We start from the raw sequence: 54355 nt of genomic DNA, 5'->3' as shown, positions 1-54355 counted from the left end.
CCCGTGTCATCTGCCGCGACTTCCGCAACCATGCCGATCTCGACCTCGCCATCGGGAGCCGCTTCGTCGCGCTTGTCGGAGAGAACGGGGCGGGGAAGACCAACCTGCTCGAATCGATTTCGCTCTTCTGCCCCGGCCGTGGCCTGCGGCGGGCGGACCTGTCGAGCATGGCGCGGAATGCCGGCTCCGGTGGGTTCGCGGTCTCCCTCGCACTCAAACAGGGCGAGGAGGAACATCGAATCGGCACGGGCTTCGAGCCCGCCGTGGGCGATGGCCGGGCCACGCGTCTGTGTCGGATCGACGGCGAGACGGTAGGCTCCCCCGTAGCCTTCTCCGAGTTCTTGAGGGTGGTCTGGCTGACGCCGGATCTCGACGGGTTGTTTCGCGGGCCCGCCGGCGACCGCCGTCGCTTCCTCGACCGCCTGGTCCTTGCCGTCGACGCGACGCACGGCGCCAGGGTGAACGCGCTGGAGCGGGCGCTCCGATCGCGCAACCGCCTGCTCGAAGAGCGCCCCAGCGACGGGCAATGGCTCGATGCGGTCGAGCGCGAAGTCGCCGAACTCGGCGTCGCTGTGGCGTTGGCGCGGCGTGAGACCGCCGAGCGGCTGGATCGCCTCATCGCCGAGACCCGCGATGACGCGCAGCCCTTTCCATGGGCGGGGCTCAGGCTGGAAGGCGACCTCGACGATCTCGTGGCCGTCTGGCCGGCCCTGGAGGCGGAGGACCGGTTCCGCGCCGCCCTCCGCCAGGGCCGCCACCGCGACCGTGCCGCCGGCCGCACCCTGGTCGGCCCGCAGGCCACCGATCTCGTAGTCCGGCATGGACCGAAGGACGTAGCCGCCGCAACCGCCTCGACGGGTGAGCAGAAGGCGCTGCTCATCGGCCTTGTGCTGGCCCATGCGCGCTTGGTTCAGGCCATGTGCGGCATCGCTCCCGTCATCCTGCTCGATGAGGTCGCGGCGCATCTTGATCCGCGACGGCGGGCCGGCCTGTTCGATGCCTTGGCCGCCCTGCAGGGGCAGGTTTGGATGACCGGCGCCGATCCGGCGCTGTTCGCCGAATTGGACGGCCGGGCCGACATGGTTTTGGTCTCCGACGGACGTATCGTGCGCGCCTGAATCACCGCGCGATGAGCCGATCGAACATCTCGTAGTTCACCGGATTGTCCGGACACAGGCCGAACCCGCATTCGGCGAAGGTCGAGCCAGCATTGGCCAGCGCCACGACGAGAAACAGCAGGACCACGGAAAGACCGAGCGCCCCGGCCCGGGTGCCGGGAAGAACCGTCGGCGCCGTTCCGGTGGGCTGCCCAAGGACCGAGACCGTCTCCGGGCGGGACACGGCGGCCTCAGGGGTGAACTGCCGATCCCACAGGCACAGGATGGCGACGGCGACGATCACGCCGGTGAAAGCGATGAGCGCCCAGACATAGAAATGGAGGCCGAACAGGGCCGAGCCGTAGGTCCCGGTTCCGGGGATGATGTGCAAAGCCGTCTGACGGGCGGAGACCGCGCCCCCTACCACGGCGCTCAGGATGACGATGGCATAATGTGACGGTCTCGGCCGGTCGCAGATATTGAGGACGAGCCCCAGGCCGACCGCCGTGAAAGCGGCGCGCTGAAGGACGCAGAGCGGGCACGGCAATTCTCCGAGGACGATCTGAAACCAGAACGCCACGAGCAAAATGAGGCTGCAGCCAAGGAGTCCCGCTGCGTTGAGCGCGCGGGCGAGGGACGATGCGGACATTCCGTGGCCTTCAGAAGACGAGCGGCAGGGCGTCGGTGGCGTGCTCGCGGAACAACGCCAGCAACACGCCAAGGGACAGGCCCCAGAGGAGCAAGGCCAGGCCGCGTCTCCCGGCGATCGCCGCCCCCGTGGCGCCAGCGAAACCGAGGAAGGGAAGGACCATCATGGGATAAACTCGCCGGTCTTTCATCGGCCCGCGATGACGACCCGCTGACCCTTGCCCAATCTGAGCAGACATCTCCTTTCGGGTGACTTAAGATGTGAAGTCTTTGTATGCGCTGTATTGCATCTATCGATCGGAGCAGGCGTCATTCCCCTCCCGCATCTCGTCGCCTTCGCCGCCATCTATGCCGCCGCCGTAGCCTCCCCCGGACCCGGCGTCGCAGCCTTGGTGGCGCGTGTCCTCGCCGAGGGCACCCGCGGCATCGGTGCCTTCGTCGCGGGCTTCATTGTCGGCGACCTGATATGGTTCGCCGTTGCGGCGGGTGGATTCGCCCTGGTGGCGCAGACCTTCGCGCCGCTCCTCGTCGCCCTGAAATATGCCGGCGCGGTCTATCTCGCTGTCCTGGCGTTCAAAGCCTGGACATCCCGGGTCGGCGTGATCGACGCGGAGCCTCTTCGTGACGAGGGTGCATTGCGCCTGTTCGCGGGCGGCCTCGCCGTCACCCTGGGCAACCCGAAGGTGATCCTGTTCTTCCTGGCCCTGCTGCCGACCTTCGTCGACCTCGACCGGATCGATGCTCCGGGGCTGGCGGAACTTGGCGCTACCATCGTTCTCGTCCTCGGCACCATCCTCTCTGGTTACGTCCTGGCGGCCGAACGAGCCCGGCGCGTCATGACCTCCGCCCGGGCGCGACGACTGCTCAATCGTGGAGCCGGGACGGTCATGGCCGGTGCCGCCGTCGCGATCGCGTCCCGTTGACACGTTCGAGATCGAGGTGAGGTGGTGGTCCCGACGATTGACCTCGGGGCCCAGGGCCGTCAAAGCCACCATCCTGGCAAATGACGGCCGCGACGGCAGCTTTGCCGTGCCGAGGATCGTCGCGCGGCGTCCGCCTGCCGCCCTTCCCTGACCGCGATGACGGGCCCTGCATGACCGACCGCCTCGACGAAGCTCGACGCGCCCTCAAGACCACCTTCGGCTACGACGATTTCCGGCCCGGACAGGACGAGGTGATCGGTGCCGTCCTGGATGGGACGGATGTCTTCGCGGTGATGCCGACGGGCTCGGGCAAGTCGATGACCTATCAGCTGCCGGCGCTGGTCGAATCCTCGCTCACGGTGGTCGTGTCGCCGCTGATCGCCCTCATGCACGATCAGGTCCAGCAGATGATCGGTTTCGGCGTCGAGGCGGCGACCCTGAACTCATCGGTGGCGGAAGCGACGTCCCGGGAGACCTGGCGCAAGATCCGCAGCGGCGATCTGCGGCTCCTCTTCGTCTCGCCTGAGCGGCTGATGATGGAAGGGCTGATGGATGCCCTGCGCGGGGCTGGCGTCCGGCGGCTGGCCGTGGACGAGGCTCATTGCGTCTCGCAATGGGGGCATGATTTCCGCCCGGAATACCGCGATCTCTCCAAGGCGCGCGAGGCGTTGGGGAACGTTCAGACCGTGGCGCTCACCGCTACCGCCGATAAGGCGACGCGGGCCGACATCACCGAGCGGTTGTTCCCGGCTGGTCGCGACCTGAAGGCCTTCGTCCATTCCTTCGACCGGCCGAACATCCGGCTGACTTTCACGCCGAAGGACAACCCGACCCGCCAGATCGAGCGCTTCTTGCGCCACCGACGCTCCGAGAGCGGCATCATTTACTGCTCGTCGAGGAAGCGCACGGAGCAACTCGCGGAGGTGCTCGCCAAGGATGGGTTCAACGCCCTCCCCTACCATGCCGGCCTCGACCAGGGCACGCGCATGAAGAACCAGGACACGTTCCTTCAGGAGGACGGGGTGGTGATGACCGCCACCGTCGCCTTCGGCATGGGCATCAACAAACCGGACGTGCGCTTCGTCTGCCACGCCGACATGCCCTCCAATGTCGAGGGCTACTACCAGGAGATCGGCCGCGCCGGCCGCGACGGCCTGCCCGCCGACACGCTCACGATTTACGGCCTCGACGACATGTCGCTCCGCCGCCGGCAGATCGACGAGAAGGACGTGCCCGATGAGCGCCGTCGCGTCGAGCGGCGCAAGTTGGAGGCGATGATTGCTCTTTGCGAGGGGGCGACCTGCCGGCGGCAATCGCTCCTCGGCTATTTCGGCGAGGCGAGCGAGCCCTGCGGCCGCTGTGATCTGTGCCGCAGCGGCATCTCGCTCATTGATGCCACCGTGCCGGCGCAGAAGCTGCTCTCGGCCATCGTGCGAACGGGGCAGCGATTCGGCGCGGCTTATGTCTGCGACGTGGTCCACGGCAAGGAGACCGACACGATTCGGCGCAACGGGCACACGGCGCTGAAGACCTTCGGCGTCGGTGCCGACAAGCCGCTACCGGCATGGCGGGCGATGCTGCGCCAGCTCTTCGCGGCCGGTGCCGTGGCGGAGAATGACGACGGGTTCGGCGGGCTCTCCCTGACTGAAAAGGGCGAGGCCATCCTGTTCGGCCGCGAAGCGATCCAGATGCGGCCGGACCCGGAGCCGAAGGTGGCCGAGCCTCGCGACCGCAAGCGCAGCGGCGCGGCGCGCGAAGATGCGACCCTCGATCTCGATCCAGCGACGGAAGCTCTGTTCCAGCACCTGCGTGGCCTGCGCGCCACCATCGCCCGCACGGAGGGCATCGCCGCCTTCATGGTGTTCCCAGACCGGACGCTGATCGAGATGGCGCGGGCGAAGCCGGTGGATCTCTATGCTCTAAGGACGGTCCACGGCGTCGGCGAGCGCAAGCGCGATGCCTACGGGGAGCGGTTCGTCACAGCAATCGCGGAGCATCTCGCTCATGGGGCCGGGGGCAACGCCTGATGCGAATTCGCACTCGTACGAGGTCGACCTGATCGTGTAGGGACCGGTTCCGGCGCTTCGCTTGCAGGCGCCGCCCACCTTCTCCTCCTGCTGCACGGATAAACATCCCATCGCTTCGGAATCACCCGCCACAGATCTCCTTCCGCGCCAGATCTTCTACATGCCGGGTTTCGATCCGCGTGAGCCTGAAACCTATTGGGGCTTGTTTCGGCGCGAGAGCAGACTCACAGCGGTTAGGCGCGGCATGGCCATCGCCGTGAGCGACCCGGTGCGGTCGGAAGATGGCTTGCGCCTCGATTGGACGGTGAACGTGGACGGGGCCCCCACGCGCTATACCCTGCTGCGCTGGGACGACATCGTCCGCGCCCGCTTTCCGCGATCGAACTGGCGACGCCTTGTGGAGGTCCCCGCCCTATGGTGGCGCCTCTACCGCAGCGGTTACGTTCGTAGGTTTCGGCGGGAAGCCAAGCGCTTTGCCCGCGTCATCATCGGCGTCCACCAGATCTATGCCGGCCTGATCGTTGCATCGGTGATCCTGGCGGCGTTGCCGGCTCTGCTCGGACCGTCAGGCTGGCGACCCTGGTTGATCGCGGCGATCCCGGTCATCTCCTACGCCCTCCTCGCCGGCCTGATGGGCTTGACCCGGTCCAAACCGTTCTATGTCGCCCACCTCGTGGACGACGCCGCATTCACCCACGACCACGCCAGCGGTGCCGAGACGCGCATGCGCCGGCGTCTCGACGCCTTCGCCGATGAGATCCGCACCGCTGAAGGCAGAGCAAGCGAGATCGTCGTCATCGGACATTCCTCCTCAAGCTTTCTCGGCGTCGAGGCTCTCGACAGGGTCCTGACGCAGGATCCCGGCTTCGGGCAGCGAGGCACGCCGGTTTCCTTCGTCAGTATCGGCAGCGTGATCCCTTGGATCACCCTCGATGCACCGGCTGGCGAGATGCGCGCGGCCCTCGCGCGGGTGGCGGCATGCCGCGCCATCCGTTGGCTTGACGTGCGTGCGAAGTGGGACTGGCTTTCGGTCCACCAACGCGACGTCCTCAGCGCCTCCGACATGCCCTCCCCGCCTGCACATCGGCCGGTGGAGATCCATGTCCGCATCACCGACCTGATCGAGAAGAACATCATCGCCCGGCGCAAGTGGAATCTGTTCCGCATGCATTTCCAGTTGCTGATGTCGAGCCTGAACCCACAGGCATTCGATTACGTCGCCTTCGTCGCTGGTCCCGAGCCTATCCACAGCGCCATCGATCGCCTGCGTCTTCCAAGTGAGCCCGCCTCCGAGAAGGTCGTCTGACGCAGCGTTTCCGCCAGTCCGCATGGCCGGACGCCGCTTTGATGAGTTGCCAGCACGGGCGCTTACCCTCTAGAGCCGACCGGACTTGGTGAACCTCGCAAACCCATTCCGAGATCGGGAGGGGCGCGACAGATACCTGAGCGGTCGAGAGGGGTCGCATGTTCCGCAACGATGTTCCGATCACACCGGAGCTGGTACGCCAGCATGGCCTGACGCCGGACGAGTACGAGCGCTTCCGTGGCCTGATCGGACGCGATCCGACCCTGACCGAGCTCGGCATCGTCTCGGCCATGTGGAACGAGCACTGCTCCTACAAGTCCTCGCGCAAGCACCTGCGCGGCCTGCCGACCTCGGCGCCATGGGTGATCCAGGGACCCGGCGAGAATGCCGGTATCATCGATATCGGAGACGGACTGGCCTGCGTCTTCAAGATGGAGAGCCACAACCACCCGAGCTTCATCGAGCCCTATCAGGGCGCAGCGACAGGAGTTGGCGGCATCCTGCGCGACGTGTTCACCATGGGGGCGCGGCCGATCGCGGCGCTGAACGCCCTGCGCTTCGGCTCTCCGGACCATCCCCGCACGCGCCACCTCGTCTCCGGTGTGGTGGCCGGCATCGGCGGCTACGGCAATTCCTTCGGCGTCCCAACCGTGGGCGGCGCCGTCGGTTTCCACCCGCGCTACGACGGCAACATCCTCGTCAACGCCATGGCGGTGGGCCTCGCCCGCACCGACGCGATCTTCTATGCGGCGGCAACAGGCGTCGGGAACCCAATCGTCTATCTCGGCTCTAAGACCGGCCGCGACGGCATCCACGGCGCCAGCATGGCCTCGGCCGAGTTCGACGACGCCTCCGAATCGAAGCGCCCCACGGTGCAGGTCGGCGACCCCTTCGCCGAGAAACTGTTGCTCGAAGCCTGCCTCGAACTGATGGCGACGGGGGCCGTCATCGCGATCCAGGACATGGGTGCGGCCGGCCTCACCTGCTCGGCCGTCGAGATGGGCGCCAAGGGCGATCTCGGCGTAGAGCTCCACATCGAGAAGGTGCCAGCCCGCGAAGAAAACATGAGCGCCTACGAGATGATGCTCTCGGAGAGCCAGGAGCGCATGCTCATGGTGCTCAAGCCCGGTATGGAAGCGGAAGCCGAGGCCATTTTCGTGAAATGGGGCCTCGATTTCGCGATCATCGGGCACACCACCGACACTCTGCGCTTCGTGGTGAAGCATGACGGCGTCACGATGGCCGACCTGCCGATCAAGGAACTCGGCGACGAAGCCCCGCTTTACGACCGGCCGCACATCGCCAACACGCACCAGCCGGTGATCGCGGCCGCCGACGTGCCTGCGCCGATCGGCAATGCCGAGGCCCTGAAGAAGCTGGTCGGCTCCCCCGACCTCTCGTCGAAGCGCTGGGTCTACGAGCAGTACGACCACTTCATCGGCGGCAACACCGTGCAGAAGCCCGGTGGCGACGCCGCCATCGTTCGCGTCGAGGACGGACCCAAGGGGCTAGCCCTGACCGCCGACGTGACTCCGCGCTATTGCGAGGCGGACCCGGTGCAAGGCGGCCGGCAGGCCGTGGCGGAAGCTTGGCGCAACATCACGGCGGTGGGCGCCAAGCCTCTCGCCATCACCGACAACCTGAATTTCGGCAACCCGGAGAAGCCCGAGGTGATGGGGCAGCTCGTCGGCTGCCTCAAGGGCATCGGCGAGGCCTGCCTCGCCCTCGACTTCCCCGTCGTCTCCGGCAACGTCTCGCTGTACAACGAAACCAACGGCGTCGGCATCCTGCCGACCCCGACCATTGGCGGCGTCGGCCTTCTCGACGATGTCACGAAACACGCCACCATCTCGCTGAAGCGTGACGGCGATATGCTCGTCCTCGTGGGCGCCACGGAAGGCTGGCTCGGCCAATCGGTCTATCTCTCGGTGGTTTCCGGGCGCGAGGATGGTGCGCCGCCGCCGGTCGATCTCGCGGTAGAGCGCCGCAACGGCGATTTCGTGCGCAGCCTCATCGTCTCGGGCCTCGTCGACACCGTGCACGACCTCTCCGATGGCGGGCTTGCCGTGGCCCTCGCCGAAATGGCCATTGCCGGTGGTATCGGCGCGACCCTGCCGGATGCGCCCGCCGGTCTTCCCGCGCATGCCTATCTCTTTGGAGAGGACCAGGCCCGCTACCTCCTCAGCGTCGACCCGGAGAACGTGCCGGACCTTCTCTACAGCGCGAACGCGCAGGGTATTCCGGCCTCCGTCATCGGCTTCGCTGGAGGGCAAGATTTGACGTTGCCCGCGGGCGAAACCATATCCGTCTCGGATCTCCGCGAGGCGCATGAAGGCTGGCTGCCGACCTACATGGCGACCCGGCCTGCCACGGTCTGAACGTCACTCGAAAGGGATTGAGTCCGATGCCGATGGATGCGCGCGATATCGAGGCCATGATCCGTGAAGCGCTGCCCGACGCCACGATCGAGATCAAAGACCTGGCCGGCGACGGCGACCATTATGCCGCCACAGTCATCTCCTCGGCCTTCAAGGGTAAGACTCGCGTGGCGCAACACCAACTCGTCTACGGTGCGCTTCAGGGTCGGATGGGGGGCGTCCTGCACGCCCTTGCGCTCACCACCGGTGTCCCGCAAGATTAGGGGCGATCAACAGGGCGTCCCCATGGACCAGCCGAGCCTGTACGACGACATCGTGAGCGGGACCGAGCAGCAAGCGTCGGCCTTGCGCGCCCTCTCGCCACGCTCCGACCTGTCCAATATGCTGGACTGGGAGAATGTCGCCGAGGAGATAGAGAACGTGGGGCGTTCGCAGGCCCAGGCCGGTGAAAGCCTCCGCACTCAAAGCCCGGTGCATCTCTTAAAGCGGCTATCCGCGCCACGCACCCTCCCCGTGGAGCATTGGCGCAGGCAGGTTGAGGCCTTCCAGATCGGTGCCCGCGGACGTTGCGAACCTTCCATGTCGCAGCGTATCGACTGGTTCAACGGCTGGGCCGCAACCCAGGAACTAGCCAAGCCGGGACGGACCGCATACGGCGATACGCTGATCTCCAACTTGTCGTTTCAATGCTCCTTGGACGTAGACGATCCCCTGGTCACCCCATTCTACATTGACGACGCGCTTTTGAGGATCGCCGAAACGACGATCTTGAAATCGCCTGAAAAACACTGACTTCAAGCGCTAGTTCCCCGCCTCAGTCCTGGAAAGGATATTTGCATGACCGACGTCAACGCCGCCATCAAGACCGAGATCGATTCCCAGGACGTCGTCGTGTTCATGAAGGGCACGCCACAGTTTCCGATGTGCGGCTTCTCCGGCCAGGTCGTGCAGATCCTCAATTACCTCGAAGTGCCGTTCAAGGGCGTGAACGTTCTCGACGACATGGCGATCCGCGACGGGATCAAGGCCTTTTCGAATTGGCCCACCATTCCGCAGATCTACGTCAAGGGCGAGTTCGTGGGCGGTTGCGATATCACCCGCGAGATGTTCCAGTCGGGAGAATTGCAGCAGTTCCTCACCGAGAAGGGTGTGGCTGTTAAGGCGACTGCAGTCGCCTGAAGCGACCAAAGCTCAATCTTAAATGTCGATTAAGGGCGCGCGAGCGCCCTTTTTCGTGTCGCTCGCACTTTATCGGGACAAGAGCGCAACGGCCGATTTTACATTGAACCTTGGGCAGGGGGGCCTTGGGCTCGAGGATGAGGGGCGATTGGCTACCCATCCAAGGTCATCGCGGGCCACGTCAGAGGGTCATCGAGTTATGTAGAATATTAGATAAGTTACATAGAAGGGTGATATTTTTTGGTTAAATCATAAATCTTGAGTATCAATGTGATTGAAAACGAGCAAATTTCAATGATTATTGGGTTTTATTGGGCGAGCGGCCATTTTTATTATTTGAAAATGAACCGATAATAAATCCTTCTATTTGATATTTCCTCAATAATCTGAGATTTGTGCCCGCGACGATTAGCTGGGTTTCAGTTTAATTCGCCCATGGATGGGGTGAGGCGGCCGACACTTACTATACTTTTGGAGGAGGTCCCATTCCAGATTGTATGAACCTGTAATCGAGTGTGTTGCCGCACTGCGGAAACTTCGTGGCGATGCAAAATGCAAATTAAGCGTAAACAATCGTGGCGGACGGGAACTTGTTGCCGGAATCCACATTGTCGGTTTATACGCACACAACGACCCATGCGAAGTTCGCACGGCTCAAGGTCTGGTGACCGCAATGCCAGTGTTTGAAGCAAAGAATCTGGATTCAGAATTCGAGGGACAGGCTCTCCTCGCGGCCATTCTGTTCCCCACCCAGGAAGCGCAGGATCGGGCACTGACCCATGGCCGCAACCGCGCTGCACGCGGGTGCGCTATGGCTGATCCCCTCACTGTTGAAGCGCGGTATCCGCATTCCCTGCGTGATCCAGAGATCGAAGTACAGCTGTCCTGATTCCGCGCGTACTCGATATCGTCAGTCGGCTCACCAAGTTTGGCTGGTGATCAGGCCCTGTTTCGTAACAACCGCCCAGTTCCGCCCGCGTCTCTCGACGGAATCGACCTTGCCGACGCCTGGGATCGTGTCCCCTGGGCCGACCTCCACGAGGCGATGACGACGGTCTTCGATGACGGCCACACCGTTATAGACCTCGCGCACAGCCCATCCATCGATGACAGCCGGTGTCGAAGCTTTTGCCTTGTCGGGAAGGGATCCGGTTTCCGTTGGCTCAGGCTGCTGAGGCTTGGCGGCTTGCGTCGCCGCTACAGGAGCGGCCGGAGCGGGCGCCGCCGCTCGCTTGTCCAATTGTGACGTCAGAGCAGCGATTTTTACCGTCTGGTCTCGCTCTGTTTGATCCTGCCGGTCGGCGAGGCTCGTGACTTTCGAAACGATAGCCTGTTCGGCCTTGCCGATCCGGTCGTTGAGGGCGGCGGACCGATTCTTCGCTTCGCTGCGGACAGACTCGGTAGCATCCTGCACCTGCGCGAGAACCTTTCCTAGCTTCTCGATTTCGGTCTGTAGCCGGGCGACATCCGCCTGGCGGATTTCCAGACGGGATTGGATCTGCGCTAGCCGCTCCGAGGATGGATCGGATTTCGGCGAAACGAGGCTCATCGCTCCTGCGCCCACAGCGAGCCCGATCACGAGGGCCGCCGCCGCCACTCCGCCAAGAAGCGGGGAAATCGATGGCAGTCGCCGACGATTCTCCGGCATCGGCGCGGGCTTCACCTTGGTGCCGCTAACGGCTTGTTTCAAAAGCGCTTCCGGCGACCGATCGGACTCCGCCGCCCCGATGACCTTATCCGCCATGTCTCAAGCTTCCCGTTTAGCCGTGTCACCAATGATTAAGGACGTTTGTTTACCGAAAGGTTACCGTATGGCGGAGGGGAACCGGTATCGATCGTTCGCGGCCGAAAGGGTATAGCGAATTGTTCCGACGGAGCCTTGGGGAACGACACGCATGGTGAGGGCAACACTGGTCGGCAGCCTGGCTGTCTGCGTGCTCACGACCCTGACGTCTCTCGCTTTTGCGCTTGAGCCGATGAGGCCGCAACTGCAGCAGGCGGCAAAGCCTTGTCCCAGGCACGGCTCGGGGTTCATTCGCATTCCCGGCTCGGAAACCTGCATCCGCATTGGCGGACGGGCAACGACGGGGCTCGACCTACGCTCCCGCGAAGGCGACCCCGCCTCCCGATCGATCGCCGGCGGCCGCCTCGCCGTCGATACTCGCACGGAGACAGGTTATGGTCCGGTTCGGACCTATGTGCGGATCGACGCGGGACAGCGTTGAAACGTTGTCAAAGGTTGCGCGACAGCACCAGGGGCTGGCTCCGACCCGCCGGTCCCTTGCCATAGGGAGACGGCGGCTGAGAGGGGCGTCCATACACGGTGGCCGTTCTCGAGCGGTTCATGTCGTCGGCCAGGGACTTGACCAGGCTTTCGGAGACCGTGCGTGCCGTTGCCAGCACGATCTGACTGGTTTCCACCACCTGGGCGAATCGCCGGTGGGCGGTTTTAAGCTCCTCAATGGATTCCGGGGCGAACCGTGCCAAGGCGATGGCATTGGCTTTGGCCACTTCCAGGCTCTGCATGTAGGACGCCCCCAGAGCGGTCTTCCGCTCGGTCTGCGATAGGCCCTGGCGCAGACGCCCGACGCGAACGTGGCCTCCCTCCTCCGAGAGGATGTCCTCCAGCGCCTGCATGGTTTGCATGATGTGCGCAATCAGCGCATCGGCGCCAGCCTTGTCCGCGATGCGAAGAGATTTGGTCTCAGTTGCGGCTTGCATTTCCAGCCTCCTGCATCTTGATCATCTCGCGGTAAACCTGATCGGCGATGCCGACCCCCCCGCTCTTTGCCATTTGACCCGCATATTCCTTGGTCAGCATCGAGCGGTAAACCGCTCCGCCGGTGCCATTGTCGCCGAGGGGGCCATCAGTGCCCTCCGAGGTGGCGAGCCGCTCCAGGGTCTGCTCCAGAAACATCGTCTCGAATTCGTTGGACGCCTTGCGAGCCTTGATCTCCGCCGGTGTCTTGGCCGTGGCCGCCGCTGCAAGTTTGCTATTTGCGGACGTCGACGCCGCCTTTGTCGTCTCGTCTTTGAGGCCATTACCGACCGACTTGGCGATATCGCCGACGATAGCCCGGCCGACCCCGATGGCGGCTTTGGCGGCGAGGGGTGCGAACAGCATGGTCATCGCCTCTTGGGTGGGAGGAGGAAGAGAGGGAGGTGCATCACATCACCTCGATATCGGCCTGGAGGGCGCCGGCGGCTTTGATGGCCTGGAGGATCGAGATCAGGTCGCGTGGGCCGACCCCCAACGCGTTCAGGCCATCCACCAACTCACGCAGGGTGACACCTTCCTTGACCATGGCGAGCTTGTTGCCTTCGCCTGTATCGACCTTGACGCCGGTGCGCGGCACCACGGTAGTCGTGCCGTTGGAGAGTGGCGCAGGCTGGCTGACTTGCGGCTGCTCGGTGATGGTGACGGTCAGATTCCCCTGAGCAATGGCGACGGTGGATACGCGCACGTCGCGGCCCATGACGATGATGCCCGAGCGCTCGTCGACGACCACGCGCGCCGTCTGATCGGGCTCGATCTTCAGCTGCTCGATCTCGGTGACGAGGCGGATCATGTTGCCGTTGTACTTCGCCGGGATCTGCAGGGTGACGGTGGCCGGGTCGGTGGGCTCGGCGGTGTCGGCGCCCATGAAGTCGTTGATCGCGGCGGCGATCCGCTTCGAGGTGGTGAAGTCCGGGTTGCGCAGGGACAGGCGCAGGGAGCGCATGTCGTTCATCTTGAACGCCGTCTCCCGCTCGATCATCGCCCCGTTGGGCACGCGCCCGTTGGTGGGCACCCCGCGCGTGATCTTGGCGGCATCGCCCTCGGCCGAGAAGCCCGCGATGGCGACCGATCCCTGCGCCAGGGCGTAGACCTCGCCATCGGCGCCAAGGAGCGGCGTCACCAGCAGGGTGCCGCCCTGGAGGGATTTGGCGTCGCCCAGGGACGAGACCGTGATGTCGATCCGGTTTCCCTGTGTGGCGAAGGGCGGCAGGCTCGCCGTCACCATCACGGCCGCGAGGTTCTGGGTGCGCATGGTGGCCCCCCTCGTGTTGACCCCGAGCCGCTCGAGCATCGCCTGGAGGGACTGCCGGGTGAAGGGGATGTTGTTGAGGGTATCGCCGGTGCCGTTGAGGCCGACGACGATACCGTAGCCCACCAGCTGGTTCTGCCGCACGCCTTCGATGCTCGCGAGATCCTTCACCCGCGACAGGGCGAAAGCCTGGCCGCTCAAGCCGAAGACCAGCGCCAGCAGCGCCGCGCCGCAGGTGAGGAGTGCCGATTGGAAGGTCCGGGCGGTCGCGATTGGCATGATGCGCTTTGCTGGTCGGCGGGGCATGTCGTGGACGTTGGACATGCCGGATGGTCTGCCAGGACCATGCCAACTGTCCATGTCGGTCAAGCATCTGACAAAAAACGCTTATTTTTCGAGATGGCGTTTTCCGTGCTCACGGTGGGAACCGCTTTCCCTGCCGACCCGGCAGCTTCTGCCCGGTCGTTTACGGATGGTTAACCATCGAGGGCGGATTCTGCTGGGCGAAACGACCGTCGTGCCGATGCGCGAAGCGACGCCCTGATTTTCGGAGACGGCTCATGCGCGTCGATCACCGCCTCGTCTCCCACGCCTCGGCCTCCGCTTCGCCCGCTTTGCGTAAGACGGATGCGTCCTCTTCCTTCCTGCTTGGCGGTGACGCAGCGGCGACCACCTCTTCGGCCACCACCGCACCCACCACCTCCCTGGCGGGGCTCGACGCGATCCTGACCCTGCAGGGTCAGGGCGAGCAGCCCGGCGAGCGCCGCCGTCGCTTCGCCAAGCGTGGCCACGACCTTCTCGACGGTCTCGACCGGCTGAAGGCTTCCCTGGTGATGGGAAGGGTTTCGACGCGTGAACTCCAAGCCATCGCGAGCCGACTCTCGGAGCGTGCCGGGTCCAGCGGCGATCCGCGCCTCGACGGGCTCATCGCCGATATCGAGCTGCGCGCAGCGGTGGAACTCGCCAAGCTCTCGGCCGCTCAAGCCACCTGACCGAACCTGTCGTCATAAGCGAAAGCCTTCTGGGGCTTCAGCTTTCCATCATCTCGCGGATCCGGCCGGCCAGGATCTCCACCGGAAACGGCTTGGTGATCATCTGCATGCCCGGATCGAGCTGGCCGTTGCCGAAAATGGCGTTCTCGGCATAGCCGGTAATGAACAGCACCTTCAGATTGGGCCTGGTTTCGCGGGCCTGATCCGCCAGTTGGCGACCGTTGAGGCCGGGAAGGCCGACATCGGTCACGAGCAGGTCCACACGCTCCTGGGTGAGCAGGATCTTCAGGCCGGCCAGGCCGTCCGGGGCCGAGATCGCGCGGTAGCCGAGATCTTCCAGCACATCGACGATGAGGTCGCGCACCACCCCCTCGTCTTCGACCACGAGGACCGTCTCCCCCGCGCCGAGACGGGCCGCCTCCGTGATGGTGTCCGCCGTGCCTGGCTCCGGTACCGCTTCGACGGAGCGGGGCAGGTAGAGCTTCACCGCCGTACCGTGCCCGACCTGCGAGTCGATCTTGGCATGGCCGTCCGACTGCCGGGCGAAGCCGTAGATCATCGACAGGCCGAGGCCGGTCCCCTGCCCCAGGGGCTTCGTGGTGAAGAACGGGTCGAAGGCCCGGGCGATGACGTCGGCCGGCATGCCGGTGCCGGTATCCGATACGACGATACGGACATACGCGCCCGGCTCCACCCCCGGATGCAGTCGGGCATAGGCGCGGTCGAGTTCGGAATTGCTGGTTTCGATGCGCAGCCGGCCGCCATCCGGCATGGCATCGCGGGCATTGATGGCGAGGTTGAGGATCGCGTTCTCGAGCTGGTGGGGATCGCACAGGGTCGCCCACAGCCCCTCTCCCATGACGATGTCGAGGGAGATCGTTTCGCCGATCGTCCGGCGCAGGAGGTCTTCGAGGGATGCGATCAGGGCGTTGGCGTCGACCAGCTTCGGATCGAGCGGCTGGCGCCTGGCGAAGGCGAGGAGCCGGTGAGTCAGCGCCGCGGCCCGGTTGGCGGAGGACATCGCCGCCTTGGCGTAGCGTTCGATATTGTCCATCCGGCCCTGCGACAGGCGGGTCTGCATCAGGTCGAGGGAGCCGACGATCCCGGTGAGCAAGTTGTTGAAATCGTGGGCGATCCCGCCCGTGAGCTGGCCCACGGCCTCCATCTTCTGGGCCTGACGCAAGGCGTCCTCGGCGAGTGCGAGGGCGGCCGCCTGCTCGCGCTCGGCCGTGGTGTTGCGGCCGCTGGCATAGATCCGCCCGTCCTCGAACGCGCCCGTCCAGGCGAACCAGCGGTAGCTGCCGTCGGCGTGGCGCAGCCGGAACTCGAAGGGGTCGGTGAGCGGTTCGGCGACGATGGCCGAGAAGGTCGCGCAGACGGCGTCGCGGTCGTCGGGATGGGCGAGATCCGCGAAGGAGCGGTCGGCGAGATCGGCGGATGTCCAGCCGAGAAGGGTCGTCCAGGCGGTGTTGATCGCTGCGATCCGGCTGTCCGCTTCCGTGACCATCAGCAGATCCTGCGACAGGCGCCAGGCCCGATCGCGCTCCTGGGTCCGCTCCTGGACCTCCTGGGTCCGGGCCTGGACCTGCTGTTCGAGCGTCTCGTTCAGGCGTCTCAGGGCGTCTTCGGCGAGCGCGCGGTCGGTGACGTCGTGCCCCTCGGCGAAGATGCCGGTGACGCTGCCGTCGGCCTCCGTGATCGGCTGATAGACGAGGTTGAGGATGCGCTGTTCGAGGCCGCCATTCTGTCCGGCCTGGATCGTCACCGGCATGTTCCGGCCGATGAAGGGCCTGCCCGTCGCGTAGACCTCGTCGAGAAGCTCGAAGAAGCCTTGTCCCTCGACCTCCGGCAACGCCTCGCGGACGCCGATCCCGATGATGTCGCGATGCCCGACGAGCTGGAGATAGGCCTCGTTGGTGTACTCGAACACGTGCGAGGGTCCGCTCAGGACGCACATGAAGCCGGGTGCGTCCTGGAACAGGGTGCGCATGCGGTCGCGCTCCGCCGTCCTCTGCCGGACTTCCGAGAGGAGGGCCTCGTTGGCCTGCCTCAGGGCTTCGGCCGCCTCCTGACGCATGCGAACGGCTTCGGCGAGGACAGCGTTGCGCTCGCGCTCGGCCTCATAGGCCGAGACGCTGGCGAGGCTCGATGAGATCTGTCCGGCCAAGAGCTTGAGAAAGCTCAGGTAATCGGCATCGATGGGCCGGTGCGGGTTCAGCCCCACCGTGACGATGCCCAGCGGCGCGCTTCCACCCTGTCCGACCAGGGGCAGGCTCACCGCCTGCGCGGGTGGCCTCGACCAGTCGCCGGTCGGCCAGTTCTGGGACGGATCGAGATCGACGATCGTCTCGTGTCCCGTGCCGCCGAGCAAGCCCGCGAGGGGGCCGGCGGGATCGATGACCTCCGGCAGGGCGGTATGGTCCGCCGACATCCCGGTGGCGGCGGCGAGACGGGCGAGGCTGCCCCCGTCGTAGAGATGGATGGCACTGAAGGGCAGATCGCGACGGGCCTCGCCGAGGCTGGCCTCCACCGCCCGCAGCACGTCGGAGCGGCTCTCCGCCCGAGCGAGACTCTCGCCGAGGAGACGCAGGATTCCGAGGCGCCGTTCGCTGATGACACGGTTCGTCTCTTCGCTGACCGCGCAGAACAGGCCACCCACCGTTCCGTCGTCGGCGAGGACCGGGCTGTAGGAAAAAGTGTGATAGGTTTCCTCGGGATAGCCGTTGCGCTCGAGGAGCAGCAGCAGCCCGCGATCCCAGGTCGCCTCGCCGTCCTCGTAGACGCTGCGGATGCGCGCCTCGATGTCGTCCCAGATCTCGGCCCAGAGGATCTTGGTGGGTTTCGCGAGCGATTCCGGGTGCTTGAGGCCGAGCGTCGGGCGATAGGCGTCGTTGTAGAAGAACGCGATCTCCGGCCCCCAGCCGAGCCACATCTCGAACCGCGAGGTCAGGAGGATGCGCAGGGCGACCTTCAGCGCCTCGGGCCAGCGTTCCGGCGGCCCAAGGGGGGTCTGCGACCAGTCCTTGGCCCGCATCAGGGCCGCCATCTCGCTCGAGCCGACGAAGATGTCCGAATGTCCGGCGATGGGCTTCGGCAAGGTTCGGCTTTCCGGCACTCTCAGGGCCTCGGTTTCGCGCGGCGGGCGAGATCACGCGGCCGGTCCAGGGACCGACGTGAAACGACCCTATAGGTTACGGCGCACCGGCCGCAAACCGTCCTCTCCCAATCGTCCGATGGCATTCGCGAAGGGGCCGGACCACCGTCATCCGACGGGTTTTCGACCGCCATGCGACGGGGCTTCGCACCGCCATCCGGCCTGGTTTCCGCCCGAAGGCCAAGGGCGGCGCGTTCGTCACGGGGGGGGCTGGCGGATGCACCCGTTGCGTGTTTGTCGCAGGGGGCACGCAACACCGAATCCGAGGGGGGTAGGACCAACGGGTGCGTTGTAGTGTCGGGCGCCCTCAAGTATAGGCACGCGAAACATCGCCGCGTACCGGCTGTGACGGACTTGCGAAGGGGCGAGGATGGCGACAGTCAAGATCGACGACGGTTACGTGCCGTCCGAGGACGAGCCGTTCATGAACGAGCGGCAACGTGAGTATTTCCGCCGTAAGCTGGTGGGATGGAAAGCCGACATTCTGCGCGAAGCGCAGGATACGCTCGTGGCACTTCAGACCGAAAACGAGAATCATCCCGACCTGGCCGACCGGGCCTCGTCGGAGACCGACCGGGCCATCGAGTTGCGGGCCCGCGACCGCCAGCGCAAGCTCACCGGCAAGATCGACGCGGCATTGGCCCGGATCGAGGACAGGAGCTACGGATATTGCGAGGAGACCGGCGAGCCGATCTCCCTGAAGCGCCTCGACGCCCGTCCCATCGCAACCTTGTCGCTGGAGGCGCAGGAGCGCCACGAGCGGCGCGAGCGCGTCTATCGCGACGAGTAGCGTCGATGGTGTGGCCCATCGAACGGACCTGTCGCGACCGCCGGTGGTCGTGACAGGTTTCGGCGGTCGCCCCTGAAGTTCTAGATCCTGAATACCTCGCCGAGCATTCAACAGAAGCTTGGCCTTAAACGATAATTGCCCGCCCGGAACCTTCGTCCTGGTGTCACGATTACTGATACGACGTCGCGTCGATCAAGGATCCCGACATGGACAATGAAGTTCTGATCCTCGTGCTTGCCCTCGCAACCTTCGCGCTCGTCGTCGGGGTGGCGTTGTGGCAGCGCGCCCGCGTCGCCAAACTCAAGAAAGACCCCGAACGCTCGGCCTTCGTCGACAATCACGGAACCGCACCGCGCCCCAACCGGCCCGGTACCGAGCATTGACCGGGACGGTCCCTCTGGGCTGGTCGACAAGATTTATTAACGCACCGTCGTCGGTCTTGCGGGCCGCGCGCGTTCCCTAGCTCGGAAGGCACCGGGTCCACGCCTTTCTTCGACGGCCGTTCCTCTATCCAAGACGGTTCGAGCTGAGACGTGGCGCGCTTCCTCTCCTGCAAGGAGAGGGGACCCGAGCGGCCCGCGAGATGTGTGACTATCGTAGCCCGGCATGTGCAGGTTCCACGACGCAGAACCCAAGACCGCTCGGGCGAACTGGCTCAGCCTCAGAACGGCAGCAGGATGTCGACGAGCTGCTGGCCGTAGCGGGGCTGCTGCACGTCGGTGATCTGGCCGCGGCCGCCATAGGCGATGCGGGCCTGGGCGATCTTGGAGGAATCGATCGTGTTGTCGGATTCGATGTCCTCCGGCCGCACCACGCCGGCGACGATGAGTTCGCGCACCTCGAAGTTGATGCGGATTTCCTGCTTGCCCTCCACCACGAGGTTGCCGTTGGGCAGGACCTGATTGACGATGGCGGCGATGTTGGTCGTCACCGTCTCGTTGCGCTGGACCGACCCCGAACCATCGCTCGACGAGGTCGACGTCCCGGCGAGGAGCTTGTCCGGGCTGATCCCGGCGGCGGCCACGGCGGCGCTGCTCTCCAGCCCGAACGCGTTGGGGAGCCCCATGCCTTCCGCGTTGGAGCGGGAGCGCTTCGTCTCGTTGTTCAGGTTGGCCCTGTCGGTGACGTTGACCTTGATCGTCACGAGGTCGCCGATCCGGGCGGCGCGCTGATCCTTGAAGAAGGCGCGCGATCCCGTCCGCCACAGCGAATTGGGTGCGTAGGAGACGGGTTGCACGTCCGGCATGGGCAGGCGCACCGGGCGGTAGCCCGGCTGCGAGGTGGGGTCCTCGATGGAGGAGAGCGCCGGGGTGGCGCCGACCTGCGACAGCCGGTCCACCGTGTTGCAGGCGCCCAGGGCCGAGCAGGCCACCAGGATCGCCGCGAGGGAGAGCGGCGTCTTGATGAGGGGCATGGAACGGACGGTCATGGAGCGGTTGGTCATGGGAGCCAGCTTTTCTCGTGAGGATCGGGGCGGTGTCAGCGGCCGGCGTCGAACGCCGCACTGGCCTGGCGGCCGATGCTGGCGGAGGAGCTGACCGAGACGCGGCCGGGGCCGATCACGGTGGCGGCGAGGGTCTTCTTGGAGACGGGATTGGTCACCGTGATCGCCGCGCCCAGGCGTCCGTTCTCGTTGGCCTGTCCGCGCAGGGAGAGGTTGAGGCCGGGCGAATCGAACACGATGGTCACGGCCTCGCCGCGCTGGACGAGATCGGCCGGAGCGATGTCACCGGAGCGGAGGATGGAGCCGGCGCTCAGGCTGCGCTGGGCGACCTGACCGACGGCGACCACCGAGCCGGCCTGGGCATCCGGGGGCGTCGCCTCGCGGGGGCGGCGCTCGACGGTGACGTCGCCGGCGGTCACGGTGTCGCCGCGGTTGAGCGTGCGGGAGAGGATCTGGACCTCCCGGATTTCCTGCACCAGCCCGGCGACCCGCAGGGAGGCCTGGCGCTCGCCCAGGGTGATGAGGGCGGCGACCCGCTTCAGGCGCGGATCGTAGGTGACGTCGAGGGCCGCCGCCTGGCCATCGAGGTCGAGGGGCGCCAGCAGGACGGTGTTCTCGCCGTCGAGGCGGAGGGCGAGGTTGCGCGGGTCGAGGCCGTAGGCCGTCTCCAGCACGCGCTTGATCGCGGCCTCGATCTCGGTGGGGCCGACGCGCCGGGCGGCGCGCTGCACCGAGACCTGGTTCAGGCCGCCGGTCTCGATCTCGCCGAGGCGGAGGGGGGCCACCGCATCGGCGATGCGGCGGGCCTGGATCGTCCCCGACGCGCCGAGCGCCGGGGCGCGGAACAGCGGGCGCCGCGCCAGATCCGCCGGCGCCCCTTCCACCAGATCGCCCAGCGTCAGGATATCGCCGCGCGCGGTGACGTCGCCGCGCAGGCGCAGCCGCTGGCCGGGCTCCTCGGCGAGAACCTGGACCGTCATGAAACCGAGGGCCGCGAGCGCGAGGAACGTGCGCACGACGATGCCGGGCGTGAGCGTGCCGACGCGGCGCGGCTGGGCGGTGGGGATCTGTCTCAGGGCGAACATGGCGCGACGCTTTCGGAGGCGGGCTGAAACGGAGAGGCGAAGCGGGACGGTCAGGCCGGACGAACCGTCAGGCGCGGAACATCTGCGAGGTCGTGGAGAGCATCTGGTCGGCCGCCGTGACGACCTTCGAATTCATCTCGTAGGCACGCTGCGCCGCGATCAGCGACGAGATCTCGGTGACGGCGTTGACGTTCGCCTCTTCGAGATAGCTCTGCTGCAGGTTGCCGAAGCCCTCCGAGCCCGGCAGGCCGTTGATGGCCGGGCCGGAGGCGGCGGTCTCGACGAACAGGTTGTCGCCGATGGATTCGAGGCCGACCTTGTTGACGAAGCGGGCGAGCTGGAACTGGCCGAGATTCTGCGGCGCGGTCTGCCCCGGCACCGTCGCCTGGATCGAGCCCTGCGCGCTGATCGTGACGCTGGTGGCGTTGTTGGGCACCGTGATGCCCGGGTCCACGAGATAGCCGTCGCGGGTGACGAGCTGGCCCTGGGCCGAGAGATCGAACGAGCCGTCGCGGCTATAGGCGGTGCGGCCGTCGGGCATGGTCACCCGGAACAGGCCCTCGCCGCGGATGGCGACGTCGTATTCCTTCTCCGTCGAGGCGAGCGGCCCCTGCGACATGGTCCGCGCGGTGGAGGTCGTCTTCACGCCCGATCCGAGGGCGAGGCCGGCGGGAAGCTGCGTGTTCTGGTCCGAGGTGGACGAGCCGGCCCGGCGCAGGTTCTGGTAGAGAAGATCCTGGAAATGGGCCGTCTGGCGCTTGTAGCCGGTGGTGCGCAGGTTCGCGATGTTGTTCGAGATGACCTGGACGTTGAGTTCCTGGGCCGCCATGCCCGTGGCGGCTGCGTAGAGGGCGCGCATCGCCTGGGTTCCTTACGCGACGTCGGCGAGGCGGCGGATCGCCGTGCCCCGCAACTCGTCCAGGCGCGAGATCACGCCCGAGACCATGGTGTAGGTGCGGTTCACGTCCATCAGCCGGGTCATCTCGATGACCGGCTTGACGTTGGAGCGTTCGAGGGCACCCGATTCGAGGCGGCCGTTGATGCCGGCGGCCACCGGAGCCGCCGCCGACCCGTAGAGGTTGGCGCCCTCGTTGGTGAGCGCCTGCGGGTTGGCGAAGGTCACCATCCGCACGCGACCGCGGATGCCGAGATTGGTGGAGACCGTGCCGTCCGGCCCGATGGAGAGGCCGGTCTCCTGGGCGTTGATCTGGATCGGGCCGCCCTCGCCCTGCACGGCGTAGCCGTCGCTGGTGACGAGATTGCCCTGGGGGTCGGTCTCGAACGCGCCGTTGCGGGTGTAGCGGTCGCCGTTCGGGGTGCGGACCACGAGGAAGGCCTCGCCGCGCACCGCGACGTGAAGCGGATTGCCCGTCTGCTCGATCGGTCCCTGGGCGAGGTCGAGGGCCGTGCCCTGGTCGATGACGTAGGAGACGCGGCGGTCTGGCCGATGGAACGAGTCGGCGCTCGCCACCGGCATCAGGTATTCCTGGAACCGCGAGCTGCGGCCCTTGAAGCCCGTGGTGGAGACGTTCGCCATGTTGTTGGCGATCACGTCGAGCTCACGCTGCAGGGCGACCTGACTGGAGACTCCGACAAACAGCGCGTTCTGCATGGATCGAATAAGCCTTGGGCTGCGGCGACGTTAAGGTTACCCGCACGGCCCGTGCCATCTCCAAAAAATCTAAAAAGATAAGTGATATCAATCTCTTGTGGCGAAGAGAGGTCGATCGCACCGTCCTCCCGCCGCATCCCCGCGGCAAGAACCACCCGGCAGGTTTTGCCGCCTTAACGAGACGTTAACCGTAACCTTGGATAGATCCCTCCACGGGGTCGCGGGGGCTCAGCGCCGGTCGCACCCTGGGACGAGATTCGATGGGGGCGATCCATGGCCAAGAAGCCCAAGACGGCCCCCGCCGCGGACGGGGAGGACGCCGGAGGCGAAGCCCCTAAAGGCGGGAAGAAGAAGATCATCATGATCGGCGCGGCGGTGCTGCTGCTGGCCGGCGGCGGCGGGTTCTTCATGATGAAGAAGAAGGGCGGCGACGATCACGCCGCCGTGGAGGTGAAGAAGCCCCTGGTCTTCCTCGAAGTGCGCGAGATGGTGGTCAACCTCGCCAACGAGCCCGGCCAGGACAAGCCGCGCACGGCCAAGGTGAAGGTCTCCCTCGAACTCAAGGACGCCAAGGTGGAGGGCGAGGTGAAGCCGCTGATGCCGCGCATCGAGGACACCTTCCAGGTCTACATGCGCGAGTTGCGCCCGAGCGACCTCGCCGGCTCGGCCGGATTGTACCGGCTCCGCGAGGAACTGCTCCGCCGGGTCAACGTCGCGATCCATCCGGCACGGGCCGAGGCCGTGCTCTTCAAGGACGTGATCGTCCAGTAACCCCCATCGGTGTCGAGACGGTCATGGCAGGTCCCGAAGACGAGGTCGAAGAGGACGATTGGGCAGCCGCCCTGATCGCGCAGAACGCCGAAGGCGGCGAGACCTCGCTGGCCGACGAGTGGGGCGCGGCGCTGGCCGAGCAGGGCACGAGCACGCATGCCAGCGACGTCGCCGCCGAATGGGCGACGATGATCGAGGACGGGGAGACCGACAATCTCCCCGAACTCGCCGGCAACGACCGCATCCTGAACCAGGACGAGATCGACGGCGTCCTCGGCTTCTCCTTGCGCGAATTGTCGGCCTCGGGCGCCGGCGGTGTCCGCGCCATCGTGGATTCGGGCGTCGTCCAGTACGAACGCCTGCCGATGCTGGAAATCGTCTTCGACCGGATGATCCGGTTGTTGTCGACCAGCCTGCGCAACTTCTTCCAGGACAACGTCGAGGTCACCCTCGACAACATCACCTCGGTCCGCTTCGGCGATTATCTCAACGCCATTCCGCTGCCGACCCTGCTCGGGGTCTTCCGGGCCGATGCCTGGGAGAATTCCGGCCTCGTCACGGTGGAATCGAACCTGGCCTACTCGACCCTCGACCTGCTGCTGGGCGGCAAGCGCGGCGGCTCGGCGACCCGGCTCGACGGGCGTCCGTTCACGACCATCGAGATGCAGCTGGTGCGGCGCCTCGTGGAGATCATCCTCAGCGATCTCGAACTCTCGTTCCAGCCGCTCTCCCCGGTGCGCTTCGGCATCGACCGGATCGAGACCAACCCGCGCTTCGCCACGATTACCCGCCCGGCCAACGCCGCCATCCTGATCACCCTGAAGCTCGACATGGACGGCCGCGGCGGCCAGCTCCAGATCCTGTTTCCCTACGCCACCATCGAGCCGATCCGTGAACTGCTCATGCAGAGCTTCATGGGCGAGAAGCTCGGCCGCGACCACACCTGGGAAAGCCACCTCGCCACCGAGATCTGGCAGGCCGACGCCACCATGGAGGCGGTCCTCCACGAGATGATGCTGCCCCTGAAGAAGGTGCTGTCCCTGAAGGTCGGCGACACGCTGATGTTCGACACCAAGCCCACCGACCTCGTCAACGTCCGCTGCGGCGACTGGGCCCTGACGCAGGGGCGCATCGGCCGTGTCGACGACAACATCTCGGTGCAACTCACGCGGCCGCTCCGGCGCTCGCGCACCACGTTCCAGGCCTTCGAGGCCTCCATGAACAACCGCAACGACGGGTGACCCGCGCATGAGCCTCCTCGTCACCCTCGCCGCCGACGTCCTCGTCGCCATCCTCCTCGTGGCCAGCATCGTCTCGTCGGTGCGCCTCAGCCGGCGCATCACCCGGATGAAGGCCGACGAGGCGGCCCTGCGCCAGACCATCGGCGATCTCGTGGTGGCGAGCTCCACCGCCGAGCGGGCGATCATCGGCCTGCGCGCCACCCTCGACGAGTGCGACCGGACCCTGGCCGACCGCCTCGGCACGGCGGAGCGCTACGCCGCCGACCTCTCCGCTCACGTCCAGGCCGGCGAGACCGTGATCGCCCGCATCTCCGCCATCGTCTCCCATTCGCAGCCCTCGCGGGTGGCCGTGGTGCCCCCCGTCGAGATCCGCCCCTCAGAGATCCGCGCCGCGCCGGTGGAGGCCGGGGACACGAAGGCTGCGCCGTCGAGCCCCAACGGTGAGCGCCTCGGCGCCGCCGCTGCCGCCGCCCTCGCCATGTCCGAGCGGGCGCTCGGCCGCCTGCGGAGCCGCGCCGCATGACGACGCCCCGCTCCCTCGTCCGCGCGGGACAGACCCGCCTGGGAAAGCTCCGCACCGGCCGGCCCGGCGCCGCACAGGCGCGTCCCTACAAGCTGCGGCTGATCGATGCGGTGACGCTGGCGGCCGTGGGCCTCCTCGTGCTCAAGCTCGGCGCCATCGCCGTCGACGATCTGGGGCCGAGCCCGGCATCGGCCGACGCGCAGCTGCCGGAGTTCGCGCGGGTCCTCGCCAAGGCCCGGACCAATTACGAACTGCCGGACCCTCAGACCACCGGGTCCGTGACGCCCAAGGAACCGGAAAAGCCCGCGGCCGAACCGGAGCCGCCCGCGCCGCGCCCCCCGCCTCCCCCGGAGCCGATGCCGGCCAGCGAGCGCGCCATCCTCGAAAAGCTCTCGGCCCGTCGCGATGCCCTCAAGCAGCGCGACGAGACCCTGAGCCTGCGCGAGCAGATGCTCGGAACCGCCGAGCGCAAGCTCGAAGAGGGCGTCAAGGATCTCAAGCGCAACGAGGACAGGCCCGACGGCGCCGCCGCGCAGCAGGCCGAGGCCGAGAGGATGGGCCTGAAGAACATCGTCACCATGTACGAGACGATGAAGCCGAAGGACGCCGCCCGCGTCTTCGATCGCCTCTCCCTCGACGTGCTGGTGCCCATCGTCCTGGCGATGAACCCGCGCAAGATGGCCGACGTGCTGGCGCTGATGCAGTCGGAACCCGCCGAGAAGCTCACCGTGGCGCTCGCCAACCGCGCGCGCGGCCAGACGCCGACGCAGCAGCCCGTCGTCATGGGGCTCGGCCCCAACGAGCTGCCGGCCATCGACCAGGGCGGCCAGGACAGGCGTCGCTGACCCGGACGGTCGAGCGGGGTAGACGGGGTTCGCGGGCAAATTCGGCAAGGACGACCGGGTCGGATTGCCGGTGGGCGACGAATCGCGATGCCGGCGGGTCCATTGCGCTCGCGGGCCGGGAGGGCTAGGCGGCAGGTCTGATTTCGTTCGAATGCCGGATGCCCGCTCGATGCGTTGGAGACATGTTTTGCCCGTGGTCGGCGTGATGTCGTTCACCGCGATCACCGCCTGGAACGGCGCTTCGGCGCAGGAGGCCGCGCCGGAGCAGGACGCACCGGCCCCCTCCGACGCGCCGGCGAAGCCCAAACCCAAGCCGAAGCCGAAGCCCGCTCCGAAAGCCCCCGCCCCGGTCGCCGCTGCGCCCGCCGCCGTAGCCCCGGCCAAGGCGATCTGGCCGGAAGGCGCCAGTGCGCTGAGCGAGAGCTATGGCGATTGGAGCATCAATTGCTCCCGCGAGAACCAGGTTTCGATCTGCTCGGTCGTGCAGGCCCAGGGCTCGAAGCGCGAGAACCGCCGCGAATTCGCCATCGAGTTGAAGCCGCCCGCGAACGATCGCACCGACGGGCTGATCCTGATGCCGTTCGGGTTCCAGATCGAGGCCGGGTTGAGCTTCAAGATCGACGACGCGGTTCTCGGCAAGGGCGCGCCCTACTACACCTGCAGTTCGGAAGGCTGCCTCGTGCCGGTAAGCCTGCCGACCCTGGCAACCGACACGATGAAGACCGCCAAGAACCTGCTCATTCTCGCCCCGAAGCAGGACGCCACCGAACCCACGACGATCACCGTGCCGCTCAACGGCTTCGGTGCCGCCCTCGCGAGGGCCAGCGCACTCTCGCACTGACGGCAAACAGTCGGGCGACGGGACAGACAGGTAGGAACACGCCACCCATGAAGCAGATCGTGCTCGCCTCGCTCTTGTTGGGGACCCTGACGGTTCCTCTTGCCGCCCAGCCCGCGCCGGATGCGCCTCCGCCGCCGGACACCAAGGAGGAGCGGCAGAAGAACACCGCCGCCAAGCTCGCCGGGCTGCTCCAGTTCGTCTCGGCCTCCTGCCCCGAATCGAAGCCGAACTACGAGACGTTCAAGACGGTGGTGCGCGGCCTCGGCATCGAGCCGGATGCCCTGGCGGGCGGCGAGCTGATCCTGCGGGTCAAAGCCTATGCCGATGTCTACGGCAAGGATGTGCCGGCCAATTGCGCCAAGGCCGTCGCCAATTTCGGCGAGACCGGCACGATCATCCCGGGGCTCGTCGTCAAGAAATGACGGGGTCGGGTGGTCTCCGGACTTGATATCGGGGCGTGACCGGCGTCGTCATGCCGGTCGTCCATGCGGCTATGACGCGCGATCGGAGATGGATGACTGCTCGCGCAAATTTCGACTGACGATGTCGTAATTTGCTGATCTTACGAAGTGCGCCTGTGCGCGGACTTCCTCCGTGACGGTGCCTCTCTCATAAAGCCAGGATGCTACATCGGCCCAGTCCCAAAGAGCGTGGCTGGATGTGAGGCAAGCAACGGGTCTTGGAAAATTCTCCCCCCGCTCTCCTTTCGCGTAGAGAGAAACCGCCGCTTTCGTCAGTCCCGAACGCTTTGCGATATCGGCTAAACTGACGAGGTGATCGGGCTCGATCCGTACGATCCGAGCGCCAGCACCTTCGATATCCGACACGGCACTCGTGACTGCGCCTTCGAAGGATTCACTGTCCCGCGTAAAATCCAGAAGAATGACGCCCTTCTGCAGAGAGATGGTCGCGTCGTCGCAGCCGGCTTCGCAGAAACGATGCTCGAAATCGTCGGCGAAGGGATCCAGCCCAGATGCTATGATCGTGAACCTAAACGCCTTCATCATCAGGCCCCTCGATGCAGTGATGACAGCGCGCCACTGCACGCGCGATGTCGTTCGCGTGCGCAATCGGGTGCCTTGGAGTGGACCAGACCGAGATACGACACCCGTCGCGATCATGATGTGGGCACCATAGCCGGCCCCAGGCGTGACCGGACACAGGGGTCCAGGACCAGCCCGCCCTTATCGCGGCATCGACGGCGGCTTCTATCTCCTTGTTCGGGTGACGGGGTCTTGCTCCCATCAGCCATGCCAATGTAGGCGCTTGTTAACGGCTGTCAACACCCCTGCGTTCCTCCGTTGCGCGACGCTTCCTTCGCCGCTCAAATCATCCTGCTAAAAATCCCTGATCGGATTTCTCTCAGCGGATGCTCACGCCAGAGTCGATCATATGCAAAAGTCGATCCTCCGATCGGACCTCCTCATCCTGAGGTGCCGCCGCATGGCGGCGGTCTCGAAGGAGGCCTCTAGATCCCTCGATTCCGGCTGGAAGCCTCCTTCGAGGCCGCTGCGCGACACCTCAGGATGAGGTAGAGCTTTGGAAACACACCTCAAACAGGCTTCGGAACACTCACAGGGATCGGGAATGCGCCCGATTCGACAGAACCGGTCCGAGGGACGCGCGGGCGTCAGCGCTTCTGCGTCGCGGTGATGGACGCGTCGGGGCAGTTCGGCAGGATCGCCTTGCCGACCGTGTTGTTCGGATCGCAGGCCGGGACGGCGGGGGCTCCGCCATTCTCGGCCCGTTCGGTGCGAAGCGCCTCGAAATTCCAGACGCCCACCCAGATCACCGCGAGGATCGCGACGAGACCCAGCAGGACCAGGGGCATCAGGCGTCGCATCAGCGGGGAGCCGTCTGCTGGACGGGGGCGGTATGCGCCGTGTCGCCGTTGCGGACGAAGGCATACAGGATCCCGACTGCGAGGATCGCGACGACGGCGATGAGGACGGGGAAGTAACGGTGCATGGGTCTTCCTGGTTGAGAGTAGCGCTATAACGGCGGACACCGTGGAAACGGTTCAGCCCGGCGGACTAGAAAGTCGCCACGAGGGCGACGCCTGCGATCATCAGCAGACCGCCTGCGATCCGCCACAGGGTCGCCGGGTGGCGTTCGAAACCGATCCAGCCGAAATGATCGAGCAGGATCGAGGTGACGACGCCCGCCGTCACGAGCATTCCGAGGAACGGGGCCGCCCCGATCCGGCGGGCCACCATGAGCTGCGCGACGACGATGCCGCCCCCGAGCACGCCGCCGAACCAAGCCCACCAGGGCACGTCCAGGACCTGTGCGGCGGACGGCAGGGTCAGCTTGCCCGAGACGAGGCCGGCGAGCGTGATGCAGGCGGCCGTTCCCGCCGCGACGACGAGGCCGGCGCTCAGGGATCCGCCGAGGCTCTTGGCCAGAGCGCCGTTCTGTCCCGCCTGCACGGCGTTCGCGATGCCCGCGAGAAGAACGGCGCCGTACAGATACCACATGGGTTTCCGGCTCCGTCGATGAACGCCTTCATGTAGGGCGGCCAGGGCCGGGGGTGGTGCGACATCTGCGGCCTGCCCGTTTCGGGGATGATTTGGCCGTGGTCGGGCGTCTATCCCATACCCTCCGCCCCGAGGGGGATTGTCCGACTTCCCCCCGTCCGGTTCGCGCCGGGCGGGGTCTTTACCGTCGCGATCTTCGTTCTCCCGTCATGGATATTCCGGGCCGTTCTGGCGTTGGCCCACCGGATCGACAGGAGAATTCATGAAGACCTTGGCCCTCACCTTTTGCGCGCTCGCCGTCTCGTCGCTCGCCCTCGCGCAGATGACGACCTCCGCCGATGCGCGCTCGCGCCATTCCAAGCGCGGATTTGGAACCCATAGCCTCTCGAACAACACCGGCGGCCGTCGCGGGCGGGACAGTTCCGCAGCGAGCGGCAATTCCAGCCAGCCCTCGCGCCGGTCCGGGGCCGGAAGCGCCGGTGGCGGCAGCGGCGGTACCGGCGGGATGTAGACCGGAACCGCCTCCTCGTTCGCCGCCCGGCGTCGGACGGGCCGGCCTCGACTCGGCCCGCGGCATCGACGCGCGAGCCGCCTCGGCGGTGGACATGCCCGTCTTCCGATGTGGCAAATGTGGGATGTCACATGGTAACGTTGCGGCCTTCCTCCCAAGGAAGGTCCTTCTGAACACCTCCCCGCCCGGCGAAAGCCGGCGCGGGGTTTTTTTGATCGGACATCGGCGGAAGGCTGTCTTTCCGGGGGGAATCCAGGGGGCGCGCAGTTTCGAGACATCGCGCCGAGTGGGCGTTAGGCGGGCGTTAGCCTCGACAGTGGAGACTCGCCGGCGGTGTAGCGTGTCGCGGGAATCGGTTTCGGATTCTCCGCGCAATCCGGTGTGGCGTGACCTTCGATGGGAATGGGGGCCGAAATCGCGAGACGACGGCGCCGGCTCATGGCGGGCTTCGTCGCGACCTCGATCCTCGGCGGGACGCTGGTCTCGGGCAGCGAGGCCGAGGCGGCACGCCTCCTCACCCTGAAGGCGAACCAGGTCGGGCGCTACGCCCGGATCGCCATGACGTTCGATTCGGCGGTACCGGTGAAGGCTCGGATCTCCGGCCTCGTCCTGCTGGTGAATTTCGGTGAGCCCAGCACCTCGGCGCCCGAGAAGATCGCGGGCGAGATCCCCGATTTCGTCACCATGGTCCGGCGGGACCCCGACGGGACCGGCCTGCGCATCGCCCTGCAGAAGCCGTATCGCCTCAACGTCCAGACGGCGGGCGAACACGTCTTCGTGGACCTGCTGCCCGAAGACTGGTCCGGGCTCCCCCCTCCGCTGCCGCCTGAGATCGTGGCCGAACTCGTCCGCCGGGCACAGATCGCGGAAGCCGCCATGCGCGCGGCCAAGCCCGTTATCGAGCCCAAGCGCCTGCCCCTCGAACTCTCGCGCCTGCCGACCCTGACCCGGCTCAGCCTGCGGCTCGCACCGGAGACGACCGCGCGGTTCGACGAGGCCGGATTGGCGACGCGGCTGACGATTCCCGGTCCCTGGCGCATCGACGACCTCGCGCCCCGTGGGCGCACGAAGCCCGCCATTGAGGCCTTGAGCGTCGAGAACGACGGTGACGGCGGCCGCCTGCTGGTGACGCCCGCCGCCGGCTACGAGATCCGGACCGGACGGGACGAGGACGGCGTGACGCTGGACGTCGTCCGCAAGGCCGCGCCCCCGGATGCCAAAGCTTCGGATATCAAGCCATCCGCGGCGGACGCGAAGGCCGCGGCGGGGGACGCATCGTCCAAACCCGCGATGGCGCCGGTGAGCGCCGCGCAGGCCAGACCGGCCGGCATCCCGGCGCCCACTCTCCCGCAGAAGACCGTCGTCCTGCGCCCGGCCGGACCCGGCCTCGCCTTCCCGTTCCAGCGCCAACCGGCGGCGGCCCTTTTCGAGCGGGCCGGCATCGCCACCCTGGTGTTCGAGACGCCCGAGACGGTCGCCGTCCCCCCCGGAGATCCGGTCTTCGATCTCGTCAGTCAGCCCCGGCGGCAGGGTGCCTTCGTCTCCCTGAGCTTCAAGGTTCCCCGCGAGCGGCTCCTCGATCTCGTCCCCATCGGCGATGCGGATGCGCCCACCGGCTGGGAACTCGTCGCCGGTGAGAACCTGTCGGCGAGCGAAACGCTGTCCGCGATCCGCAACACGGAAGCGAGCGGCCGCATCGGCATCGGCATCCGCCTGCCCCACCCCGGCGGGGCGACCTGGATCGAGCGGGGCGGCGAGCGGATCGGCGTGGTGACCGGCTATGGCCCGAAACCCGCCGGCATCCCCAAGCGGCAGGCCTTTGTGGATTTCGAGCTGCTGCCGAGCCGCCAGGGCGTGGCCGTCCTCGCCAAGGCCGACGATCTCCTCGTACGGCCGGACATGGACGGCGTCGTGATCGCCCGCGAAGGCGGCATGGCGGTCTCGGGGGTCGCGCGCCCGGCCGAACCGGCCCTCACCGCCGTGAGCGACCTCGCCATCGAGCGCCAGCCCTGGGACGCGGCGCGGAGCGGCAATATCGGCGAGAACCTGCGGGAGCAGTTGAACGCCGTGGTCGACGCGCCGCGCCCGGCGCGCGGGCCGCTGAGGCTGGCCCTGGCGCGGAGCATGCTCGCCAACGGGCTCGGCCTGGAAGCCCTCGGCGTCCTTCAGGTGGCGGCCAGCGAAGATCCGGTGATGGCCGGACAGCGCGAACTCGCCATCCTCACCGCCGTAGCGAACGCGCAGATGGCCCGTTACGCCGATGCGCGGAAGGCCCTCGACTCCGAATACCTGCGGGCCGACCCGGAGGCGCGGCTGTGGAAGGGCTATCTCGATGCCAAGGCGGGGCGCTGGCCCATCGCCGATACGGCGTTCCGGGACACGGCGGGCATCATCGAGCGCTATCCCGACGACCTGCAGAGCCTGCTTCGTTCGGTTGCGGCGGAGGCCGCCATCGAGACCGGCGACTGGACCACCGCGAGCCAGCAGATCACCACCGCGCAGGCGCGCGCGTCCGACCGCTCGGTCTCGGACCGCCTGGCTTTCCTGCGTGCGCGGATCGACGAGGTGACGGGCCAGACGAGCGCGGCGCTCGATACCTATCAGCGATTGTCCGACACGGCGGACCGGCCGACCGCCGCCGTGGCGACCCTGCGCGGCACCGTCCTCGCCCATGCCCTCGGCAAGATGCCGGTAGCCGAGGCCATCGAACGGCTGGAAACGCTTCTTCTCACCTGGCATGGCGACGAGATCGAGCAGAGGACGATCGCAGGGCTCTCCAAGCTGAACATGGAAGCCGGGCGCTGGCGCCAGGCTTTCGCCGCCTCGCGCAAGGCGGATGCGCTGGCGCCCGGATCGGCGATCAGCCGCGAGCTCCACGACAGTGCCCAGGACCTGTTCGACGACCTCTTCCTCACCGAGAAGGGGGCGCGGATGTCCGGCGTGGAGGCGCTGGCGCTGTATTTCGATTTCAAGGATTTCGCGCCGATCGGCCGGCGCGGCGACGAGATCGTGCGTCGCCTCGCCGACAAGCTGGTGGAACTCGACCTGCTCGATTCGGCGGGTGAACTGCTGCAGCATCAGGTCGATCACCGTCTCACCGGCCCGGCCCGCGCCAGCGTCGCCGCGCGGCTGGCGACCATCCGGATGATGGACGAGAAGCCGCTCCAGGCGCTCCAGGTCATCGACGCCACCTATCAGCCCGAATTGCCCGAGGATCTGCGCCGTGCCCGCGCGCTCATCCGGGCGCGCGCCCTGTCCGACCTGTCGCGCACCGATCTTGCCCTGGAGACCATCGAGGCGGAGACCGGCGCCGACGTGGAGCGGCTGCGCGCGGACATTCTCTGGAGCGGCCGACGCTGGCGCGAGGCGGGCGAGGCGCACGAGGCCATGGTCGGCGAGGCCTGGCGCCTGCGCAAACCCCTCGACGATGCCATGCGCTCCGACATCGTCCGCTCGGCCATCGCCTACGGCCTGTCGAACGAGTCCCTCGGGCTGGAGCGCCTGAGGGCGAAGTTCGCCGAGCCCATGGCCGAGAGCGCCGACGCCCGCACCTTCGCCCTGCTCACCCAGCCGAACGTGGTGCGGAGCCAGGCTTTCCGCGAGATCGCGCAGCGGGCCACCAAGGCGGAGACCCTCCAGGCTTTCCTGAAGGAATATCGCAAGCGCTACCCGGAGATGTCGGTGCCACAACCGGCCAATGCCGGTGGCGAGCAGGCCGACGCGCAGGGCGGCGAGCCCTCACCGAAGGGCTGAGGCCCGCCTCTCCACGCCGGGATGAGGCGTCAGCGCCGGAACGCGACGGGGCCGTTCATGCCCGGCCAGTCGGAATAGCCGTTGGCGCCCCCGCCATACCAATACGCCTTCGGAGCCTCGGCGAGCGGTGCGCCGGTGCGGAGCCGCTCCACGAGATCGGGATTGGCGATATAGGGCCGGCCGAAGCTGAACAGGTCCGCCTTCCCCTCGGCGAGGTCCTTCTCGGCGAGGTCGAGCGTGTACTGGTTGTTGCCGATATAGGCGCCCCGGAAACGCTCGCGGATCTGGCCGAAATCCACCTCGTCCGGCACGTCGCGGGTCTGCTGGGTCACGCCCTCGATCGTGTGGACGTAGAGCAGGTCGAATGCGTTCAGGGCATCGATATAGGCGCCGAAGGTCGCCTTCGGATCGCTGTCCAGCGCCGTCTTGCCCGGCTCCGTGGTGGCGGGCGACAGGCGGATGCCGACGCGCTTGCCGCCCCAGACCTCGGTCACCGCCTTCACCACGGCGAGGGGGAAGCGCAGGCGGTTCTCGATGGACCCGCCATACTGGTCGGTCCGCTTGTTGGTGGAATCGCGCACGAACTGTTCGAGCAGGTAATTGTTGGCCGAATGGATCTCGACACCGTCGAACCCGGCGCGCTTCGCATTCTCGGCGGCCTTGCGATAATCCTCGACGATGCCCGGGATCTCGTCCGTCTCCAGCGCACGGGGCGTCTCATGCGGCTTCATGCCGGATTTGGTGAAGGCCATGCCTTCGGGCTTCAGGGCCGAGGGCGCCACCGGCGACTGGCCGTTCGGCTGCACGTCGGGATGCGAGATGCGGCCCGTATGCCAGAGCTGCAGGAAGATGCGGCCCTCGTTGGCGTGAACCGCCGCGGTGACGGGCTTCCATCCCTCCACCTGCGCATCGGTCCAGATGCCCGGCGTCAGCGCGTAGCCGACCGCCTGGGGCGAGATGTTGGTCGCCTCCGAGATGATCAGGCCGGCATTGGCGCGCTGGGCATAGTAATCGACCGCGAAATCCGGGGGGATGCCCTCGTCGGAGGACCGGCTTCGGGTCAGCGGCGCCATGACGACGCGGTTCTTGAGGGTGAGGTCGCCGAGGGTGAAGGGTTCGAGGATCGGGCTCATGAGGCGCGTGCTGTCCTAAACGGGGTGAGACAGGCCCCCGACCGGGAGGCCTCGCGTTCACCCGTTCACGCGACCGAGCCGTCCCGCTTTCATGAGGGAGGCGGGACGGGGCTGGTTGGGATGAAGCGCTATGGACGGGCAATCCCGCCGCCCGATCCGTTGTTCCCGCACCCCTCCCCGATTGCACGGGGTGCGCATTCCCTCGCCCCGCTTGCGGGGAGAGGGACGCGACGACCCTGTCGTCGGCGCGTCGAGGCGGTAGCCGACGGTGAGGGGGCGATGTCGGATGAGACACCATCGGAACCGCCCCCTCACCGTCGCTCCGGCTTCGCCTCCGCTCATCGCGGACACGGCGAGGTGTCCGCGATCCTCTCCCCGCTTGCGGGGAGAGGGGGGCTCTCTCCGCCGTTCATGGAGGAGACGACCTGCCTCAGTATCCCCTGGCGGCGATGGAATCCGACCAGTTCACCGCGCGGCGGGCCATGCTGATATGCTGGCGCTCGTACATGCGGCCCTCGACCTTGATGGCGCCGCGCCTGGCGTTCTCCGGCTTGTCGAAGGCCTCGATCACCAGGGTGGCGCGGCGGACTTCCTCCTCGGTCGGGGCGAAGGAGGTGTTGGCCGGCTCGAGCTGGTTGGGATGGATCAGCGTCTTGCCGTCGAAGCCGAGGTCGCGCGCCTGGCGGCACTCGGTGCGGCACCCCTCGATGTCGCCGATGTCGTTCCACACGCCGTCGAGGATGGTGAGGCCCTCGGCGCGGGCGGCGGCCAGGGTGAACATCATCCAGGGCAGCATCGGCACCCGGCCGGGCACGAGCTGCGCCCAGGTGTCCTTGGCGAGATCGTTGGTGCCAAGGACGAAGCAGGTGAGCCGGGTGCGCCGGTCGCGCCGGGCCTTGGCGATGTCCTGGATGTTGAGGATCGCCGCCGGGGTCTCGATCATCGCCCAGACGTCGATGCTCTCTGGGGCGTCGAGGGCTTCGAGATGGTTGGCGATGCTCTCCAGCACCGCGGGCGAGGACACTTTCGGCATCAGGATGGCGTCGGGACGGGCTTCGATGGCCGCCTTCAGGTCGGCTTCGCCCCAGGGGGTCTGCGGAGCGTTGACGCGGATCACGAGCTCGCGGTCGCCGTATCCGCCACCCTTCACCGCCGCGCAGACCTGCTCGCGGGCCAGCACCTTCTCGTCCGGGCCCACCGCGTCCTCGAGGTCCAGGATCAGGGCATCGGCCTGCAGGGTCTTCGCCTTGTCGAGGGCTCTCTGGTTCGAGCCGGGCATGTAGAGGACGCTGCGGCGCAGGCGGAGATCGGACATGAACGCATTCCAGTGACGATGCGGTGGAGCTTAATGCAACACGGCTGCCGGGACAGCCCTGCGGATATAAAATGCGTGTCGATGATCCGCGTTTGACCGGCGCGGGCGTAGCCTTTGCAGCGAAATGCCGATCACACCGCGTCGCCGCGAGGGCCTCGGGAAAATCCACCGGGTTCGCGGGAAACCGGCCCGGACCATGCACGGACAGGGAATCATGCTGCCAACGACCGAAACCCGTCCGTACACGGCGACGCAGGAGGGCGTCCGGCTCGCCGTGCGCCTGACGCCGCGCGCGAGCCGGACCGGCCTCGACGGTCTCGTGGAGGGCGCCGACGGGCGCGTCTGGGTCCAGATGCGGGTCGCCGCACCTCCGGTGGAGGGGGCGGCCAACACGGCGCTGATCGCCGCCCTCGCCGAGGCCCTGGACCTGCGCCGGTCCGACATCCGCATCGTCACCGGGGATACGGCGCGACAGAAGATCCTGGCGCTCGGCGGCGACCCCGCATCGCTCGTCTCACGCCTCGACGCCTGGATCGCCGGCGCGGCCAAACGTCGGTGAGATCAGAACAGGCGGCTTCCGTCCGGCACGGCGTGGTCGGGGCGGAACAGCACGACTGCGCCGTTCGTGTCGGCGAAGCCCAGGGTCAGGACCTCCGAGAGGAACTTGCCGATCTGGCGCGGGGGGAAGTTCACCACCGCGGCGACCTGCCGGCCGACCAGATCCTCCGGCCGGTAATGTTCGGTGATCTGGGCGCTGGAGCGCTTGGTGCCGATGGCCGGACCGAAATCGATGACGAGCTTCAGGGCCGGCTTGCGCGCTTCGGGAAACGGCTCGGCGGAGACCACCGTGCCGATCCGGATGTCCACGGCCAGGAATTGGTCGAACGTGATCGGGGCCGCCGCCGGAGCCGCCGAATCGTGGTTCACATGCATGGTTCGCCTCCCCCGTTCACGCCGTCCGCAGGGTCCGCCGCCTCTTGTCGGCCGACGCCCATTGCATGAGCGCGACCATCACCAGGATCGTGCCCAGATAGACGATGACCTGCAGCCCCGTCGGGCGGTCGGTATAGCCGACGAGGGCATGGAGCACGCGGCCGACCATGCTGCCCTCGGACAGGATGTTGGCGGTGTTCCAGAGCGGCCGGTCGAGCACGGTGATGAGCCCGGCATTGGTGAGGAACTGCGCCGCCTGCGCGGCGAGGCCGGCGGCGAGGAAGATGATGAGCGCGCTGGTGACCGAGAAGACGTAGCGGGTCGGGATCGCGGCCAGGCCGAAATAGCTCACCGCCGAGATCAGGATGCCGGCGCCGACCCCGGCCAGCGCCCCGATCTGCAGGTCGGGGCCGGACGTGCCCGAGGCGACGAGGCCGTAGAGGAAGAGGACGAGCTCCGCGCCCTCGCGCAGGATCGCCGCGCCGACGACGAAGGCAAGGGCGGCGGATGTGGTCTCGCCCCGGCGCACGGATTCTCCGGCGGCCTTCAATTCGCCCGCGAGTTCGCGCCCGTGGCGGCTCATCCAGGTGTTGTGCCAGATCAGCATGATAACGGCGGTGGCGAGGACGGCGGCGTTCAGGATGTCCTGTCCCGCGCCCTCGAACGCGTCGGAGATCGCTTCGGCGAAGAGCGCCACGAGGCAGGCGCCGGCAAGCCCGCCGACCACGCCGAGGCCGATCCAGCGGCCGCGCCCGGCGATGCCGCGCGTCGCCGCCAGCACGATGCCGATGATAAGGCCGGCCTCGATGACCTCGCGGAAGGCGATGACGAATGCTCCGATCATGCGGAGATTTCCTTCGATGTCGCGGGCGGGCTGCGTGAGCGCCCTACCAGATCCAGAACAGAAGCACCCAGCCGGAGACCGACAGGGTGGCGGCGGCGGCGATGCAGGCCGTCGCGCTCGCCCGGCGCCATCCGCCGGTGGTGAGCCCCGCCACCTGCCAGGCGAGCCACGCGCTCCACAGGCTCGCGCCGATGAGCAGCCCGGCCCGCATCTCGGCGACGTAGGGAAGGGGAAGCCCTTCCCCGCGCAGGAAGGTGACGGTGAGGGCCGAGAGGCCGAGGAAGACGCCGCATCCCGCGATGGGGATGAGCGTCTGCGTCAGGTGGTGGAAGCGCGCCGACGACCAGGGGCCGAGGCAGCGTGTGGCGAGGGCCACGAGGGTGGAGAGGCCTACCCCGAGGATGACCGTCGCGGCGCCGATATAGGCCAGCAGCAGGCCGCCATCGAGCAGGGTCATGACGTCGTTGTGCTCGGGGTAGTTGGTGAGCACGAACCACGGCAGGGTGGTCTCCAGAGGCCAGACCATCCCGTGTTCGATGAACCAGGTGGCGAGCCATTGCTTGGCGTCGATGAACCAAGGGCTCGACGACCATTGGAAGGCGCCGGCCGCCAGGCCCATCATCCCGAACAGGATCAGGATCGTCTGTTCGAGGCTCGGCTCGGAGCCGGCCACATGGACGATCTCATGGGCCGGGGAGCGCCGGGCGAGGCGGACCGCGCCGCGATAGCCGCTGCAGCGCCCGCACATGTGGCAGGAGCCGGCCCCGCGCATGGTCTTCACCGGCACCAGGGGCGCACAGTTGAAGGCGGTGCCCTGCGGCTTGTCGGAGGCGGCCCAGGCGGGGCGGTCCACCTGGAAGCTAACCGGCGCGAGCTTGGCCAGGACCGCGAAGACCCCGTTCACGGGGCAGAGATAGCGGCACCAGACGCGCTTGTTGCGGCCATAGACAAGGCCCACCGCGATCGCCGCCACCGTCGAGCCGCCGAGAACGGCGAGTACCGGCTTCGGATAGCCGTAGACGCTGACCATCTGGCCGTAGACGGTGGTTCCGGCGAACGCGATGAAGGGCCAGCCGCCCCAGGTGATCCAGCGCGGCACCGCGCGGCCGAGGCTCCAGCGGCTGGCGAATTCGGTGAGCGTGCCCTCCGGGCACAGCACCCCGCACCACGCGCGGCCGACGAGGACCATGCTCACGAGGACGAAGGGCCACCAGATGCCCCAGAACGCGAATTGCGCGAGGACCGTCAGGTTGTTCCAGAGATGGGCGGTCCGGTCCGGCAGGGGCAGGAAGGCCGGCACGGCCACGAGGACGAGATAGACCGCCACCACCGCCCATTGCACGCTGCGGATGATCCCGCCGTGGCGCTGGAGCCAATGGCCGAGTTCCGCGAGGCGCTGGTCGATCCAGGCTTCACGCAGGTCCGTCGAGACGCTCGCCGCCATCGGGCTACTTCGCCACCAGCTTGGCTTTGGCTTCCGGATGGAAATCGTCGAATACGTCGTAGGTGCCGGGGTCGAGGGTGCGGAACACGATGGCCGAGGTCGAGCCGGCGGCCAGGGCCTTCTCGCGCTTCAGCTCCATGCTCTCGAACTCCACCGGCGATGCGCCGGTATTGCTGATCTCCAGCTTGAAGCGGGTATTGGCCGGCACCTCGATGATCTCGGGGATGATCACGCCGTCCTTCATCTCGACCTTGATCACCGGCATGTCGTTGGCCGACGCAAAGCCGATGCCGGTCGCCATGACGGCGCAGGCGAGTGCGAGGCTGCGGACGTGCTGCATCACGGGGCTCAATACGCCCCCTTCTTGCCGGTGCCGGCGAAGGTGAAGTCCTGGATCAGGTCGAACGGCTTGAACCATTCGGCGACGCCCGTCTCCTTGTCCACGTGGCGGCCGAAATGCTGGTTCTTGCCGGGAGGGGCCACCGTGAGCTTGAGCCGGTAGCGGCCGGGGCCGCTCAGCTTGACGTTGTCGCCGTAATGCGGGCCGTCATTGGCGACCATCGGCATCAGCGAGCCGCTCACCTTCGGGCCCGTGGCGGCCTCGCCCTCCAGCTTCGTCAGTTCGAAGCTCACGTCGAGGGAGGGGAGCCAATCGCCCTCGGCGAAGCCGTTGCGATTGTCCTTGGCTGCGCGGATATCGGCTTCGAGGTGGATGTCGGATTGCGCGGCGGCGCGCATCATGTCCGGCGGGTCCATCTCGATCGGCTGAAGATAGACCGCCGTCACTTCCAGCCCGTCCTTCAGCATGGGAGGGCCGATCGGCGTCTCCTTGGCCGAGGCGAAGCCGGTGCCCAGGGCCGCGAAGGCCAGCAGGGAGGCGGAAATCAGGGCGGAGTGAGTGATCTTGCGCATCGTCTCTAGCGCGTAAACCAGCGCTCAGCCGATGCAAAGGCGCTTCTTTGCCGAATCGATATATCAGAACAATTCCAATGTGTTGCGCCCGCCCTTGGAACGATGGCCGGAGGGCGGTCCGACGGCCTCTATGCCGCACCGCCCTCCCGAACGGCCACCGGGCCGCAGGCCGAGCCGGCCGGACGAACCGCCCGTTAACGGTGGCGCGACCAGTATCGTCGTCCCGTGGTCCTGCTGGCACGCAAGGTCGGCCGGAGACATCAGCGCCCATGGCGACCGCACTCGTAGCCCTCGTTCAGCAACTCGACCGCACCATGGCGGGGGCTTCGACGGAGCGCCGCGAGTCGATCCTGCACGATCTGACGTCACTATTCGCCGAATACGCGCCGCGCCTCGGCACCGACCACGTCCGCGCCTTCGACATGGTGATGTTGCATCTGGCCCGGTCGATGGAGGAGGTCGCCAGAAGCGACCTGTCGCGCCGCATCGCCCCGATCGCGAACGCGCCGCCGCGCCTGATTCGCGACCTCGCCTTCGATCCCGCCGCCGCCGTGTCCGTCCCGACCCTGGAAGCGGCGACGTTGCTGACGCTCGACGATCTGACCGCGATCGCGCGGGTGTGCGGCCAGCCTCAGCTCCTGGCCCTGACGCGTCGGAAGACCCTCATCGAGCTCCTCACCGACATCATCGTCGAGCGGGGCGACGCCGCTGTATCGCGCGCGGTGGCGGGCAATCCCGGCGCGCGATTCTCCCTCGACGGCTACAGGCAGCTCGTGGGCCGCAGCCTGTCCGATCCGGAACTCGCCGCGCGGCTTCGCGACCGCGACGACGTACCCGACATCCTGGCGCAGGAAGGTGCCCTGTGGGACGGCATCGCCCCGCCCTCCCCGGACGATCCGGCCCGCGCCATCTTCGCGGCCGAGGTGTTCGTGGGCGCCCAGTTCCGCCAGGGCGAGATCACCGAAACCGTCATCGTCGGCTGGCTCGATTCGGGCCGCGAGACGGAAGCGCTCGTGGCGCTCGCCCGCCTCGCTGGGGTTCCCAGCGCCATGGCCATCGAGGCCTATCACGCGCCCTCCTACGAGCCGCTGCTCTACCTCCTCCGCTCGGTGCGCTTCGGCTGGAAGATCCTGAAGCTGTTCATGGCCTCGAAATCGGATCGGGAGACGCCGCCCGAAGTGATGCGGGGGATGACGGAGGCGTTCCAAGCCCTCTCCGTCACCACGGCGCAGCGCGTCGTACGGATGAACGCGGCCCGACGGCAGATCGACGCCGACCATGACTGACCGCCTCGCAGGCGCTTGGCCGCACGGAACCGGTGCCGCGCCGAACGGGCGGCGAGCCCTCACCTGTCTGACGACGTTGTAAGAAGTCGCTCTCATGCCTCAGCTTCGCAAAGACATCAGGACCAGTTTCGAGCATGCCCGGCGGAAGGTCGAGGCCTATGCCTCGGGCAGCGAGGACTTGTCCGGCGAATTGCGTCGCTGGACGGATTCTACCCTCCGGTTCATCGAGCCCGAGGCCACGATCCGAACTCTTCACCGCATCGTCCTGGAAAGGGCAGACGATCTCGCGGGTCTGATGGCGGAGCGGCCCCGGCCCCGCGACTCGTCCATCGCCACGGCAAAGAGCCACCTGACGGCCGCGTTCGAGGATCTGGAGGATGCCATCCTGAAACACGGCATCCTCACGCCGGCGGGCGAAAAGGTCGGCCTCGGAATCGCCGGCAGGCCGATCTGAGCGCTTCGCTTCCGGCCGAGTCTCGGAGCGTCAGCGTGAGACGGGATCGCCCGCCATGGCCTTGGCCTCTGGCAGCAGGGGCGATGCGGGAGCGGGGGATTGCAGGCGGCTCCGCAGGGCCGCGCCTGCGCGCAGCACGACGAGGACGAGGGACGCCACGCGGATATGGCGGGGCAACTGCTTCGGACCGAGGGGGCGATAGACCAATTTGGGGCTGACGCGCTCGATCTCGGCAACGGCGAGGCCGACGAGGGGCTGCTGGGCGATCCGGCCCGCCTCCGCCGCCGGGATCGCCAGTCTGCGCGACCAGGCCCGCGTGGTCGCCAGGCGCCCCGTGGCGTGGAGGCGGCGCAGGCGACGGCGCCACAGATACCGGTAGAGCGCCCGCGGCACCGCTTCCATGCGGGCGTCGCAGAGACTGTCGGGGATCTCGCAGCGCGCCCGGATCGTATCGGCGACGCCGCCCGGCGCCCGGCCGACCAGACGCCCCGACACGGTGACGACCACGTCCTTGGCGTGCCGGACCCGGAGCCCGTGCTGGAGCAGGGCCGCCACGAAGGCGCCGTCCTCGCCGAGCGGGATCATCGGCATGCCGCCCACCAGCCGGTAGGCCGAGAGCCGGACGGAGAGCGTGGCGCCGATCGTCGTGCGGTGGCAGGGCCAGGGATCGTGCGGATCGTGGTCGATCCGCGCTTCCAGCTCCGTCAGGAGATCGCTGTAGGCGTCCTCCAGCTTGCCGCGGGCGCGCAGGGATTTGGGCAGGGCCGCCCATTCGGCCTCGTCGATCTGGATGCGCCCGGCCACCGCGTCGGCGCCGGCATCCAGGGCCGCGAGGTTGCGGGCCACCCAATCGGTGGGGACGCGGCTGTCGGCGTCCGAGGTCAGGATGGTGCCGGCCGTGCCGTCGGGGCCGATCCATTCGGCGGCGGCATCCATGGCGGCGCGGCGCGCCCAGCCGGCATGGGCGCCGTCGAACGTCACGCAGCGGACGCGGACGGGGATCGACATCGCCTGCGCGAGCTCCGCCACGATCCGGTCCGTGCCGTCGGTGCAGTTGTTGAGGAACAGGTACAGGCCGAGGCTGCCCGGCCGCACGCCGTCCTGCGCGTCGATGGCCCGAAGGCACGCCGCGATCCGCTCGGCCTCGTTGCGGACCGGGATGGCGATGACGGTATCCGGGGCCGCCGAGGGAAAGCGGGGCGACGTGTCGATCCCGGGGGCGACGTCGGCGAGGGTCGAGTAGGGCACGGGGGACTCCGATGGGGCGGCGCGGGCCAAGCCTGCTTCCGTTTCCCGGCAGGTGAGAGGGCCGGACCTTATCCATCGAAGCTGAACGGCAGCCGTCCGGTGCGACGATCAGGCGCCCGACGGTTTCGCGAAGGTCCGCCGGGCGAGGCCCGGATAGGCCAGGGCCTGGCTGGCGCCGCGCGCGGCCAGCAGCGTCAGGAAGGCGAGCCAGAGGCCCATATTGCCGAAGCCGCCCGCATGGGCGAGGCCGATGGCGACGGCGTAGATGCCGGTGGCCGCGATCATCAGGTTGCGCATCGCCCGCGTCCAGGTCGAGCCGATATAGATCCCGTCATAGGCGAAGGGCACCGAGGCCACGAGGGGCGCGAGGGCGGCGGGGACGAGATAGGCGCGCGCCGTCTCGCGCACCTCCGGGCTCGTGGTGACGGTATCGATGAAGGCCGCCCCGAAGGCCAGGAACAGCACCGCCACCGCCAGGCCGAAGGCGACGCACCAGACCAGGCTGAGCCGCGCCGCCCGGCGGAACCCGGCTTCGTCGCGGGCCCCCACCGCCTGCCCGCACAGGGTTTCGGCCGCCGTGGCGAACCCGTCGAGGAAGAAGCCGCCGATGAGGAAGAGATTCCACAGCACCGCATTGGCCGCCAGGACCACGTCGCCCGACCGCGCCCCGAGGGCCGAGAACAGGGCGATGGCGCCGACGAGGAGCAGGGTCCGGATCATCACGTCGGCATTGACGCTGAGCATGCGCGCCAGCGCCATCGGATCGCGAACGACGCGGAACGGCACCGAGAACGGCCGGGACCCGAGACGGGCCAGGAGGACGAGACCGAGGGCGGTCCCGGCGGCCTCGGCCAGGAGGGTGGCGATGCCGGCGCCCGCGACGCTGAGATCGGCCCACAGCACGAGGACGAGGGTGAGCGCGATGTTGACGAGGTTGATGGCCACCTGCAGCAGGAGGCCGAGATCCGTCCGCCCGCGCCCGAGCACCGAGCCGAGGATGGCGTAGTTCGCCAGGGTGAAGGGTGCCGCGAAGATGCGGATGTGGAAATAGGTGGCCAGCCCCGCGATCACCGCCGGGCTGGCGCCGCTCAGCGCGAAGGCCCCGGCCGCGATCGGCACCTGTGCGGCGACGATGACGAGCCCGACGAGGAGGCCCGCCGCCAGGGAGCGCGCGAGGATACGCTCGACCTCCCCGGCATCGCGCGCGCCCACCGCCTGGGCGGTGAGCCCCGCCGTCGCCATGCGCAGCGAGCCGAACGACCAGAAGACCGCATCGAAGATCACCGCGCCGAGCGCCATGGCGCCCAGCAGCGCGGGATCGCCGAGGCGCCCGATCACCGCCGCCCCGACGAAGCCGAGGAGCGGGGTAGTGACGTTGGCCAGCGTCATCGGCAGGGCCAGCGCCAGGATGCGGCGGCTGGTGGCCGGAACCGGCGTCACCCCGAGGGCGGAATCGGCGGTGGCGGTCAGTGACATCCGCACCCGCTGCCGCAGCTTCCCTCGCCCTTCGGTGGCTCGCTTTTGGCAGGGCCGGCGGCCGGACGCCGGGCGGCGTCGCGCACGAGGCCGCGCTCTTCGAGTTCGGACAGGTACGTCGCCCACCGGTTCCGGTATTCCCGGCCGAGATCGTAGAGATAGCCCCAGCCGAACAGCCCGGTATCGTGCATGTCGTCGAAGGTCAGCTTCACCGCGTAGTTGCCCACCGGCTCCACCGAGAGGATCGCCACGTCGCGCTTGCCGCCGATGACCTTGCGCTCGGAGGGCGAGTGGCCCTGCACCTCCGCCGAGGGGCTGGACACGCGCAGGTACTCGGCGGGCAGGGCGAACTTGCCGCCATCCTCGAAGGACACGTTGAGCGTGCGCTTGTCGCCGGACAAACGGATCTCGGTGGGCCACCGCTCCGGCGGAGCGACCTGCCGGCCGGTGGAGTGGGGATCGGCGTGATGCTGGCTCATGCGAGAAATCTCATGCCCGAAAGCGGGTGGGATGCAATATATGTGTAGAGCGCAGGGGGCATGCGTCCGAGTATGCTTGCCCTATCCGCCGTCGCGCCTCATATGCCGGACATGCTAGGTTCACCGCGCGACCACGCTCCGGAAGTCCCCCCAGGCCCGAGTCCCGAGTCCCCCATGGGTGTTGCCTTAGCCGAACGCGTCGCATCGAGGGCACCCGCGCCTTTGATAGACCCCTTCCAGCGCGCGATCACCTACCTTCGCATCTCGGTGACGGATCGCTGCGACCTGCGTTGCGTCTACTGCATGTCGGACGACATGCAGTTCCTGCCCAAGCGCGATCTGCTCACCCTCGAGGAGCTGGACCGGCTCTGCGGCGTGTTCATCGACCGGGGCGTGCGCAAGCTGCGGATCACGGGCGGCGAGCCGCTGCTGCGCCGTGACATCATGCATCTCTTCCGGCGGCTGTCCCGCCATCTCGACACCGGCGCTCTCGAAGAGCTGACGATGACGACGAACGGGACGCAACTCGGTCGCTTCGCCCCGGAGCTCGCCGAGCTCGGCGTCAAACGCGTGAACGTGTCCCTCGATACCCTCGACCCCGACAAGTTCCGCGCGGTCACCCGGCGCGGCGACCTCAAGGTAGTGCTCGACGGGATCGAGAAGGCGCGCAAGGCCGGGATCAAGGTCAAGATCAACGCCGTGGCGCTGAAGGGCGTCAACGAGGACGAGATCGCCGACATGATCGCCTGGGCGCATGGCGACGGCATGGACATGACCCTCATCGAGGTCATGCCCCTTGGCGAGGTCGAGGGCGACCGTACCGATCAGTTCCTGCCCCTCTCCGTCGCCCGCGCCCGTCTCGAGCAGCGCTACACCATGGTGCCCCTGCCCGACCGGACCGGCGGACCGGCGCGCTACGTGCGCATCGCCGAGACCGGCGGGCGGCTCGGCTTCATCACGCCGCTGACCCATAATTTCTGCGAGAGCTGCAACCGGGTCCGCCTCACCTGCACCGGCAAGCTCTACATGTGCCTCGGCCAGGAGGATGCCGCCGACCTGCGCCATGCCCTGCGCGCCTCGCCGGACGACGCCCTCGTCACGCAGGCCGTCACCGATGCCATCGCGCGCAAGCCCAAGGGCCACGACTTCGTCATCGAGCGCGCCCGTCCGGCCGCCGTGCCGCGCCACATGAGCGTCACCGGCGGCTGACGCTTCCCCGAACGTTTGACCCCTTGGACCATCGTATCTAGACCCGCCTCCAACGAAATGACGGATGGAGACGGATGATGGCGAAGGTCGCGTTCCTGGGCCTCGGCGTGATGGGCGGCCCGATGGCGGGTCACCTCGCCAAAAAGGGCCATTCCGTCACCGTCTACAATCGGACGATGGCCAAGGCGGAAGCCTGGGTGAAGGCCAATGGCGGCGCCTTCGCGGCGACGCCCCGCGAGGCGGCGGCGGGACAGGAGATCGTCTTCGCCTGCGTCGGCAACGACGACGACCTGCGCGGCGTGACGCTGGGTGAGGACGGCGCCTTCGCCGGAATGGAGATGGGCGCGATCTTCGTCGATCACACCACGGCCTCGGCCGAGGTGGCGCGCGAACTGTCCCAGGCCGCGTCCGAACTCGGCCTCGGCTTCATCGACGCTCCGGTGTCCGGCGGACAGGCCGGTGCCGAGAACGCGGCGCTGACCGTGATGTGCGGCGGGGACGAGGCCACCTACGCCAAGGTCGAGCCCGCGATCCTCAGCTTCGCCAAGGCCTCGCGCCTGATGGGACCGGCGGGCTCCGGCCAGCTCACCAAGATGGTCAACCAGATCTGCATCGCCGGCATCGTCCAGGGCCTATCGGAAGCGATTCACTTCGCCAAGCGCGCCGAGCTCGACGTGGATGCGGTGCTCGACGTGATCTCGAAAGGCGCGGCCGGTTCCTGGCAGATGGAGAATCGCGGCCGGACCATGAACGCCGAAAAATTCGATTTCGGCTTCGCCGTCGACTGGATGCGCAAGGATCTCGGCATCCTGCTCCTCGAAGCCCGTCGCAACGGCGCCAAGCTCCCGGTCACCGCCCTCGTCGACCAGTTCTATGCCGACGTGCAGGCCATGGGCGGCAACCGCTGGGACACGTCGAGCCTCATCGCCCGCCTGGAAAAATGAGGCTCGTCGCCACGGCGAGGGCCGCGTCGGGATCCGTCCAGGCCCAGTCCTCGCCCATCTGGTGGCGGAACCAGGTGAATTGCCGCTTGGCGTAGCGCCGCGTATCGCCCTGGCCGCGCTGGATCGCCTCGGCGAGGGGGATCGCCCCGTCGAGATGGGCGATGAGACCCGGCACGCCATGCGCCCGCATGATCGGCAGGAGCGGATCGAGGCGGCGCTCCCGTAGCGCCGCGACCTCGTCGAGGGCACCCGCCTCGATCATCGCCACGAAACGGCGGTCGATCCGGGCGCGCAGGGTCTCGCGCTCGGGGGCGAGGAACAGCTTGACCAGACGTTTGCCCGCCAGCGGCCCGGCGACGCGCTCCCCGTGAAACGCCGAGATCGGCCGCCCGGTGGCGGCGAAGATTTCGAGCGCCCGCATGATCCGGGCGCGGTCGGTGGGCCGCAGGGTCGCCGCCCCGGCGGGGTCGACCGCCGCGAGGTCGGCATGGAGTTCTTCGGTGGCCCGGTCCTCGGCCCGCGCGCGAAGGGCGGTTCGGATCGCCTCCGGGACCGGAGGCAGGTCGGACAAACCCTCTTCCAGGGCACGAAAATACAGGCCGGTGCCGCCGACGAAGATCGGAAGTCGGCCGTTCAGATCGACGAGAAGGCGCGCGGCATCGCGGGCGAAGTGCCCGGCCGAGTAATTCACCGCGCCATCCACCTCGCCGTAGAGCCGGTGAGGCGCCAGCGCCTCATCTTCGACGCTCGGCCGCGCCGACAACCGCCGCAAGTCGGCATAGACCTGCATGGAATCGGTGTTGATCACCACGCCGTCGTGACGGCGCGCGAGTTCCGTCGCGAGGCCGGACTTGCCCGAGGCGGTGGGCCCTGCGATGAGGATCGCCGCCGGGGGCGCCTGTCTGTGTGATCCGTCCGTGACCGGCGGCAAGGCGTGGACACTCCCCGATGACCCTCGTCGCGACCCTGATAGCAAACGAGAGCCGGCCCGCCATCACCGATGCGGTGCTGGCCGAAGCCCGTTCCGTGCTGCGGACCGATCATCAGCCGCGCATCCTCCATGGCGAGGTAGCGGCCGAGATCCTGTTTCCGGGCTCCGGGGACGACGTTTCCGCGATGGCGCGGCGCCTGCGGGCGGCCTTCGCCGCCGAACCGTTTGACGTTGCCGTGCAGGTCTCCGGCGCTCACCGCCGCAAGCGGCTGTTCCTGGCCGATATGGATTCGACCATGATCGAGCAGGAATGCATCGACGAGCTCGCCGACACGATCGGCCTGAAGGACCGCGTCGCCGCCATCACCGAGCGAGCCATGCGCGGAGAGATCGCCTTCGAACCGGCCCTGCGGGAACGCGTCGCCCTGCTGCGCGACCTGCCGGTGGGCGTGGTGGACGACCTCATCCGGGATCGCATCACCCTGACGCCGGGGGGGCGTAGCCTCGTTCGGACGCTGAAGGCCAACGGCGCCCATACCTGCTTGGTCTCCGGCGGGTTCACCTTGTTCACGGGACCGATCTCGGCGACCATCGGATTCGACGAGGCTCACGCCACCACCCTCGGGGTGAAGGACGGCCATCTCACCGGCGAGGTGCTGGAGCCCATCGTCGGCAAGGAGACCAAGCGCGCGACGCTGATCGCCCTGCGCTCGCGCTTCGGCCTCGACCGTGCGGACACGCTGGCGGTGGGCGACGGAGCGAACGATCTCGACATGCTCGGCGAGGCCGGCCTCGGCGTGGCGTTCCGGGCCAAGCCCAAGGTCGCGGCGGCGGCGGATGTCCGCATCGACCACGGCGACCTGACCGCGCTCCTCTACCTGCAGGGGTACGGGGCGAACGAGTTCGTCGCTTAAGCCCAAGCCGTCAGCGGACGATCCGAGCCAGGGCAATCACGGCGCCGAGGATGATCAGGGTCTGAAAGCCGATCGTCCCGAACATCCATTTGATGATGTCGGCCTTCGTGGCTTCGATCTTGGCCTCCAGCCGTGCCTCGGCTTCGCGAAGGTCTGATCTCGTGGACAGCTTGAGCGCTTCGATATCGGCGCGTGTCGACAAGCGAAGCGCCTCGATATCCGCCTGGGTCGACAAACTAAGAGCCTTGATATCGGCTTGTGTCGACAAGCGAAGCGATTCGACATCCGCTCGTGTCGACAAGCCAAACGCTTCGATGTCGACCTTCACCGATCCGATATCGGACTTCGTGGCGATGTCGCCCTGAAACAATTCGGTGAACGCGTCCGCGAGGCCCTCGGCCTGTTCGGAGGACAGCTTCGCCTTCTCGCGAAGGGAGCGGGCGAATTTCAAGGTGTCGAAGGCGACCGCCGTCATCGGTTGCTCATCTCTCAAGCGTCGAGATCAGCCTACGCGCCGGCCGGCGAGTCACACAAGGCGAATGTCCCGGATCGACGGCACGGCGAGGCCCATCCCGCATGCGGAATGGGCCGATGCTCTCGATGGAGACGGCGCCTATTCGAGGCCGATCGCCACGAAGCGCACGTCGCCCGATGCGGCCGCCACGAGGAGGAGAACCGATTTGCGGTTCTCCTTCTTCAGCTGATCCACCCGCTTCGTCACGTCGGCGGGGGACGAGACGGATTCCTGACCGACCTCCACGATGACCTCGCCGGGCTTGATCTGCTTGTCGGCGGCGGTGGAATTCGGGTCGACGCGTGTCACGACCACGCCCTTAACGCTGTCCTTGATGCTGAAACGGCGGCGCAGTTCGTCGGTGATCCCGGACAGGTTGAGTCCGAGGGCCTGACGGATGGCGGGCTCGGCCGCGTCCGGCTGCTTGGCGTTGGCGAGCTGGGGCTTTTCGGGGTCGTCGAGGCGGCCGAGGGTGACGGATTTCGTCGTCTCGGCACCCTTCCGGACCACGATGACCTCGACCACCTTGCCCACCGGCGTGGAAGCGACGATGCGCGGAAGGTCGCTCGACGACTTCACCACAGTCCCGTTGAACTTGGTGATGACGTCGCCGATCTCGAGGCCCGACGTCTTGGCAGGGCCCTTCTCGTCGACGCCCGCTATGAGCGCGCCCTTGGCGCCGCCCTTGAGGCCGAGAGCATCGGCGGTGGCGTCGTCGACGTTCTGGATGCGCACGCCGAGCCAGCCGCGGCGGACCTCGCCGAACTCCCGGAGCTGGTCGATCACCTGCGACGCGGTGGCGGAGGGAACGGCGAAGCCGATGCCCACCGAGCCGCCTGTCGGCGATAGAATCGCCGTGTTGATGCCGATGACCTCGCCGTCCATGTTGAACAGCGGGCCGCCGGAATTGCCCTTGTTGATGGCCGCGTCGGTCTGGATGTAATTGTCGTAAGGGCCGGATTCGATGTTGCGCCCGCGCGCGGACACGATGCCGGCCGAGACCGAACCGCCGAGGCCGAACGGGTTGCCGATGGCGATGACCCAGTCACCGGGGCGCATCTTCTCCGAATCGCCGAACGGCACCGCCTTCAGCGGCTTGTCGGCTTCGGGCTTCACCCGCAGGACGGCGAGATCGATCTTGGGATCCTTGCCGATGATCTCCGCCTTCAGCTTGGTGCCGTTGTGCAGAATCACCTGGATGTCGTTGGCGTCGCCGATGACATGGTTGTTGGTCACCACGATGCCCGAGGCGTCGATGATGAACCCCGAGCCGAGGGAATTCGACTTGCGCGACTGCTGGCGCGGGGAATCCCCGTCGCCGCGCTGGCCCCGCTTGTTGAAGAACTCCTCGAAGAGATCCTCGAACGGCGTGCCCTGGGGCAGCTGGGGCATCGTCCGGCCGGGCGCCTTGGCTTCCACCGTGGTGGAGGCCGAGATGTTCACCACCGCGTCGGTGACCTTGTCCGCCAGATCGGCCAGGGATTCGGGTCCCTTGGCGAGGGCCGGGCCGGCGAGGCCGGTGACGGCCAGAGCGGTCGCGAGCGACAGGGCGGCGAAGGCCGAGCGCGCTGAGTGGCGGAATGCCCGGGGACGTCGCGCCGTCGTGGCGCCCGCAGCGGAAATCATGGTCGACCTCTTGTTGGAACGAGGCATTAGATCGTCCGCCGTGGCGGACGATCAAGGGTCGGTCGGGCGATGAGGCCGGGCTTCAGCGAGCCGTGCCGGTCGTCGCGCCCGCATCCGCCGCTCCGGTGGCCCGCGGGGCGGTCGCCGGAGCGCGGCCCTGCGGATCGTTGAAGTAGCGGAAGAAGTCCGAGTTCGGGTTGATGACGAGGCGCGTCTCCGGCCCCTTCAGGCTCGTCTCGTAGGCCTGCATCGACCGGTAGAAGGCGAAGAAATCCGCATCCTTCCCGAAGGCCTCGACGAGGATGCGGTTCCTGTCGCCGTCGCCCTGGCCGCGCAGGGTCTCGGCGGTCTGGTTGGCCTCGGACAGGACCACCGTCACGTCACGGTCGGCCTTGGCCTTGATCGTCGCCGAGATCTGGTCGCCGTTGGCGCGGATGTCGGCGGCTTCGCGGTTCCGCTCCGTGATCATCCGCTTGTAGACGGCGGTGGAGTTCTGCGCCGGCAGATCGACGCGGGTCATGCGCAGATCGACGATCTCGACGCCGAGCTCCTTGGCCTGGGTGTTCACGTCGCCCTGGATGACGTTCATCAGGTGCGAGCGCTCGGTCCGCACGATGGCGTCACGGGTCGAGCGGGCCAGAACGTTGCGCAACGACGAGTTGGTGAAGCTCGCCAGCAGCGTGTTGGCGCGCAGCACGTTGTTGGCCGACTGGTAGAAGCGCAGCGGATCGATGATGCGATAGCGCGCGAAGGCATCGACTTCGAGGTTCTGCCTGTCGGCGGTCAGGAGCGTCTGGACCGGGAGGTCGAGGTCGAGGACGCGCTTGTCGAACAGGACGACGTTCTCGATGAACGGGACCTTGAAGTAGAGGCCGGGCTTCTCGGTGCCCGTCTGGTTGAGGACCGTGCGGACACGGCCGAACTGGATCACCAGGGCCTGCTGCATCTGGCCCACGGTGAAGACCGAGGCGTAGAGGGCGACGGCGATCACCGCCAGGAGGAAGACGCCGCCGGTGCGGAGTGCGGAACCGTTCATCGGGCGGCTCCCGGATTGGCGTTGCGATTGCCGAATTCGGTCAGCGGAAGCACCGGAACGACGCCCGCGCCCGTTGCACCACCGGCCACGCCGGTTCCGTTCTGGTCGATGATGACCTTGTTGACCGAGCCCAGGACCCGCTCCATCGTTTCGAGGAAGATGCGCTCACGGCTGATCGCCGGTGCGAGCTTGTAGGATTCGTAGACCTGCTGGAAGCGGGCCGCCTGACCGGTGGCATCCGCCGTCGCCTGCGTCTTGTAGGCCTCGGCCGCCTGGACGATCTGCGAGGCCTTACCGCGAGCCTGCGGAACCTCGCGGCTCGCATAGGTGCGGGCTTCGTTCTGCGCGCGCTCGGCATCCTGCTGAGCGGCGTTGACGTCGATGAAGGCGGGCCTGACGTCCGGCGGCGGATTGACCGCCACGAGCTGGACCACCTCGATCCGCACGCCGGCGCCGTACTCGTCGAGCGCCTTCTGGGTGATCTCCTTGACCTCCTGGGCCACGCTCGACTGCTCGTTGGTGAGGATCGCCTGGATGTTGCGGCGACCGATCACCTCGCGCATGGCGCTCTCGGAGATCGCCTTGATGGTGCCTTCGGGATTCTCGAGGTTGAAGACGAAGTCCGATGCCTTCAGCGGGTTGATGCGCCACTGCACCTCGAAATCGAGGTCGACGATGTTCTCGTCACCCGTGAGCATCAGGCTCTCCTCGGGCAGGTCGCGGGACCGCGACTGCGACCCGACGCCGGCCCGGTAGCCGATCTGAACGCTGTTCACCTGCCCGACATTCGGCTTCGTCACCGCGCCGATCGGATAGGGGAAGTTGTAATGCGGGCCCTGCCCGGTGGTGTTCGTGTACCGGCCGAAGATCGTCTCGATGCCGACCTGCTGAGGCGCGACCGTGTAGATGCCGGTGGCGAGCCAGATGAACAGGACGATGCCGCCGGCCACGGCGACACCCTTGCCGCCGCCCATGGACCCGCCGGGGATGATCCCGCGCAGGCGGTCCTGGCCGCGACGGAGGATCTCTTCGAGGTCCGGAGGCGTCTTTCCGCCGCCGCCACCGCCGCCGCCGCTACCCCACGGGCCGCCCCCGCCTCCATTGCCGCCGCCGCCACGGCCCCAGGGCCCTCCCCCGTTGCCGCCACCGCCGCCGCTTTGATTGCTCCAAGGCATGCTCGCCGATATCTCCTGCTGAGGCAGTGTCGTTCGAAGGCGGCCCGCCGCGCTCTCGCCTCGGGCCGATCCGTCCCACGGTACTGAGTGTCGCCACTCCGTCCTGTCAAGGCTGGCAAGTGGGCATCACGAAGAGGAAAGGCAACAGCGCCGAGCGCTCTTGCGCGATGCGTCGCGGCGTAGAGTTACCGGACCCGTTCCAGATCAACGAACGCGAAGGCGCATTCATCCCGCTCGCCGGGCGGATGCGCGACACGCGAGACTTCGCGGAAATCCCCCGCGTCGTAGGCCGGGAACACCGTATCCCCCTCCGGGCCGATCTCGACCTCGGTGAAGTGGATGCGGTCGGCATGGGGCAGCGCGAGGGCATAGATCTCGCCGCCCCCCGCCACCATCAGCTCCTCCGCCTCCCCCGCCGCCGCCAGGGCGCCTGCCCAATCGTGGACGACGGCCACGTCGGCGGCCGAGAACGACCGGTCGCGTGTCAGCACGAGGATGCGCCGGCCCGGCAGCGGCCGGCCGATGGAGTCGTAGGTCTTGCGGCCCATCAGGACCGGCTTGCCCATGGTCAGCGCCTTGAAGCGGCGCAGGTCGCTGCCGAGGCGCCAGATCAGCCCGTTGTCGCGGCCGATGACCCCGTTGCGGGCCACCGCCGCGATGAGGCTGACGCGGGGGCGATGGATCTCGGACGCCATCAGACCGCCACCGGCGCGCGGATGGCGGGATGCGGTTCGTACCCTTCGATGGCGATGTCCTCGAATCGAAAATCGAACACCGAGCGGACCTCCGGGGCGAGGACGAGGCGCGGCAGAGGACGCTGCTCCCGCGTGAGCTGCAGCCGGGCCTGTTCGAGATGG

The 54355-nt window shown here is 67.4% G+C and carries 59 protein-coding genes (2 of these 59 cut by a window edge); 27 read left to right on the top strand and 32 right to left on the bottom strand.

Features of this window, described 5'->3' with window-relative positions; genetic code table 11:
• Positions 1–1118, top strand: partial view of a DNA replication/repair protein RecF gene (recF, locus tag A3OM_RS0104965; protein WP_026175723.1) — the 3' portion only. 46 nt of this gene lie to the left of the window's left edge; only the last 1118 of its 1164 coding nucleotides appear in the window; the start codon falls outside the window, past its left edge; its stop codon occupies positions 1116–1118.
• 1 nt (position 1119) lies between these two features.
• Here the strand turns inward: recF and A3OM_RS0104960 are convergent, their stop codons facing one another.
• Positions 1120–1746 carry a disulfide bond formation protein B gene (locus tag A3OM_RS0104960; RefSeq protein ID WP_018042625.1) on the bottom strand — a complete coding sequence of 209 codons (627 nt, stop codon included), beginning with the start codon at positions 1744–1746 and terminating at the stop codon, positions 1120–1122.
• 10 nt (positions 1747–1756) lie between these two features.
• On the bottom strand, positions 1757–1912 hold the full coding sequence (locus A3OM_RS26070; protein ID WP_018042624.1) for a DUF5993 family protein: 156 nt from the start codon (positions 1910–1912) through the stop codon (positions 1757–1759).
• Positions 1913–2029: 117 nt separating this feature from the next.
• Between A3OM_RS26070 and A3OM_RS0104950 the strand changes: the two genes are divergently transcribed.
• The 8 genes from A3OM_RS0104950 (at position 2030) to A3OM_RS26280 (ending at position 10447) form a co-directional block, all read left to right on the top strand.
• A complete protein-coding gene (locus A3OM_RS0104950; RefSeq protein WP_018042623.1) occupies positions 2030–2668 on the top strand; it encodes a LysE family translocator in 639 nt (212 codons plus the stop codon).
• A gap of 170 nt (positions 2669–2838) precedes the next feature.
• Positions 2839–4695 carry a DNA helicase RecQ gene (gene recQ, locus A3OM_RS0104945; RefSeq protein WP_018042622.1) on the top strand — a complete coding sequence of 619 codons (1857 nt, stop codon included), beginning with the start codon at positions 2839–2841 and terminating at the stop codon, positions 4693–4695.
• 160 nt (positions 4696–4855) lie between these two features.
• Complete coding sequence (locus A3OM_RS0104940) at positions 4856–6001, top strand: hypothetical protein (RefSeq protein ID WP_043764462.1); 1146 nt, start codon at positions 4856–4858, stop codon at positions 5999–6001.
• A 158-nt stretch (positions 6002–6159) separates the two neighbouring features.
• The gene (gene purL, locus A3OM_RS0104935) at positions 6160–8379 is read left to right on the top strand and encodes a phosphoribosylformylglycinamidine synthase subunit PurL (protein WP_018042620.1); all 2220 of its coding nucleotides are present in this window, start codon (positions 6160–6162) and stop codon (positions 8377–8379) included.
• A 26-nt stretch (positions 8380–8405) separates the two neighbouring features.
• Positions 8406–8642, top strand: coding sequence for a BolA family transcriptional regulator (locus A3OM_RS0104930; protein WP_018042619.1), 237 nt, complete (start codon positions 8406–8408; stop codon positions 8640–8642).
• 22 nt (positions 8643–8664) lie between these two features.
• Positions 8665–9171 (top strand): DUF29 family protein, encoded by a 507-nt coding sequence (locus A3OM_RS0104925; RefSeq protein WP_018042618.1) that lies wholly within the window; start codon positions 8665–8667, stop codon positions 9169–9171.
• Between the two features lie 45 nt (positions 9172–9216).
• Positions 9217–9558 carry a Grx4 family monothiol glutaredoxin gene (gene grxD / locus A3OM_RS0104920; RefSeq protein WP_018042617.1) on the top strand — a complete coding sequence of 114 codons (342 nt, stop codon included), beginning with the start codon at positions 9217–9219 and terminating at the stop codon, positions 9556–9558.
• 493 nt (positions 9559–10051) lie between these two features.
• Entirely contained in the window at positions 10052–10447 is a 396-nt protein-coding gene (locus tag A3OM_RS26280; protein ID WP_245257759.1) for a hypothetical protein, read from the top strand.
• A gap of 30 nt (positions 10448–10477) precedes the next feature.
• Here A3OM_RS26280 and A3OM_RS0104910 read toward each other — a convergent pair whose 3' ends face one another.
• Positions 10478–11302: a hypothetical protein gene (locus tag A3OM_RS0104910; protein ID WP_018042615.1), complete on the bottom strand. Its 825-nt coding sequence runs from the start codon at positions 11300–11302 to the stop codon at positions 10478–10480.
• Positions 11303–11453: 151 nt separating this feature from the next.
• On the opposite strand from A3OM_RS0104910, the gene A3OM_RS0104905 reads away from it, so the two are divergent.
• A complete protein-coding gene (locus A3OM_RS0104905; RefSeq protein ID WP_018042614.1) occupies positions 11454–11783 on the top strand; it encodes a porin in 330 nt (109 codons plus the stop codon).
• Positions 11784–11790: 7 nt separating this feature from the next.
• On the opposite strand, the gene A3OM_RS0104900 is transcribed toward A3OM_RS0104905, so the two are convergent.
• From A3OM_RS0104900 to A3OM_RS0104890, 3 genes are read right to left on the bottom strand one after another with little or no spacing between them, the layout of a single operon-like run.
• Positions 11791–12279, bottom strand: coding sequence for a hypothetical protein (locus A3OM_RS0104900; RefSeq protein WP_018042613.1), 489 nt, complete (start codon positions 12277–12279; stop codon positions 11791–11793).
• Positions 12263–12688: a rod-binding protein gene (locus tag A3OM_RS0104895; RefSeq protein WP_156465606.1), complete on the bottom strand. Its 426-nt coding sequence runs from the start codon at positions 12686–12688 to the stop codon at positions 12263–12265. Before A3OM_RS0104895 ends, A3OM_RS0104900 begins: the two co-directional genes overlap by 17 nt.
• 37 nt (positions 12689–12725) lie before the next feature.
• Positions 12726–13865, bottom strand: coding sequence for a flagellar basal body P-ring protein FlgI (locus tag A3OM_RS0104890; RefSeq protein ID WP_026175720.1), 1140 nt, complete (start codon positions 13863–13865; stop codon positions 12726–12728).
• 281 nt (positions 13866–14146) lie between these two features.
• Between A3OM_RS0104890 and A3OM_RS0104885 the strand changes: the two genes are divergently transcribed.
• Positions 14147–14578, top strand: coding sequence for a flagellar assembly protein FliX (locus A3OM_RS0104885; protein ID WP_018042610.1), 432 nt, complete (start codon positions 14147–14149; stop codon positions 14576–14578).
• A gap of 37 nt (positions 14579–14615) precedes the next feature.
• On the opposite strand, the gene A3OM_RS0104880 is transcribed toward A3OM_RS0104885, so the two are convergent.
• The gene (locus A3OM_RS0104880; protein WP_051074368.1) at positions 14616–17624 is read right to left on the bottom strand and encodes a PAS domain-containing protein; all 3009 of its coding nucleotides are present in this window, start codon (positions 17622–17624) and stop codon (positions 14616–14618) included.
• 478 nt (positions 17625–18102) lie between these two features.
• On the opposite strand from A3OM_RS0104880, the gene dksA reads away from it, so the two are divergent.
• A complete protein-coding gene (gene dksA / locus A3OM_RS0104875; RefSeq protein ID WP_018042608.1) occupies positions 18103–18522 on the top strand; it encodes an RNA polymerase-binding protein DksA in 420 nt (139 codons plus the stop codon).
• A 206-nt stretch (positions 18523–18728) separates the two neighbouring features.
• A complete protein-coding gene (locus A3OM_RS26065) occupies positions 18729–18905 on the top strand; it encodes a hypothetical protein (protein ID WP_018042607.1) in 177 nt (58 codons plus the stop codon).
• Positions 18906–19183: 278 nt separating this feature from the next.
• Here the strand turns inward: A3OM_RS26065 and flgH are convergent, their stop codons facing one another.
• From flgH to flgF, 4 genes are all read right to left on the bottom strand, one after another.
• On the bottom strand, positions 19184–19936 hold the full coding sequence (gene flgH, locus A3OM_RS0104865) for a flagellar basal body L-ring protein FlgH (RefSeq protein WP_026175719.1): 753 nt from the start codon (positions 19934–19936) through the stop codon (positions 19184–19186).
• 65 nt (positions 19937–20001) lie between these two features.
• Complete coding sequence (gene flgA, locus A3OM_RS0104860) at positions 20002–21051, bottom strand: flagellar basal body P-ring formation chaperone FlgA (RefSeq protein ID WP_018042605.1); 1050 nt, start codon at positions 21049–21051, stop codon at positions 20002–20004.
• Positions 21052–21118: 67 nt separating this feature from the next.
• Positions 21119–21910: a flagellar basal-body rod protein FlgG gene (gene flgG, locus A3OM_RS0104855; RefSeq protein ID WP_018042604.1), complete on the bottom strand. Its 792-nt coding sequence runs from the start codon at positions 21908–21910 to the stop codon at positions 21119–21121.
• 12 nt (positions 21911–21922) lie between these two features.
• The gene (gene flgF, locus A3OM_RS0104850) at positions 21923–22663 is read right to left on the bottom strand and encodes a flagellar basal-body rod protein FlgF (RefSeq protein WP_018042603.1); all 741 of its coding nucleotides are present in this window, start codon (positions 22661–22663) and stop codon (positions 21923–21925) included.
• 273 nt (positions 22664–22936) lie between these two features.
• On the opposite strand from flgF, the gene fliL reads away from it, so the two are divergent.
• The 6 genes from fliL to A3OM_RS0104820 all read left to right on the top strand — a co-directional run bounded on the left by fliL (position 22937) and on the right by A3OM_RS0104820 (position 27306).
• Positions 22937–23434 (top strand): flagellar basal body-associated protein FliL, encoded by a 498-nt coding sequence (gene fliL / locus A3OM_RS0104845; protein ID WP_018042602.1) that lies wholly within the window; start codon positions 22937–22939, stop codon positions 23432–23434.
• A 23-nt stretch (positions 23435–23457) separates the two neighbouring features.
• Positions 23458–24675, top strand: coding sequence for a flagellar motor switch protein FliM (fliM, locus tag A3OM_RS0104840; RefSeq protein ID WP_018042601.1), 1218 nt, complete (start codon positions 23458–23460; stop codon positions 24673–24675).
• A 7-nt stretch (positions 24676–24682) separates the two neighbouring features.
• Positions 24683–25198: a DUF6468 domain-containing protein gene (locus A3OM_RS0104835; protein WP_018042600.1), complete on the top strand. Its 516-nt coding sequence runs from the start codon at positions 24683–24685 to the stop codon at positions 25196–25198.
• A complete protein-coding gene (locus A3OM_RS0104830) occupies positions 25195–26043 on the top strand; it encodes a hypothetical protein (protein ID WP_018042599.1) in 849 nt (282 codons plus the stop codon). The genes A3OM_RS0104835 and A3OM_RS0104830 overlap by 4 nt, the downstream gene beginning before the upstream one ends.
• Before the next feature lie 169 nt (positions 26044–26212).
• Complete coding sequence (locus A3OM_RS0104825; RefSeq protein WP_085984246.1) at positions 26213–26884, top strand: invasion associated locus B family protein; 672 nt, start codon at positions 26213–26215, stop codon at positions 26882–26884.
• Positions 26885–26931: 47 nt separating this feature from the next.
• Positions 26932–27306, top strand: a complete 375-nt coding sequence (locus A3OM_RS0104820; RefSeq protein WP_018042597.1) for a hypothetical protein — start codon at positions 26932–26934, stop codon at positions 27304–27306.
• 69 nt (positions 27307–27375) lie between these two features.
• On the opposite strand, the gene A3OM_RS0104815 is transcribed toward A3OM_RS0104820, so the two are convergent.
• From A3OM_RS0104815 to A3OM_RS0104795, 4 genes are all read right to left on the bottom strand, one after another.
• Entirely contained in the window at positions 27376–27891 is a 516-nt protein-coding gene (locus A3OM_RS0104815; RefSeq protein ID WP_018042596.1) for a hypothetical protein, read from the bottom strand.
• Between the two features lie 623 nt (positions 27892–28514).
• Positions 28515–28727 (bottom strand): hypothetical protein, encoded by a 213-nt coding sequence (locus A3OM_RS0104805; protein ID WP_026175717.1) that lies wholly within the window; start codon positions 28725–28727, stop codon positions 28515–28517.
• Positions 28727–28852, bottom strand: coding sequence for a hypothetical protein (locus A3OM_RS26525; RefSeq protein WP_018042593.1), 126 nt, complete (start codon positions 28850–28852; stop codon positions 28727–28729). The genes A3OM_RS0104805 and A3OM_RS26525 overlap by 1 nt, the downstream gene beginning before the upstream one ends.
• Positions 28853–28917: 65 nt before the next feature.
• On the bottom strand, positions 28918–29361 hold the full coding sequence (locus A3OM_RS0104795) for a DMT family transporter (protein ID WP_018042592.1): 444 nt from the start codon (positions 29359–29361) through the stop codon (positions 28918–28920).
• Between the two features lie 262 nt (positions 29362–29623).
• Between A3OM_RS0104795 and A3OM_RS0104790 the strand changes: the two genes are divergently transcribed.
• Positions 29624–29872 (top strand): hypothetical protein, encoded by a 249-nt coding sequence (locus A3OM_RS0104790; protein WP_018042591.1) that lies wholly within the window; start codon positions 29624–29626, stop codon positions 29870–29872.
• A 438-nt stretch (positions 29873–30310) separates the two neighbouring features.
• Positions 30311–33625: a hypothetical protein gene (locus A3OM_RS0104785; protein WP_018042590.1), complete on the top strand. Its 3315-nt coding sequence runs from the start codon at positions 30311–30313 to the stop codon at positions 33623–33625.
• 29 nt (positions 33626–33654) lie between these two features.
• Here the strand turns inward: A3OM_RS0104785 and A3OM_RS0104780 are convergent, their stop codons facing one another.
• Complete coding sequence (locus A3OM_RS0104780; protein ID WP_018042589.1) at positions 33655–34758, bottom strand: alkene reductase; 1104 nt, start codon at positions 34756–34758, stop codon at positions 33655–33657.
• A gap of 430 nt (positions 34759–35188) precedes the next feature.
• Positions 35189–36073, bottom strand: a complete 885-nt coding sequence (locus A3OM_RS0104775) for a CoA ester lyase (protein WP_018042588.1) — start codon at positions 36071–36073, stop codon at positions 35189–35191.
• A 214-nt stretch (positions 36074–36287) separates the two neighbouring features.
• Here A3OM_RS0104775 and A3OM_RS0104770 point away from each other — a divergent pair, with 214 nt between their 5' ends.
• A complete protein-coding gene (locus A3OM_RS0104770) occupies positions 36288–36632 on the top strand; it encodes a DUF167 family protein (RefSeq protein WP_026175715.1) in 345 nt (114 codons plus the stop codon).
• 2 nt (positions 36633–36634) lie between these two features.
• Here the strand turns inward: A3OM_RS0104770 and A3OM_RS0104765 are convergent, their stop codons facing one another.
• The 5 genes from A3OM_RS0104765 to A3OM_RS0104745 are packed head-to-tail and all read right to left on the bottom strand — an operon-like array spanning position 36635 to position 40206.
• The gene (locus A3OM_RS0104765) at positions 36635–37006 is read right to left on the bottom strand and encodes a tRNA-binding protein (protein WP_018042586.1); all 372 of its coding nucleotides are present in this window, start codon (positions 37004–37006) and stop codon (positions 36635–36637) included.
• 16 nt (positions 37007–37022) lie between these two features.
• Positions 37023–37850 (bottom strand): FTR1 family protein, encoded by an 828-nt coding sequence (locus A3OM_RS0104760; protein ID WP_018042585.1) that lies wholly within the window; start codon positions 37848–37850, stop codon positions 37023–37025.
• A 43-nt stretch (positions 37851–37893) separates the two neighbouring features.
• Positions 37894–39294 (bottom strand): 4Fe-4S binding protein, encoded by a 1401-nt coding sequence (locus A3OM_RS0104755; protein ID WP_018042584.1) that lies wholly within the window; start codon positions 39292–39294, stop codon positions 37894–37896.
• A gap of 4 nt (positions 39295–39298) precedes the next feature.
• The gene (locus A3OM_RS0104750; RefSeq protein ID WP_244478882.1) at positions 39299–39595 is read right to left on the bottom strand and encodes a cupredoxin domain-containing protein; all 297 of its coding nucleotides are present in this window, start codon (positions 39593–39595) and stop codon (positions 39299–39301) included.
• A 47-nt stretch (positions 39596–39642) separates the two neighbouring features.
• Positions 39643–40206, bottom strand: a complete 564-nt coding sequence (locus A3OM_RS0104745; RefSeq protein WP_018042582.1) for an iron transporter — start codon at positions 40204–40206, stop codon at positions 39643–39645.
• A gap of 269 nt (positions 40207–40475) precedes the next feature.
• Between A3OM_RS0104745 and A3OM_RS0104740 the strand changes: the two genes are divergently transcribed.
• Positions 40476–41492, top strand: a complete 1017-nt coding sequence (locus tag A3OM_RS0104740) for a DUF2336 domain-containing protein (RefSeq protein WP_018042581.1) — start codon at positions 40476–40478, stop codon at positions 41490–41492.
• A 94-nt stretch (positions 41493–41586) separates the two neighbouring features.
• Positions 41587–41946, top strand: coding sequence for a hypothetical protein (locus A3OM_RS0104735; protein WP_018042580.1), 360 nt, complete (start codon positions 41587–41589; stop codon positions 41944–41946).
• Positions 41947–41976: 30 nt separating this feature from the next.
• On the opposite strand, the gene A3OM_RS0104730 is transcribed toward A3OM_RS0104735, so the two are convergent.
• The 3 genes from A3OM_RS0104730 to A3OM_RS0104720 form a co-directional block, all read right to left on the bottom strand.
• Positions 41977–43158, bottom strand: coding sequence for a glycosyltransferase (locus A3OM_RS0104730; protein WP_051074367.1), 1182 nt, complete (start codon positions 43156–43158; stop codon positions 41977–41979).
• Positions 43159–43302: 144 nt separating this feature from the next.
• A complete protein-coding gene (locus A3OM_RS0104725) occupies positions 43303–44670 on the bottom strand; it encodes an MATE family efflux transporter (RefSeq protein WP_018042578.1) in 1368 nt (455 codons plus the stop codon).
• Positions 44661–45149 (bottom strand): DUF971 domain-containing protein, encoded by a 489-nt coding sequence (locus tag A3OM_RS0104720; protein WP_018042577.1) that lies wholly within the window; start codon positions 45147–45149, stop codon positions 44661–44663. Before A3OM_RS0104720 ends, A3OM_RS0104725 begins: the two co-directional genes overlap by 10 nt.
• A 174-nt stretch (positions 45150–45323) precedes the next feature.
• Between A3OM_RS0104720 and moaA the strand changes: the two genes are divergently transcribed.
• Both moaA and A3OM_RS0104710 read left to right on the top strand, forming a co-directional pair.
• Entirely contained in the window at positions 45324–46358 is a 1035-nt protein-coding gene (gene moaA / locus A3OM_RS0104715; protein ID WP_026175713.1) for a GTP 3',8-cyclase MoaA, read from the top strand.
• Between the two features lie 77 nt (positions 46359–46435).
• Positions 46436–47302 (top strand): NAD(P)-dependent oxidoreductase, encoded by an 867-nt coding sequence (locus A3OM_RS0104710; protein ID WP_026175712.1) that lies wholly within the window; start codon positions 46436–46438, stop codon positions 47300–47302.
• Here the strand turns inward: A3OM_RS0104710 and miaA are convergent.
• On the bottom strand, positions 47280–48233 hold the full coding sequence (miaA, locus tag A3OM_RS0104705) for a tRNA (adenosine(37)-N6)-dimethylallyltransferase MiaA (RefSeq protein WP_018042574.1): 954 nt from the start codon (positions 48231–48233) through the stop codon (positions 47280–47282). The genes A3OM_RS0104710 and miaA overlap by 23 nt on opposite strands.
• 17 nt (positions 48234–48250) lie before the next feature.
• Between miaA and serB the strand changes: the two genes are divergently transcribed.
• Entirely contained in the window at positions 48251–49147 is an 897-nt protein-coding gene (gene serB / locus A3OM_RS0104700) for a phosphoserine phosphatase SerB (protein ID WP_018042573.1), read from the top strand.
• 10 nt (positions 49148–49157) lie between these two features.
• Here serB and A3OM_RS0104695 read toward each other — a convergent pair whose 3' ends face one another.
• The 6 genes from A3OM_RS0104695 to A3OM_RS0104670 all read right to left on the bottom strand — a co-directional run.
• Complete coding sequence (locus A3OM_RS0104695; RefSeq protein WP_018042572.1) at positions 49158–49622, bottom strand: hypothetical protein; 465 nt, start codon at positions 49620–49622, stop codon at positions 49158–49160.
• A gap of 138 nt (positions 49623–49760) precedes the next feature.
• Positions 49761–51287, bottom strand: coding sequence for a Do family serine endopeptidase (locus A3OM_RS0104690; protein WP_018042571.1), 1527 nt, complete (start codon positions 51285–51287; stop codon positions 49761–49763).
• An 82-nt stretch (positions 51288–51369) separates the two neighbouring features.
• Positions 51370–52323: a protease modulator HflC gene (locus A3OM_RS0104685; RefSeq protein ID WP_018042570.1), complete on the bottom strand. Its 954-nt coding sequence runs from the start codon at positions 52321–52323 to the stop codon at positions 51370–51372.
• The gene (gene hflK, locus A3OM_RS0104680) at positions 52320–53498 is read right to left on the bottom strand and encodes an FtsH protease activity modulator HflK (protein ID WP_018042569.1); all 1179 of its coding nucleotides are present in this window, start codon (positions 53496–53498) and stop codon (positions 52320–52322) included. Before hflK ends, A3OM_RS0104685 begins: the two co-directional genes overlap by 4 nt.
• A gap of 185 nt (positions 53499–53683) precedes the next feature.
• A complete protein-coding gene (locus A3OM_RS0104675; protein WP_018042568.1) occupies positions 53684–54193 on the bottom strand; it encodes a dihydrofolate reductase in 510 nt (169 codons plus the stop codon).
• Positions 54193–54355: the 3' end of a thymidylate synthase gene (locus A3OM_RS0104670; RefSeq protein ID WP_018042567.1), read on the bottom strand. It continues 632 nt past the right edge of the window; 163 of the gene's 795 nt are visible here — the last part of the coding sequence; its start codon lies beyond the right edge, outside the window — the gene reads right to left on this strand; the stop codon is at positions 54193–54195. Before A3OM_RS0104670 ends, A3OM_RS0104675 begins: the two co-directional genes overlap by 1 nt.

The organism is Methylobacterium sp. 88A, assembly GCF_000376345.1.
Classification (GTDB): domain Bacteria; phylum Pseudomonadota; class Alphaproteobacteria; order Rhizobiales; family Beijerinckiaceae; genus Methylobacterium; species Methylobacterium bullatum.
This window is presented reverse-complemented; position numbering and strand designations above follow the sequence as displayed.

What these genes read in the sequence shown, in the direction of transcription:
- A3OM_RS0104825 (WP_085984246.1), top strand. Translation starts at nt 26,213, where the DNA reads ATGCGTTGGAGACATGTTTTGCCCGTGGTCGGCGTGATGTCGTTCACC.
- flgG (WP_018042604.1), bottom strand. Translation starts at nt 21,910, where the DNA reads ATGCGCGCCCTCTACGCAGCCGCCACGGGCATGGCGGCCCAGGAACTC.
- A3OM_RS26065 (WP_018042607.1), top strand. Translation starts at nt 18,729, where the DNA reads ATGGACAATGAAGTTCTGATCCTCGTGCTTGCCCTCGCAACCTTCGCG.
- A3OM_RS0104695 (WP_018042572.1), bottom strand. Translation starts at nt 49,622, where the DNA reads ATGACGGCGGTCGCCTTCGACACCTTGAAATTCGCCCGCTCCCTTCGC.
- A3OM_RS0104910 (WP_018042615.1), bottom strand. Translation starts at nt 11,302, where the DNA reads ATGGCGGATAAGGTCATCGGGGCGGCGGAGTCCGATCGGTCGCCGGAA.
- A3OM_RS0104775 (WP_018042588.1), bottom strand. Translation starts at nt 36,073, where the DNA reads ATGTCCGATCTCCGCCTGCGCCGCAGCGTCCTCTACATGCCCGGCTCG.
- fliL (WP_018042602.1), top strand. Translation starts at nt 22,937, where the DNA reads ATGGCCAAGAAGCCCAAGACGGCCCCCGCCGCGGACGGGGAGGACGCC.
- A3OM_RS0104835 (WP_018042600.1), top strand. Translation starts at nt 24,683, where the DNA reads ATGAGCCTCCTCGTCACCCTCGCCGCCGACGTCCTCGTCGCCATCCTC.
- A3OM_RS0104720 (WP_018042577.1), bottom strand. Translation starts at nt 45,149, where the DNA reads ATGAGCCAGCATCACGCCGATCCCCACTCCACCGGCCGGCAGGTCGCT.
- A3OM_RS0104770 (WP_026175715.1), top strand. Translation starts at nt 36,288, where the DNA reads ATGCTGCCAACGACCGAAACCCGTCCGTACACGGCGACGCAGGAGGGC.
- A3OM_RS0104885 (WP_018042610.1), top strand. Translation starts at nt 14,147, where the DNA reads ATGCGCGTCGATCACCGCCTCGTCTCCCACGCCTCGGCCTCCGCTTCG.
- A3OM_RS0104815 (WP_018042596.1), bottom strand. Translation starts at nt 27,891, where the DNA reads ATGATGAAGGCGTTTAGGTTCACGATCATAGCATCTGGGCTGGATCCC.
- A3OM_RS0104750 (WP_244478882.1), bottom strand. Translation starts at nt 39,595, where the DNA reads ATGGCGACCGGCATCGGCTTTGCGTCGGCCAACGACATGCCGGTGATC.
- A3OM_RS0104675 (WP_018042568.1), bottom strand. Translation starts at nt 54,193, where the DNA reads ATGGCGTCCGAGATCCATCGCCCCCGCGTCAGCCTCATCGCGGCGGTG.
- A3OM_RS0104940 (WP_043764462.1), top strand. Translation starts at nt 4,856, where the DNA reads ATGCCGGGTTTCGATCCGCGTGAGCCTGAAACCTATTGGGGCTTGTTT.
- A3OM_RS0104795 (WP_018042592.1), bottom strand. Translation starts at nt 29,361, where the DNA reads ATGTGGTATCTGTACGGCGCCGTTCTTCTCGCGGGCATCGCGAACGCC.
- grxD (WP_018042617.1), top strand. Translation starts at nt 9,217, where the DNA reads ATGACCGACGTCAACGCCGCCATCAAGACCGAGATCGATTCCCAGGAC.
- A3OM_RS0104785 (WP_018042590.1), top strand. Translation starts at nt 30,311, where the DNA reads ATGGCGGGCTTCGTCGCGACCTCGATCCTCGGCGGGACGCTGGTCTCG.
- A3OM_RS26070 (WP_018042624.1), bottom strand. Translation starts at nt 1,912, where the DNA reads ATGATGGTCCTTCCCTTCCTCGGTTTCGCTGGCGCCACGGGGGCGGCG.
- flgA (WP_018042605.1), bottom strand. Translation starts at nt 21,051, where the DNA reads ATGTTCGCCCTGAGACAGATCCCCACCGCCCAGCCGCGCCGCGTCGGC.
- A3OM_RS0104960 (WP_018042625.1), bottom strand. Translation starts at nt 1,746, where the DNA reads ATGTCCGCATCGTCCCTCGCCCGCGCGCTCAACGCAGCGGGACTCCTT.
- serB (WP_018042573.1), top strand. Translation starts at nt 48,251, where the DNA reads ATGACCCTCGTCGCGACCCTGATAGCAAACGAGAGCCGGCCCGCCATC.
- A3OM_RS0104755 (WP_018042584.1), bottom strand. Translation starts at nt 39,294, where the DNA reads ATGGCGGCGAGCGTCTCGACGGACCTGCGTGAAGCCTGGATCGACCAG.
- A3OM_RS0104790 (WP_018042591.1), top strand. Translation starts at nt 29,624, where the DNA reads ATGAAGACCTTGGCCCTCACCTTTTGCGCGCTCGCCGTCTCGTCGCTC.
- A3OM_RS0104880 (WP_051074368.1), bottom strand. Translation starts at nt 17,624, where the DNA reads ATGGCGGCCCTGATGCGGGCCAAGGACTGGTCGCAGACCCCCCTTGGG.
- A3OM_RS0104765 (WP_018042586.1), bottom strand. Translation starts at nt 37,006, where the DNA reads ATGCATGTGAACCACGATTCGGCGGCTCCGGCGGCGGCCCCGATCACG.
- A3OM_RS0104895 (WP_156465606.1), bottom strand. Translation starts at nt 12,688, where the DNA reads ATGACCATGCTGTTCGCACCCCTCGCCGCCAAAGCCGCCATCGGGGTC.
- moaA (WP_026175713.1), top strand. Translation starts at nt 45,324, where the DNA reads ATGGGTGTTGCCTTAGCCGAACGCGTCGCATCGAGGGCACCCGCGCCT.
- A3OM_RS0104830 (WP_018042599.1), top strand. Translation starts at nt 25,195, where the DNA reads ATGACGACGCCCCGCTCCCTCGTCCGCGCGGGACAGACCCGCCTGGGA.
- hflK (WP_018042569.1), bottom strand. Translation starts at nt 53,498, where the DNA reads ATGCCTTGGAGCAATCAAAGCGGCGGCGGTGGCGGCAACGGGGGAGGG.
- A3OM_RS0104900 (WP_018042613.1), bottom strand. Translation starts at nt 12,279, where the DNA reads ATGCAAGCCGCAACTGAGACCAAATCTCTTCGCATCGCGGACAAGGCT.
- A3OM_RS0104925 (WP_018042618.1), top strand. Translation starts at nt 8,665, where the DNA reads ATGGACCAGCCGAGCCTGTACGACGACATCGTGAGCGGGACCGAGCAG.
- A3OM_RS0104735 (WP_018042580.1), top strand. Translation starts at nt 41,587, where the DNA reads ATGCCTCAGCTTCGCAAAGACATCAGGACCAGTTTCGAGCATGCCCGG.
- A3OM_RS26525 (WP_018042593.1), bottom strand. Translation starts at nt 28,852, where the DNA reads ATGCACCGTTACTTCCCCGTCCTCATCGCCGTCGTCGCGATCCTCGCA.
- A3OM_RS0104740 (WP_018042581.1), top strand. Translation starts at nt 40,476, where the DNA reads ATGGCGACCGCACTCGTAGCCCTCGTTCAGCAACTCGACCGCACCATG.
- A3OM_RS0104760 (WP_018042585.1), bottom strand. Translation starts at nt 37,850, where the DNA reads ATGATCGGAGCATTCGTCATCGCCTTCCGCGAGGTCATCGAGGCCGGC.
- A3OM_RS0104930 (WP_018042619.1), top strand. Translation starts at nt 8,406, where the DNA reads ATGCCGATGGATGCGCGCGATATCGAGGCCATGATCCGTGAAGCGCTG.
- purL (WP_018042620.1), top strand. Translation starts at nt 6,160, where the DNA reads ATGTTCCGCAACGATGTTCCGATCACACCGGAGCTGGTACGCCAGCAT.
- A3OM_RS0104905 (WP_018042614.1), top strand. Translation starts at nt 11,454, where the DNA reads ATGGTGAGGGCAACACTGGTCGGCAGCCTGGCTGTCTGCGTGCTCACG.
- A3OM_RS0104745 (WP_018042582.1), bottom strand. Translation starts at nt 40,206, where the DNA reads ATGCGCAAGATCACTCACTCCGCCCTGATTTCCGCCTCCCTGCTGGCC.
- flgF (WP_018042603.1), bottom strand. Translation starts at nt 22,663, where the DNA reads ATGCAGAACGCGCTGTTTGTCGGAGTCTCCAGTCAGGTCGCCCTGCAG.
- A3OM_RS0104685 (WP_018042570.1), bottom strand. Translation starts at nt 52,323, where the DNA reads ATGAACGGTTCCGCACTCCGCACCGGCGGCGTCTTCCTCCTGGCGGTG.
- A3OM_RS0104710 (WP_026175712.1), top strand. Translation starts at nt 46,436, where the DNA reads ATGGCGAAGGTCGCGTTCCTGGGCCTCGGCGTGATGGGCGGCCCGATG.
- A3OM_RS0104690 (WP_018042571.1), bottom strand. Translation starts at nt 51,287, where the DNA reads ATGATTTCCGCTGCGGGCGCCACGACGGCGCGACGTCCCCGGGCATTC.
- A3OM_RS0104780 (WP_018042589.1), bottom strand. Translation starts at nt 34,758, where the DNA reads ATGAGCCCGATCCTCGAACCCTTCACCCTCGGCGACCTCACCCTCAAG.
- fliM (WP_018042601.1), top strand. Translation starts at nt 23,458, where the DNA reads ATGGCAGGTCCCGAAGACGAGGTCGAAGAGGACGATTGGGCAGCCGCC.
- A3OM_RS0104805 (WP_026175717.1), bottom strand. Translation starts at nt 28,727, where the DNA reads ATGCGACGCCTGATGCCCCTGGTCCTGCTGGGTCTCGTCGCGATCCTC.
- A3OM_RS0104890 (WP_026175720.1), bottom strand. Translation starts at nt 13,865, where the DNA reads ATGCCAATCGCGACCGCCCGGACCTTCCAATCGGCACTCCTCACCTGC.
- flgH (WP_026175719.1), bottom strand. Translation starts at nt 19,936, where the DNA reads ATGCCCCTCATCAAGACGCCGCTCTCCCTCGCGGCGATCCTGGTGGCC.
- dksA (WP_018042608.1), top strand. Translation starts at nt 18,103, where the DNA reads ATGGCGACAGTCAAGATCGACGACGGTTACGTGCCGTCCGAGGACGAG.
- A3OM_RS0104820 (WP_018042597.1), top strand. Translation starts at nt 26,932, where the DNA reads ATGAAGCAGATCGTGCTCGCCTCGCTCTTGTTGGGGACCCTGACGGTT.
- A3OM_RS0104725 (WP_018042578.1), bottom strand. Translation starts at nt 44,670, where the DNA reads ATGTCACTGACCGCCACCGCCGATTCCGCCCTCGGGGTGACGCCGGTT.
- recQ (WP_018042622.1), top strand. Translation starts at nt 2,839, where the DNA reads ATGACCGACCGCCTCGACGAAGCTCGACGCGCCCTCAAGACCACCTTC.